Origin of the sequence: Streptomyces sp. NPDC050732, from assembly GCF_040654255.1 — a bacterium.
In the GTDB taxonomy this organism is placed as follows: domain Bacteria; phylum Actinomycetota; class Actinomycetes; order Streptomycetales; family Streptomycetaceae; genus Streptomyces.
In genome coordinates this window covers 1-55,213 of record NZ_JBFAHP010000044.1, presented here as the reverse complement: position 1 = coordinate 55,213, position 55,213 = coordinate 1, and the positions used below count along the sequence as shown (strand labels likewise).

Genomic DNA, 55,213 nt, shown 5'->3' with positions numbered 1-55,213 from the left:
GCGACCTCGCCGCGCCGGTCCGTCCACGCCCGGTGGACACCGTCGAGGACCTGCGGGAACGACGGCATGCCGTGCCGTGGCTCCGGCGGGAAGTACGTGCCGAAGTAGAAGGGCTCGGCGTCGGCGGTGAGGAAGACGGTCATGGGCCAGCCGCCCTGACCCGTCGCGGCCTGCACGGCCTCCATGTAGACGGCGTCGACGTCGGGCCGCTCCTCGCGGTCGACCTTGATGTTCACGAACTTCTCGTTCATGAGCGCGGCCGTCGCCTCGTCCTCGAAGGACTCGTGCGCCATGACGTGGCACCAGTGGCAGCTGCTGTAGCCCACGCTCAGCAGCACCGGCACTCCACGCTCGCGCGCCTCCTCGAAGGCCTCGGCCGACCAGGGCCACCAGTCGACGGGGTTGTCGGCGTGCTGAAGGAGATAGGGGGACGTCTCATGGGCCAGTCGGTTCGGCATGCCCCCATACTCGCGCACGCCGGGCCCCGATCGGCGGACGCCCTGTTGCCCGCGCCCCGTACGCAGGACACTTGTGACCGCAGGCAACTGTTGCTTTCGGAGGGGGAACCCATATGCGGGACAGCCATCGGGCCGAGGCCGAGCGGCTGTTGGCACGGGCCGTGGAGGAGGAGGTCCGGCGGTCGGGCGGGCGCGTCGACGGGAGCGTACTGCTCTCGCGGGCACGCGGCGCGCTGGACGCCATGGCGCAGACGGCCGCCGAGGAGTACGCGGCGTACTCCGGCGCGCTCGACGAGGCGGAGGCGGGCCGGCTCACCTTCGGGCAGCGGTACGCGAAGGAGGGCGCGGGAACGCCCCTGCTGGTGGCGGTGGTTGCGGCGCTCGCGGCCGGCGTCTCCGACCTGTCCTTCGGCACGAGCGTCGGCACGGCGCTCGGGACCGGCGCGGTCGTCGCCGTGGCGGGCGCGGCGGCGACGGTCGTGAAGGTGACGGCCTCCCACGTCCCCGCGGCCAGCCGCCGCGCGGGGGAGCTCAGCAGGCCCGGCGGGCCCGAGCAGCTGCGACTGCAGTGGCTGACGGCCCTTGAGGTGCGCGGCATCCGGCCCTTCCTCGACCAGCAGCGGGTCCTAGCCGCCTCGACCGGCTCGCACGCGGCGAAGAAGCCGGCGCCCCAGCTGCGCGGCACGGACAAGAGCGCGGCGGCCCGGCGGCGCAGCGTGCTGCAGCAGTCCTTCGCGCAACTCCCTGAGACCGCGGCGCCCTTCGTGGGCCGGCGGGCCGAGCTGGGGCGGATCGCCCAGTGGGTGCACGCGGCGCGCGCCAGCACCGACACCCGGCCCACGGTCGTCATGCTGCACGGCGCGCCGGGCTCGGGGCGGACCTCGCTGGCGGTGCGCGCCGCGCACGACCTGCGGGACCAGTTCCGCGGCGCCTGCGTGGTGGACCTGCGCGGCGACAGTCCGCAGGAGTCCCCGATGTCCACGCGCGACGCCCTGATGCAGCTGCTGAACCGGCTGGGTGCCCCGCGCGAGCAGCTGCTCTTCCGCGAGCGCTCGTCGCAGGACCAGCAGCTCAAGCGGCTCAGCGAGCTCTACCACCAGTATCTGACGGGCGTCGCGGTGACGATCGTCCTCGACGACGCCAGCGACGCCGAGCAGGTCCGCACCCTCGTCCCGGAGCGCTCGGACAGCCTCGTCCTGGTCACCGCCAGGGAGCCGCTGGAGCTGCCCGCCGACCTGCCCGCCTGGGTGCACCGGCTGCCCGTCGAAGCGCTGGACGAGGCGGGCGCCGAGGAGCTGCTCCGCCAGTCCGCGGAGGACCTGTCCGGCCCCTACGACGCCGAATCGGCGGACGAGGTGCGGGAGTTGTGCGGCGGGCTGCCGCTGGCGCTGCGCGCGGCGGGCTCCTCCCTCGGGCCGCGTACGCCGCGTCAGCTGGCCGCCGACCTGTCGGCGTACGGGCCCGCCGACAAGGTCGGTCCCGTCGAGCGCGTCCTGTGGCTGCGCTACTCCGACCAGCCGGAAGCGGCCCGGCGGCTGCTGCGCCGTCTCGCGCTCGCCGGGCGCGCCTCGCTGGGCACGGCCGCCGCGGCGGCGCTGCTCGGCACGGACGAGGAGGAGGCGACCCGGCAGCTGACCGCGCTGTCCCGCGCGGGCCTGCTCGACCGCCCCCGCACCCGGAGCGGCCCCGGCGAGACCGAGGCCCCGGCCGGCCGCTACCGCCTGCACGACCTCGTCCGCTCCTTCGCCCGGGCCCGCCTCCTCGACGAGGAGGAGCCCGCCGAGCGCACCGCCGCGCAGGAGCGCCTCATCGCCAGCTATGGCGAGCTGGCCGACACCGTGATCCGGCTGGTCGACGGCAAGACGTCCACGCGCGCCAACCAATTCGGGCAGCACGGTTTCGCCTCGCTCGACGCGGCCCTGCGCTGGCTCGACGACGAGTCGACGTTCATCACGGCGGCCCTGCGGCACGCGGAGGGCGTCGACCAGCGGGCCGTGCTCAACCTCCTCGGCGCGCTCTGCGACTACTGCCTGCTGCGCGGCGACCTCTACCGCCTCGGCGAGATCAACGAACTGACGCAGGCCATCGACAAGGGCCTGCTCGGCCGCAGCGTGCAGTGGCGCACGGGCATCGCGGCCCGTCAGCTCGGCGAGCTCGACCAGTCGCGCACGACGCTGAACTCCGTCGTCGACCGCTACTTCGAGGCCCACCAGGACGCGGCCGCCGCCCGCGCCCTCGGCTCCCTCGGCATCACCCTGCACCACCAGGGCAACCTGACGGAGGCGGCGGCCCGCCTCACGGAGGCGCTCGATCTGCAGACCGCCGACGAGCTGGCGGGCGACCGCGCCTGGACGCTGCACGCCCTCGCCGCCGTCGAGCGGGACCGCGCCCACCTGGCGCACGCCCTCGGCATGCTGGAGACGGCGCTCGCGCTGCACCGGGGCAGCGGTTCGGTGCACGGCGAGGCCTGGACGCACTTCCAGCTCGGCCAGCTCTGCCTGCGCATGGGCGACGTGCCGCGCGCGGAGGGCGAGCTGCGGACGGCCCTCGACCTGTACGGCCGCACGCGGGACGCGCGCGGCGAGGCCTGGGCGCTCACGCAGCTGGCGCGGGCCCGCCTTGTGGACGGTGACCCGTCCCCCGCCGTCGACGGGCTGCGCCACGCCGTGTCCCGGCACCGCGACAACGACGACGCGCGCGGCGAGGCCTGGTCGCTGTACTACCTCGGCCAGGCCCTGGAGGAGACCGGCAGCCTGGACCAGGCGGTGCGGGAGCTGGAGCGGGCCCGCACGATGTTCTCCCGGATGCGGGACGTGTACGGCCTGGCGTGCGCCCGGCACCACTCCGCGCGCGTGACCCGCGACCAGCGGGCCGCCCAGACGGGTTCGCTGCGGAACTCCGGCTTCGCCCGCCAGCTCCTGGTCGACGCCCGCGCCGACTTCCAGCGCATCGGTGTCGCGCACGGCGAGGCCTGGACGTGTCTGGAGCTGGTCGTCGTCGACGCGGGCAACAACCGCAGCCAGCAGGCGCTCGCCCTGTGCGACGAGGCCATCGAGCTCTTCGCCTCCTACGGCGACCGGCGCGGCGGCGACTGGGCGCGTTTCCTGCGCTGCACCCTGCTGCCGTACGCGTCGCCCGGCGGCTGGGAGATCGGCACGGCGGTCGCCCAGGAGGAGCTCGGCCAACTCGCCCGGGCCGGCCATCCGACCCGGGACGGCAAGCTCGCCGAGTACGTCCAGGCGTACGGCCTGCTCCTGGAGCGGGGCGCGGAGCTGGAGACGGGCTGGCAGGCGTGGCGGCTCGGCATGGTGCCGAGCCGGCATGCGCGCGAGGTGATGGGGGTCGACGTACCGCAGCCGAACTGAGCCACCCCGCCACAACCAAGCCGAGCCGGAAATGACACGAAAGAGGGCATTATTCCTACTGTCGGGCTACGACCGCTGTCGCCGTGGACGGGCCCGGGTGACGCTCGCAGAGACCGCTTCTCCTCCTACGAAGAGGTATTCATGCGTACTCGCTCCATCCTCATCACAGCCGCCTTCGCCGCCGTCACCGTGATCGGCGGGGCCGGCGCGGCCGTCGCCGACCCCGACCCGGTCAACGCCGAGGTCTCCAACTCCCCCGGCATCATCAGCGGCAACGCGGTCCAGGTCCCGGTCGACCTCGACGTCCCGATCTGCGGCAACACGATCGACGTCGTCGGACTGCTCAACCCCGCGACCGGCAACCACTGCAAGACCAACTGACGGCCGGCGCAGCACACAAGGAAGGCCCCGCTGGTGCGGGGCCTTCCGTCGTTCCTGTCGCTCGACGCTAGCGGCGCGGCGCCGGGTATCGCGCGGCGGCGGCCCTGAGGGCGGCGACGGTGAGCGCCACGACCAGCAGGGAGGCCAGCGTCGCGACCGCCGCCGACAGGGTCGGGAGGGGTGCGGTCACCCCGTCGGGCCGCAGGACGTAGGCGAGGGTCGTCGAGTCGACCCGGCCGTCCACGAGATGGCCGAGGGTCAGCGCGCCCGCCACGAGGGTGCTCGCCACGGCCACGAGCGGAGACCCGCTCAGGAACAGGGCCACGCCCGCCGCCGCGCAGACGGCGGAGACGCCGATCGCGGCCGGGAGACCGAGGGCCGGCGCGTCCGACCAGTTCAGCGGGGCGTGAGCGGCCGCGCAGAGCAGCAGGAGTACGCCTGCCGCGCGCCGCAGCCACACCAGGCGTGCGCTGTCCCGCGCTGCGAGCGGCGCCGTGCCGGGAGCCGTGCCGGACGGGCGGCGGACGGCTTCGCCGGTCGGCGTGACCGCCGCGCCCGCGGTGCCGGCGCCCGCGGTTCCGGCGGACACGGCTTCGGCGGCCGCCTCGGCGTCGGCCTCGGCATCGGCGCTCCTGTGCTCCTTCAGGTTGCCGATCAGCTGCATCAGTTCCTCGACGGACCTGGTCGTACCGGCGGCGTGCACCACCTCCGCGCCGGTGTGCGGATCGTGCGGGGGCCGGGACAGCAGGTGGACGAGCCGGCTCACCTCCGGAATGGGGCGTTCCTCGGCGGCGTGCCGGATGGCCTGGTTCATGGGTTCGGCGGGGTGCTCCGGCGGTCCGAGCAGCTCCACCAGCCGGGTGACGTCGTCGACGGACCGGGCCACGGCCGCCAGGCGGAGCACCGAGGCGGCGGTCGGCATGCCGGTCGGTGACTGCTCCAGGCGGGTGACGAGGTCGACGACGTCGTCCAGCGGCCTGGACACCACGGCGACGTGTATGAGGTCCGCCACCGCGCCCTCGTCGGTCTCCGGCACCACCTGTGCCGGGGGCCCGTCGTCGACGTCGGGGGCGGTCGGCTCCGGGGGAACGACGTCGCCGTCGACCTCGAAGGCCCCGTTCACCGCCGGGTCCGGTGTCGGGTCGGCTGTCGGGGCTGCCGTCTGCGGCCACGGGGCGGCCTGGTCACGCGGTGGGGCGCCGAGCTGCGCGGTGCCCCAGTGAACCGAGGTCGAGACCAGAGGTTCGCCGGTACCGGAAGAATCCCCAGCGGCAGAGAATGACTCAGCGGCCATCTTCTCTTCTCCATTTCAGCGGGACGTCCTCGCCCCGCGCGTGAGCGTGTATCCCGTTCTATGCACGCTTCATGCGCCCCGCCACTGGAGAAGCCGCCCGGCGGGCGCGTACTCGATCACTGGGGATGCGGGGGGACCACTCGCCGCCGGTGCCCACGGACGGGCGGCTCCGTTCCGACATACGGCCCACGATCGTTTTGTCCGCGGGCCGGGCCGGTGAGGTCTGTGGGGTCCGTTCTTCTCTGCAGAGAGGCACCCATGCGCACGCGCTCGATCTTCATCACCGCGGCCCTCGTCACGGCCACCGTCATCGGCGGCGCGAGCACCGCCGCCGCCACCGACCCCTCGCCCGGCGCGGGCGCCTGGGGCAAGGCCAAGAACTCCCCCGGCGTCCTCAGCGGCAATGTCGTCCAGGTGCCCGTCGACCTGTCCGTCAACGCGTGCGGCAACACCGTGAACGTCGTCGGCCTCCTCAACCCCGCGGCCGGCAACACCTGCGTCTCGAAGTGACCCACCGCCCCGTCGCGCGCTGACACGACGGGGCACTTCTCTACTTGCCGCCGTCGGACTCCCGCCGCGCGGAGCCCGCGTCCTCACCCGCCGCCGCGCCGACCGGCTCCTTCTCCGCCGGTTCCTTGAAGTCGACCTTCCGCATGTGCCGGTTCATCGACTTCATCAGGCCCCAGACGGCCAGGGCCATCACCGCGAAGACGATGAAGCCCAGGACACCCGGAGTCACCTTGTCGTCGTCGACCTCCTTGGCAAGAGGGACGAGATGCGTCATTGCCAGATGTGCGTTCACGCTAGGCATTGTCGCGGATGCCCGCAAAGAGGTCGTCCTCGGGGAGGGAAGTATCGACGAGCGACTTCGCGAGCTCGTACTCCTCCGTGGGCCAGACCTCCTTCTGGATCTCCATCGGCACCCGGAACCACCCGCCGTCGGGGTCGATCTGCGTGGCGTGCGCGATCAGCGCCCTGTCACGGACCTCGAAGAAGTCGGCGCACGGAACGTGCGTGGTCAGCGTGCGCTCGACCCGCTCGAACTCGTCCCAGCGCTTCAGCCAGTCCCCGTACGGCGACTCCAGGCCGCGGTCGAGCATCGCGTGGTGCAGCGCCTCGGTGCGCGGGCGGTTGAAGCCCTGGTTGTAGTAGAGCTTCTGCGGCTGGAAGACCGGGCCGAACTCGCTCTCCGGGTACTTCTCCGGGTCCGCCGCGCCGTCGAAGGCCACCATCGTGATCTTGTGGGTCATGATGTGGTCGGGGTGCGGATATCCGCCGTTCTCGTCGTACGTCGTGATGACCTGCGGACGGAAGGAGCGGATCTGGCGCACCAGCTCGCCGGCGGCCTTGTCGAGGTCCTCCAGGGCGAAGCAGCCCTCGGGCAGCGGCGGCAGCGGGTCGCCCTCGGGCAGCCCCGAGTCGACGAAGCCGAGCCACTCCTGCTTGACGCCGAGGATCGCGCGCGCCTCGTCCATCTCCTTCTTGCGCACCTCGTGGATGTTCTCCTGGATGTACGCGTCGCCCTGGAGCTTGGGGTTGAGGATGTCGCCGCGCTCCCCGCCCGTGCAGGTCACGACGAGCACGTCCACCCCCTCGGACACGTACTTGGCCATGGTGGCCGCGCCCTTGCTCGACTCGTCGTCGGGGTGGGCGTGAACGGCCATCAGTCGCAGCTGCTCAGTCAAGACTCGATCCTCAGGTTCTGGGCGCCCTCGGTGATTCGGCGCAACGGGCGGCTTCTATAGTGACGGAACCGGGGGGCGGAAAATTCCGGCATCCACTGTTCCTGGAGGACGATCATGGCGGCGGTGGGCTCGAAGCTCCCCGAGGGGCCTTCCGAGGGCTCCTCCAAGGGTCTTCCCGAGGGGCGGTACGGCCGCTCCCGCACGGCCGACGACGCCGCCGACCGCAAGCTGAGGATCGTCGGCTCGGTGCTCGGCGTGCTCCTGCTCGGCGTCGTCGGCTGGTTCGGCTACGACTACGTCAACGGTACGAAGATCAGCGCCGAGGTCATCAAGTTCGACGTCGTATCGGACCGGTCCGTCGAGGCCCACCTGGAAGTCCGCAAGGACACCGGGGCCCGGGGCTACTGCACCCTGCGCTCGCAGGCCGAGTCCGGCAACGAGGTGGGCCGCAAGGACTTCCGGTTCGACCGGCGCACCGACCGTATCGACCAGGTCGTCACTCTGCGTACGACAAGCAGGGCCACCAGCGTCGAGCTGCTGGGCTGCCACTCCGACTGACGTCGCCCGACATTCCCGCGTTTACCGCGCTCACCTGCGTTGACGCAAATCTGATGGCTTATGTCCTCCCCCTTGGGCGCCTGAATTGTTAGGCTCGTGGTTTCGCCCACCCGTGAAGGAACATCCTTCTGGGTAGGGCGATGCTTTGTATTCCCAGTACCTACGAGGAGCACCTGTGACCCAGACCAGCGAGAACGTCACCTGGCTGACCCAGGAGGCGTACAACCAGCTCAAGGCCGAGCTGGAGTACCTGTCTGGTCCTGCGCGCACCGAGATCGCGGCCAAGATCGCCGCGGCGCGCGAGGAGGGCGACCTGCGGGAGAACGGCGGGTACCACGCGGCCAAGGAGGAGCAGGGCAAGCAGGAGCTCCGCGTCCGCCAGCTCACCCAGCTCCTGGAGACCGCACGGGTCGGCGAGGCGCCGGCCGACGACGGGGTCGTGGAGCCCGGCATGGTCGTCACCATCGCCTTCGACGGCGACGAGGACGACACGCTGACCTTCCTGCTCGCCTCCCGTGAGTACGCGAGCGCCGACATCGAGACGTACTCGCCGCAGTCCCCGCTGGGCACCGGCGTGAACGGCAAGAAGATCGGCGAGGACGCGCAGTACGAACTGCCGAACGGCAAGTTCGCCTCCGTGAAGATCCTCGCGGCCAAGCCGTACGCGGCCTAGCGCGCTCCAGCTCCGGCCACGACCGAGCCCCCGGCACCCTGAATGAGGTGCCGGGGGCTCGGTCGTGCGCGGTCAGGCCGTCGCCGAGCGGTACTTGCGGACCGACAGGGTGCGGAAGATCAGGATGATCAGGACCGAGTAGATCACCGAGGCCCAGACCGGGTGCTGCATGGGCCAGGCGTCGGACGGCGAGACCCCGGGGTTGCCGAAGAGCTCGCGGCAGGCCTGGACGGTCGCGCTGAAGGGGTTCCAGTCGGCGACGTGCCGCAGCCAGGGCGTCATCTTGCTGGAGTCCACGAACGCGTTCGAGATGAACGTGACCGGGAAGAGCCAGATCAGGCCGCCCGAAGTGGCCGCCTCCGGAGTGCGGACCGAGAGTCCGATGAGCGCGCCGACCCAGGTGAACGCGTACCCGAGGAGGAGCAGCAGGCCGAAGGCGCCGAGGGCCTTGCCGATGCCCTCGTGGATGCGCCAGCCGACGAGGACGGCCACGATCGCGAGGACCAGGAGGGTCAGCGCGGTCTGCACGAGGTCGGCGATGGTGCGGCCGGTGAGGACCGCGCCGCGCGCCATGGGCAGCGACCGGAAGCGGTCGATGAGGCCCTTGTGCATGTCGTCGGCGATGCCCGCGCCCGCGCCCGCGGTGGCGAAGGTGACGGTCTGCGCGAAGATGCCCGCCATCAGGAAGTTGCGGTAGTCCGCCGGATCGGTGCTGTTGCCGATCATCATGGAGCCGCCGAACACATAGCTGAACAGCACCACGAACATGATCGGCTGGATCAGGCCGAAGATGACCATCTCCGGGATGCGCGACATGCGGATCAGGTTCCGCTTGGCGACGACCAGGGAGTCCCTGACGGACTGGCCGATGCCGCCGGCGGGCCTGGGGGCCGCCGTGCGCACGGCGTCGGTGACGGTGCTCACTTGCCGGTCTCCTTTCCGTTGCCCTCGTCGGCCAGCTCGGCGACGTGCCCGGTGAGGGAGATGAAGACGTCGTCGAGGGTCGGGCGGCGCAGGCCGATGTCGTCGATCTCGATGCCGCGGGTGTCCAGCTCGCGGATGACCTCGGCGAGCAGCTTGGCGCCGCCGGCGACGGGGACGGTCAGCTTGCGGGTGTGCTCGGCGACGGCGACCTCGCCCTTGCCGAAGCCGCGCAGCACCTCGGAGGCGGTGGCGATGTGCTCGCGCTCGTGCACGACGACCTCGACGCGCTCGCCGCCGGTCTGGGCCTTGAGCTGGTCGGAGGTGCCGCGGGCGATGACGCGGCCGTGGTCGACGACGCAGATGTCGTGCGCGAGGTGGTCGGCCTCTTCGAGGTACTGCGTGGTCAGGAGCAGTGTCGTGCCGCCCGAGACGAGTTCCTGGATGACCTCCCACAGCTGCTGGCGGTTGCGCGGGTCGAGGCCGGTGGTCGGCTCGTCCATGAACATCACGGGCGGCGAGACGACGAGCGCGGCGGCGAGGTCGAGGCGGCGGCGCATGCCTCCGGAGTACGTCTTGGAGGGGCGGTCGGCGGCGTCGGCGAGGTTGAACCGGTCGAGCAGTTCACCCGCCCTGGCCTTCGCCTCCTTGGCCCGCATCTGGTAGAGCTGGCCGACCATCTGGAGGTTCTCACGGCCCGTCAGATACTCGTCCACGGCGGCGAACTGGCCGGAGAGGCCGATCGAACGCCGCACTTCGTTGGGGTGCTTGAGGACGTCTATGCCCGCGACGACCGCCTTGCCGCTGTCCGGTGTGAGCAGTGTCGTCAGGCAGCGGACCGCCGTGGTCTTGCCCGCGCCGTTCGGCCCCAGGAGGCCGAGCACGGTGCCTTCCGGGACATCCAGATCGACGCCGTCCAGAGCCCGTACGTCGCCGAAGGTCTTCACCAGACCTTCGGCGTAGATGGCGCCTGGCATGTGATTCCCCCTGGTGTGGGTGACTTCCAGTGACTTTCTACGGAAAGCTTAGGTTTGCCGGACTTCGCACGCCCGACGACGGGTGACGCAGGGCACACCCTAACGCGATACATCGCGTCGGCTCACCTGGTTTTCCAAAGATGATCCGGAGGGGCGGCTTCAGCAGAGGGGCGGCATCAGTAGAGGGGCGGCTTCAGCCGATGACCGCGTAACCCGCTCCCCGCAGGGCGGTGCCCACCTCGGTGCAGTGCTCGGGGCCCTTCGTCTCCAGATGGAGCTCCACCTCGGCCTCGGTGAGCCCGAGCCGGGGGTCGGTGCGCACGTGGCTGATGTCGAGGACGTTGGCGTCCACCTCCGACAGCACCCCGAGGAGCGTGGCGAGCGCGCCGGGGCGGTCCGTCAGGCGCAGCCGCAGCGAGAGGTAGCGGCCCGCAGCCGCCATGCCCTGCCGCAGGATGCGCTGCATCAGGAGCGGGTCCACGTTCCCGCCGGACAGCAGCGCCACCACCGGCCCCTCGAACGCCTTCGGGTCGCTCAACAGGGCCGCGACCGGACTCGCACCGGCCGGCTCGACGACCATCTTGGCCCGCTCCAGGCACAGCAGCAGGGCGCTGGAGAGCTCGTCCTCCGAGACCGTGACGACCTCGTCGACCAACTCCTCGACCAGCTGGAACGGTACGTCGCCGGGGCGGCCGACCTTGATGCCGTCGGCCATCGTCGTGGGGTCGCCGACCGACACCGGGTGCCCCGCGGCCAGCGAGGGCGGATAGGCCGCGGCACCCGCCGCCTGCACGCCGACCACCTTCACGTCCGGGCGCAGCGCCTTGACCGCGACCGCGACGCCCGCCGCGAGGCCGCCGCCCCCGACGCCCACGACGAGGGTGCGCACCTCCGGGCACTGCTCCAGGACCTCCAGGCCGACCGTGCCCTGCCCCGCGATGATGTCCGGGTGGTCGAAGGGGTGGATGAAGACGGCGCCCGTCTCGTGGGCGTACTCCTGCGCGGCGGCCAGCGTCTCGTCGACCACCTGGCCGTGCAGCCGCACCTCCGCTCCGTACTCCCGCGTCGCCGCGACCTTGGGCAGCGGCGCACCGGCCGGCATGAAGACCGTGGAGCGCACGCCGAGGAGCGAGGAGGCCAGCGCCACGCCCTGCGCGTGGTTGCCCGCGCTGGCGGCGACGACACCGGCGGCGCGCTCCTCGGGGAGCAGGCCCGCGATCCGCACGTACGCGCCGCGCAGCTTGAAGGAGCCGGTCCGCTGGAGGTTCTCGCACTTGAGGTGCACCGGCGCCCCGACCAGCTGCGACAGGTGCCTGCTGCCCTCCATCACCGTCATCCGGGCCACTCCGGAGAGCATCTTCTGCGCGCCGCGCACGTCGTCCAGGGTCACCGTCGGCAAGGAGTGGGGCGTGCGGTAGTTCATGACGGCAAGTCTTGCAGCCGGCGCCCGACTCCTCCTGCGACGACCAAAGGACGAGACCGTTCTGAGCGTGGGTTTGCGCAGCGCAGGTACGGTACGCGCCGCGGCCGCGTACCCTGTCCCCCAACCCACTGCCCTCGCATGAAGTGAGCCCCCGGCCATGCCCACAACTCCGGACATGACGACCGCCAGCGATCCCGCCCTCCTGGACAGCCTGCAGCACCAGGTGGCGGTCTTCGCCCGCCGTGCGGAGCAGACGCGCCTCGGCGGCGTAGGACAGGTCCGCAACTCCATGGACCGTGCCGCGTATCTGCTGCTCAACCGCCTCGACAAGGAAGGCCCGATGGGCGTCAAGGCGCTCGCCGCGAGCATGGGCATCGACTCCTCGACCGTCACCCGGCAGGTCGCCCCGCTGGTCGACACCGGGCTCGTCAAGCGCACCTCGCACCCCGAGGACGGCCGCGCCGTGGTGCTGCAGCTCTCCCCGCGCGGCCAGGCCAGGCTCGACGAGGTGCGCTCCTCGCGGCGCGAGCTGATGGCCGAGCTGACGCAGGACTGGGACCCGAAGGAGCGCGAGAGCTTCTGCGCGCTCCTCACACGCTTCAATTCCGCCCTCTCGGCACGCCAGTCGTCACAGCCGGCTCCCGGAGGGGACGTTCCGGCCACTCCGGAGTCTTGACCCCGGACCCGCGTCTGGCCTCATATGAGACCGGAGGCCCCGTGCTCGTGGCCTCCGGCCGGGAGGCGCGGTGCGAGAGCGGCAGGCGTTGCGGAACGCCCGCCGTGCCCGGGAGTTCGAGGCGTTCGTCGCGGGCGCGGCAGGGCGGCTCCTGCATGCCGCGACGCTCCTCACCGCCGAGCCCCCGGACGACAACCCACGCGCGCGTGCCCTGCTGACCGCCGCCCTCGCGCACACGTACGCGTCGTGGGACCGGCTGCGCGGCGAAGACCCGTACGACCGCACCCGCCAGCAGGTCGCCCTCCGCTTCGGCCGCGCCGCCTGGCGGCGCCACCGCGGCCACGGCGGGGTCCTGGCCCGGCTCAGCCCCCAGGAGCGGCTGATTCTCGTCCTGCGGATGTACGAGGGCGTCGCCGAGGAACAGACGGCGGCGCTCCTCGGCCTGCCCGCCGACCGGGTCGCCTCGATCTGCGCCCGCGCGACGGCGACGGTCCTGCACCCGCCGCGCGGTCCCGCGCCGGCCGGGACGCCGGTCGGGGCGGTGCCCTCATGAGTCAGTACGAGCGCAAGGAGCAGGCGATCCGGCGCCTTCTGGAGGGCACGGCGCCCGCCGTGCCGCCCGAACTCCACGACGACGCGGTGCGGCGGGGCGGCCGGGCCCTGCGGCGCCGCAGGGCGGCTCGGCGGCTGTTCTGGACCCTGCTGTTCGCCGCCGCGGTGGCGTTCGTCGTGTGGGCGTCGCTCGCCCGGCCGTGGGTGGAGCCGCCGTCGGACACGACTCCACCCCTGACGCGCTGGGGCTGACCCCTTTTCGGGGCGCCCCTGTGAGCGTGATCAGCCGAGCGCCTGCTGGAGGTCGGCGATGAGGTCGTCCGCCGACTCGATGCCCACCGAGAGGCGTACCAGGTCCGCAGGGACCTCCAGGGCCGAGCCGACCACCGAGGCGTGCGTCATGCGGCCCGGGTGCTCGATCAGCGACTCGACGCCGCCCAGCGACTCGCCCAGGGTGAACAGCTTTGCGCGGTTGCAGACCTCGACGGCCGCCTCCTCGCCGCCCTCGACACGGAACGACACCATGCCGCCGAAGGACCGCATCTGCTTGGCGGCGATCTCGTGGCCGGGGTGCTCCGGAAGACCCGGGTAGAGAACGCTGCTCACGCGCGCGTGCCGGGTCAGCATCTCGGTGACCTTGGTGGCGTTCTCGCTGTGCCGGTCCATGCGCACCGCGAGGGTCTTGATGCCGCGCAGCACCAGCCAGGCGTCGAAGGGGCCCGCGACGGCACCCATCGCGTTCTGGTGGTACGCGAGCTCCTCGCCCAGGGCCGTGTCGCTGACGACGAGCGCGCCGCCGACGACGTCCGAGTGGCCGCCCATGTACTTCGTCATGGAGTGCACGACGACGTCCGCGCCGAGGGCCAGCGGCTGCTGGAGGTAGGGGCTCGCGAAGGTGTTGTCGACGACGAGGCGCACGCCGGCGTCGCGGGCGATCTGTGCGACCGCGGCGATGTCGGTGATGCCGAGCAGCGGGTTGGAGGGGGTCTCCACCCAGATCGCCTTCGTACGGTCGGTCAGCGCGGCGCGCACCGCCTCCGGGTCGGAGGTGTCGGCCACCGACCACTGCACGCCCCACCGCGAGACGACCTTGTCGAACAGGCGGAAGGTGCCGCCGTACGCGTCGTTGGGGATGACGACGTGGTCGCCCGGGCCGAGCAGCGTACGGAGAAGGCAGTCCTCGGCCGCCAGGCCCGACGCGAAGGCGAGGCCGCGGCTGCCGCCCTCCAGCGCGGCCAGATTCTCTTCCAGTGCGGTCCTCGTGGGATTGGCGCTGCGGCTGTACTCATAGCCGCCGCGCAGGCCCCCGACGCCGTCCTGCTTGTAGGTCGAGACCTGGTAGATGGGCGGGACGACGGCGCCGGTGAGGGGGTCGGCGGTGTTGCCCGCGTGGATGGCCACGGTCTCGAAGCTCTGCGTGCTGTGCGAGTCACTCATGCGGCCTGAGCGTAGTGCGCGCGGGCGCCCTTCTGCCGGGTCGGTCCGGGTACGTCCCGGCAGGTTGGCCAATTGTCCGACCCGTCTGGTTCGCTTGTGTCATGGAGATTCTCTGGTTCCTGTTCGCGGTGATCATGATCGGTGCGGTCCTGGGGCCCGTACTGCTGCGCAGGCGCGGCGGGATCCGGCAGGTGGCCCCCGGCTCACCGGACGCCGCGGACCCGGCGAACTACGGCTTCCTGCGCCAGGAGGAGCTGGACATCCGCATGCCGGGACCGGACGCCGACCTCCTCGAAGTGCTCGACCTCGTGCAGCGCACGCAGGAGTGGAAGGCCGCCTCGCAGCTCCTCGCCGGCACGGAGACGCACGGCGAGCGGCGCTGGCAGCGCGTGCAGGCCTTCGCGGGCGCGGCCTCGCTGGAGCTGCAGCAGCGGCCGGGCGGCGTCAGCGACAGCCCCGGCGGGCAGTGGCTGCGGGTGTGGCGCGCCGAGGCGCCCAAGGACGCAGGCGGCGCCGCGGTGCACGCGGAGTTCCTCGTCCAGCAGGCGTGGCGCACGGCGGTGCAGGGGACGGACGAATTCCGGATCATTCTGGAGGAGGCCAAGGAAGCGTGCGCGCAGGCGGCGCTGCTCGCTCCCGGCGACCCCGTTCCGTACATCGTCGAGCTCTCCATCGCGCGCGGACTGGCGTATCCCCGCGAGGAGTTCGAGCAGCTGTGGCTGAAGATCCTGGACCGCGCGCCCGCGCACATGGGCGCGCACCTGGCGGCGCTGCACTACTGGTGCGAGAAGTGGCACGGCTCCCGCGACCTCGCCCACGACTTCGCGGAGGCCGCGGCCGCCCGCGCGCCCCGCGGCTCCCTGCTCGCGGCGCTCCCCCTCTTCGCGGTGTACGAGCACCTGCCCGAGGTCAACCTCGTCCGCGGGTTCTACGAGAGCGAGGTCGTCACCAAGGCCGTCGAGGGCGCGCTGTTCGCGGTGCACTCCGCGCGCGCGGACGACCCGATGCTGGCGCACGTCCGCCACCTCCTGGTGTTCTTCCTGGTCCGCTCCGAGCGCTGGGCGGAGGCCATGAACCAGCTGGTGCACGTGGACGGCCACATCGGCGCGCTGCCGTGGACCCTGTCCGAGGACCCCGCCTCGGACTACGCGGTGTACCGCGCCCTGGCCGTCGCGGGCTACGAGGCGAACGGCGGCAGCCCGGCGACGCTGCCGCACTGAGGGCAGCCACGGACCCGGCACCGGCCGGAATGCCCCGCCCCCTCCGTACGTTCACCCCGTAGACCCCTGTCACCCACGAGGAGACCCGCATGATCTTCGGACGCACGCCCGAGCTCCCCACCGCCGAGCAGGCCCTCAAGGGCCGGGCCACCCCGGAATTCGAGGTCCCCTCCCGCCACACGGTGCTCGGCAACCCGCTCCTCGGCCCCTACCCGGACGGCCTGGAGACCGCGGACTTCGCGCTCGGCTGCTTCTGGGGCGCGGAGCGCAAGTTCTGGCAGACCGAGGGCGTCTGGACGACGTACGTCGGCTACCAGGGCGGCTACACGGAAAACCCCTCCTACGAAGAGGTGTGCTCCGGCCTCACCGGCCACACGGAGGCGGTCCGCGTCGTCTTCGACCCGTCCAAGGTCTCGTACGCCACGCTCCTGAAGCTGTTCTGGGAGTCCCACAACCCCACGCAGGGCTTCCGCCAGGGCAACGACGTCGGCACGCAGTACCGCTCGGCGATCTACACGCACTCCCCCGCCCAGGAGGAGGCGGCGACCGCGTCCCTGAAGGCGTACCAGCAGGTCCTGACGGCCGCCGGCCACGGCACGATCACGACGACGGTCCTCCCGGCCGACACCCGCCCGTTCTGGCCCGCCGAGGCGTACCACCAGCAGTACCTGGACAAGAACCCCGACGGCTACTGCGGCATCGGCGGCACGGGCGCGCTCCTCGACGCCCCCTCGGAGACGAACTGGGGCCGAGCGTGCCCGACGGGCATCGCACCGGCCGAGGGCTGAGGAACCGCATCGCCCTCGGTACGGCAAAGGCCCGCTCCGCCCGGCCTCAGGGACGGCCCGCTGAGGACCCGAGGGCGGTGGCGTGCTCGTGCAGGCCCCGCACCTCGCCGAGAGTGGCCTCCAGGGCCGTGAGCCGGTTCTCGATCGGCGCCGTGTCCGCCACGTGCTCACGGCACTGCTTGAGAACCGCCTCCAAGACCTTCAGCTTGGCCTCGTAGAAGGCGACGTAATCCGTCAATGCCGTCCGCAGCGGATGGGCCATGGCGTTGAAGATCACGCACACCTCGTCGCCGCCGCCCGGGGCCACTTCCCGGGCCCGGTCGACGACGTGGCCCAGCCGTTCCCTGATCACCTGCGGCGTCTCCCAGTCCGGCAGGCCGTGGGCCGCGACGACGAGCGGGTCCCACGTGATCGGTTCGGCCTTCTTGCCCCGCCTGGTCCTGCCGCATTCGAGGGAGAGCGTCACCCGGTAGAAGTCCTGGCCTCTCGCCGCCTCCCGCGCCACGAGGCAGACCAGGAACCGGTCGTCCTCACCGGCCTCCAGCTGCTGGTTGACACCCCGCGTATGCCGGCCCTCCCGCAGAGGAAAGCCGAAGTGGTAGGAGCCGCTGGGCCCGATTCTGCGCTCCTGGACAGGCAGCGGCTCGGTGAGCGAGCCGCCCGGCAGGCCGACCACCACGGGCACATCCAGCGCCGGCACGTGGACGAGGCCCTCCACCTCCATGGACAGGCGGCGCACCAGGCAGCTCTGGCCCCCGTCGTTGTGCACGGCGATATCCAGAACAGGGCGATCGGGGACCAGTTCACCGAGGGCCCCCGCGCCGGCCTCCGGTTCCGCGAGGACAGCGGGCGCGTCGGTCACCATGACGTCGACCAGCCTGACCCTGCCGTCCGGCTTCCTTCTGGCCCGGAGCGTCGCCCAGGCCGCGATGACCGCCGCGGTGACAGCGGCGACCGCCGCGATGACGGCAACCACCATGTGGCACTCCCCTCGCGTCGCGGGCTCCCGCCCACGTCCGTCCCACGCGGCGACAACCCGGCTCCATGCACCGCGCCAGCAGCGTACTCAGGCCCACTGACAACGCCCGCGTCACATGGGCCCCCGGTTCCACGACCCCTCTGCCCTCAGCGAATCTGCCACCGGCCGAGATTTCTGACAGGTGTGGCCTTGCCCGGCAACAGTGAAGGCAGGGCGCGGCCTTGGGGCCGCCGGAATTCTGGGAGGCGTGATGTCCGTACGTGACAGTGGCTGGGAATCGGCGCGGCCGCGGGGTGAGGACGGGGACACCGCTCCGTCGCGGTTCGACGACCACCTCGCCGCGCAACTGCTCAACCAGCGGATCGTGTTCCTCGGGACGCAGGTCGACGAGATCTCCGCCAACCGCGTGTGCGCGCAGATGCTGTTGCTGTCGGCGGAGGATCCGAAGACGGACATCAGCCTGTACATCAACAGTCCGGGCGGGTCCGTGACCGCGGGGCTCGCCATCTACGACACCATGCGGCTCATCCCGAACGACGTGGCCACGCTCGCCATGGGATTCGCCGCCAGCATGGGGCAGTTCCTGCTCAGCGTCGGCACCGCGGGAAAGCGGTTCGCGCTGCCCAACGCGCGGATCATGATGCACCAGCCGTCCGCGGGCATCGGCGGCACCACCGCCGACATCGCCATCCAGGCGGAGAACCTGGAGTTCACGAAGCGGACCATCGAGCGGCTCACCGCCGAGCACACCGGGCAGAGCGAGGAGACGATCTCGCGGGACGGCGACCGGGACCGCTGGTTCACCGCCGAGCAGGCCAAGGAGTACGGGATGGTCGACCACGTGGTCGCGTCGCTGGAGGACGTGCGGCCCGCCGGGTCGAAGCGCCGTATCGGGCTCGGAATCTGAGGAGGGGGACGAAGCGATGAGCCAGTACACCATTCCCACCGTCGTCGAGCGCACTCCGCAGGGCGGCGAGCGGGCGTACGACGTCTACAGCCGGCTGCTGTCGGAACGGATCATCTTCCTCGGGACGGAGATCGACGACGGCGTCGCCAACGTCGTCATCGCGCAGCTGCTGCACCTGGAGTCCTCCGCGCCGGAGCGCGAGGTCGCCATCTACATCAACTCCCCCGGGGGGTCGTTCACTTCGCTCATGGCCATCTACGACACCATGAGCTTCATCTCCGCGCCGATCTCGACGTTCTGCGTCGGGCAGGCCGCGTCGACCGCGGCCGTGCTGCTCGCCGGCGGCGACCCGGGGCGGCGGTTCGTGCTCGACCACGCGCGCGTGCTGCTCGGTCAGCCCGCGAGCCGCGGCCGGCAGGGCACGGTGTCCGACCTCGCCCTGGAGGCGCAGGAGATGCTCCGGATCCGCTCGCAGGTCGAGGAGGTCCTCGCCCACCACACGCACCACGACGTCGCCACGCTGCGCGCCGACATGGACCGCGACAAGGTCTTCACCGCTCAGGACGCGGTCGCGTACGGGCTCGCGGACCAGGTGCTCAGCAGGCGGACCCTGCCTGCCGCCGCGGCCTGAACGGCGGCGGCCGGCAGGGTCCGGCCCATCAGGCCGCCAGGCGCACTTCGGCCTGGTAGGACGCCCTGGCCGGCCTCGCGCGGGGAAGGCCGGCCAGGCGCGTCTGGGCCAGGGACAGCACGTCGGACAGGCCGAGGCCGAGTGCGTGAGCGGCGGCCGCGAGAACCTCGGACGAGGCCTCCTTGCGGCCGCGCTCCACCTCGGAGAGGTAGGGCATGGAGATCCGGGCGGCGTCGGACACGTCCTTGAGCGTGCGCTCCTGGGCGAGGCGCTCGGTGCGCAGGACGTCGCCGACGACGTCGCGCCACAGGGGCTCCTTGGCCTCCCCGGACCTGCCCTGCTGTGCGGGGTTCGGCGCTGCGGGGTTCGGCGCCGCCTTGAGCGGGCGCAGGTGGATGACGCGGGCTTCGTTCGCCTTCTGGCGCTCTTGGCTGCTCACTTCCCCAGCCTAGGAGCGATACGGCCGCGGGCGCAGCGTGCGGGGTTCCGCCGCCCGCGAAATCACGTACCACCAGGTCGGGTGGTGGCCGGGTCAGTGCCTCGTCGAGCCCACCGACGACGCGTCCCGGCCCCAGCTGGCGAGCAGCCGCAGCCCCTGCGCCGACGCGGAGTCCGGCTCCGCGTGGTACATCAGGAGCGACTGGTCGCAGTCGTCCGGCAGCCGCAGCGTCTCGAACGCGAGGGTCAGTTCACCCACCAGCGGATGGCGCATGCGCTTGACGCCGTGGCCTTTCTCGCGGACGTCGTGCGTGGCCCACAGGCTCCTGAACTCCTCGCTCTTCACGGAGAGTTCGCCGACGAGTGAGGACAGCTCCGGGTCGTTCGGGTAGCAGCCCGCGTCCATGCGGAGGTAGCTGACGATGTCCGACGCCTTCTGGTCCCAGTCGACGAAGAGCTCGCGGGAGCGCGGGTCGAGGAAGCAGATGCGCGCCCAGTTCCGCTGGGCCGGCGCGAGCTCGCCCCAGTCGCCGAAGAGCGCCGCGGCGAGCGCGTTCCAGCCGAGGATGTCGGAGCGGCGGCCGACCACGTACGCGGGGACGGTCACGATGGTGTCGAGCAGCTGCTGCAGCGCGGGCCGCATGTGCTGCTGGCGCGCCGCCCGCTTCTTCTTGAGGGTTTTCGGCTTCGCGAGGCGCGTCAGGTGGGCCTGTTCGGCGTCGGTCAGCCGCAGGGCGCGCGCGATGGCGTCGAGGACCTCGCCGGAGACGTTGCGGCCGTTGCCCTGTTCCAGCCGGGTGTAGTACGCGACGGAGACCCCGGCGAGCTGGGCGAGCTCCTCGCGGCGCAGGCCCGGCACCCTGCGGTGCCGTCCGAAGTCCGGCAGACCGACGTCCTGGGGCTTCAGCCGGGCCCTGCGGGTGCGCAGGAACTCGCTCAGCTCGGCCCTGCTGTCCAGCGGCCGGGCCTTGGGGACCACACCGCCCGCGCCGCCCGCATCACGTGCGCCGTCCGCGTCCTCCACGTCATCCATACGTCCAGTATCCAGGGTCGTACGTCCCCGAGCCTGACCCCGCCAGTGGTAGGCACAGTGGTCGTAGGCAGAACGGGTGTCTGGGTGACGTCGCAGGTCAGTGGCAGTGTCGATGGCATGACTGAGCAGATCACCACCGTTTCCGCCTACGCCGCTCCCGCCCCCGAGGCGCCCCTGGAGCGGACCACCGTGCCGCGCCGTCCCGTCGGCGAGACCGACGTCCTGATCGACATCAAGTACGCCGGGATCTGCCACTCGGACATCCACCAGGCCCGGGACGGCTGGGGCGAGGGCATCTACCCGATGGTGCCCGGCCACGAGATCGCCGGTGTCGTCACCGAGGTCGGCCCCGGTGTCACCAAGTTCTCCGTGGGTGACCGCGTCGGCGTCGGCTGCATGGTCGACTCCTGCCGCGAGTGCGAGAACTGCAAGGCGGGCCTGGAGCAGTACTGCGTGCGGGGCAACGTCCCGACGTACAACGGACTCGGCAAGGACGGCGAGCCGACCTACGGCGGTTACTCCACGCACATCGTCGTGGACGAGGCGTTCACCGTCCGCATCCCCGACGGGATCTCCCTCGACGTGGCCGCGCCGCTGCTGTGCGCCGGCATCACCACGTACTCCCCGCTGCACCGCTGGCAGGCGGGCCCCGGCAAGAAGATCGCCGTCGTGGGTCTGGGCGGTCTCGGCCACATGGCCGTCAAGATCGCGCACGCCATGGGCGCGGAGGTCACCGTGCTCTCGCAGTCCCTGCGGAAGAAGGACGACGGCCTGCGCCTCGGCGCCGATCACTACTACGCGACCAGCGACGACGCCACCTTCGAGCAGCTGGCGGGCTCCTTCGACCTGATCCTCTCGACGGTCTCCGCGCCGCTGCCGCTGGACCGGTATCTGGGCCTGCTGCGCTCGGAGGGTGCCTTCGTGAACGTCGGCGCCCCGGAGGAGCCGGTCTCCCTCAACCTGTTCTCGGTGATCGGCGGCGGCAAGACCCTCGCGGGCTCCATGATCGGCGGCATCCAGGAGACGCAGGAGATGCTGGACTTCTGCGCGGCGCACGGGCTCGGCTCCGAGATCGAGCTGATCCGCGCCGACCAGATCAACGAGGCGTACGAGCGGGTCCTCGCCAGCGACGTCCGCTACCGCTTCGTGATCGACACCGCCACGATCTGACGCTCCGACGAGTCCGCACGTGGCGTGAACTCGTCTCGGGCACGGGGCCTAGTCCGCAGGGCGCAGCGGACCGGGCCCCGTGGCCGATGCCGGCGCCGTGCGTCCACTCCTAACGTGGTCCGTGTCACCGCCGCTGTCATCGCCGCACAGCGGGATGTGGACCAACGAGGAGGTCGCACGATGTCGATCGAGCTGAACCACACCATCGTCGTCGCCGAGGACAAGAAGGCGTCCGCCCAGTTCCTCGCGGACATTCTGGGCCTTGAGGTGGGCCCTCAGTACGGTCCCTTCCTCCCGGTGGAGATCCCCAACGGCGTGACCCTCGACTTCTACGAGGGCGACGGCGGCCCGTTCGTGCCGCAGCACTACGCGTTCCTGGTCTCCGAGGACGAGTTCGACGACATCTTCGGACGCATCAAGGAGCGCGGCCTCCCTTACTGGGCCGACCCGTACCACCGGCGCGTCAACGAGATCAATACGAACGACGGCGGCCGCGGCGTCTACTGGGAGGACCCGAACGGCCACAACCTGGAGATCATCACCAGGCCCTACGGCAGCGGGTCCTGAGCCAGGAACGCGAGCACCGGCCCGGTGGCGACGTCCGCGGACTCCTCGAAGTACGCGTGCCGGGCACCGGGCACGAGCAGCGTCCTGGCGTCCGGGATGCGGGCGGCGAGCAGCGGGGCGTTGGCGGCGGGGTTGAACGCGTCGTCCGTGCCGTGGACGACGAGCGTCGGCGCCTCGATCCGCGGCAGCGCGTCCCAGGCGTCGTGCCGGGCGCCGGCGCGCAGATGGCGGCGGCGGGCGTACGCGGGCATGGTGGCGTCGCCCAGCGTGTGGAACTCCCGCCCGGGGTGGAGGCGTTCCTGTTCGGCGAGCCAGGCCGGTGTGTACATCAGCTCCAGCAGCGCGCGGCGCACGGCGTCCGGATCGGCCCGGGTCAGGGCCGCGCGGACCTCGGGGCCGCGCTCGACGCCGTGCGGGCCACCGGGCGAGGTGCAGCCGAGGACGAGGCGGCCGACGCGGCCGGAATGATCGGCGGCCAGCCACTGGGCGATGCGGCCGCCCATGGACGTGCCGTAGACGTGGGCGCGGGCGATCCCCGCGTGGTCGAGGACGGCGAGCACGTCACGGGCGAAGTTCGGGGTGCTGTACGTGTCGGTGTCGGGGCGGTCGCTCTCGCCGGTGCCGCGGTGGTCGAGCACGAGGGTGGTGAAGCGGGCGGCGAAGTCGTCCCGTACCGGATCCCACCAGTGGTGGTCGTTGGACTGCCCGGCGAGCAGCACCAACGGGTCTCCGGAGCCGTGCACTTGGTAGTGAAGGGCAGTACCGTCGGCCGCCCGGGCGAAGGGCACGTCCGGTCACTTCTCCCGCAGGTCGGCGACGAGGCGGAAGCGTTCCAGGACGAGCGGCGTCGCGTCGTCCACGGTGTATCCGGGGTCGCCGAGCCAAGCCCGCACCTCGGCGCTGTGCCAGAACTCCTCGTGCCCCGCCCGCCACTGGGCCACGGTCCCGAACCCCTCCCCCTCGTCCACGGCGTGGGCGAGGTCCACGTCGCCGAGCGGCACGACGCGGACGTCCGTGACCTCGATGACGGCGACGGGCCGGGCGCCGGAGTCGACGACGGCCGCGCGCTCCCCGACGGCGGGCAGCGGGTCACCGTCGCGTTCGTAGCCGGTGAGCAGCCCCGTCGTCGAGGTCTTGGACCCGTCGAGGATCGCCGCCACGAGCTGATCGCGCAGCGGACCGGGGAAGGCGAACTCGGCCTTGGGCAACGGCTCCTGCCCGGCACCGGCACGGCCCTCGTGCTTCGTGATCTCCGTCATGGGGCCACAGTAGGCGCACCGGCACCCCAGTCCCACAGCGCCTGCAGTACCTTCGCCAGCTCCCGGCCGTGCGGCGTGAGTTCGTAGGTGACCGTGGAGGGCCAGCCGGGGGTGCGGGTCCGGTGGACAGCGCCCGCGGCGATCAGTTGCGCCAGGCGTTCCGTCAGGACCTTGTCGGACAACCGCGGGAGCGCGGCTGCAAGGTCGCCGTACGCGCAGGTTTCGCGGCGCAGCAGTTCGCGGACGACGAGCGTCGTCCAGCGGCCGCGCAGGGCGGCGAGCGTGATCTCCACGGGGCAGTCGGGGCTCGGGGCGGTGACCTCGGCGAGGGCGTCGTCGGGCAGCCCCGGGCGCGCGCCGCTTACCGTTCGGTGAGTCACGAGGGGGCCTCCTACGGTGCAGGCATGACTTCCAGGACGATATCCACCCTGCCCACCCGCCCCGAGGACGTCCCCGCCGCGTTCGCCGCCCGGTTCAACAGCGGCGACGCACAGGCCGTGCGCGAGCTGTACGAGGAGGCAGCCGCCTTCGTGCCCGAGTCGGGCGTCGCCGTGCACGGCAGCGCCGGGATCGCCGCCGCGAACGCGCCCTTCCTCGCCCTCGGCCTGCCGATCGCCGTGCGGCCCCGGCACGTGCACGTCTCGGGGGATGTCGCGCTGCTCGTCGTCGACTGGGAGATCGGCACGGGTGAAGCGGGGTCCACGGCCACGGACGTGGTACGGCGCGGCGCCGACGGGTTCTGGCGATATGTGATCGACAGTCCCTTCGGCGCCGCGCCGCGGCCAACGTGACCGAACCTCTGAGTGCGCGTCCGCCCATGGAGGGCGAAGCTCATTCAGCAGTTGGACGCGCTGCTGGTCTGCCACCGGACCGACACGATGCCGCTCGGCTGATAGTCGGTGTCGACGGGAGTGTCTCCGCCGCATATGACCCAGTCGCGGGAGTAGGTTCCGATCCTTATGTTGAGGAGCGTCGCGCCGTCACTGAGTGTTTTGTCGCGCAGTGTTCCCGCGATCCGGATGCGGCCGTCGTCCCACGTGCACTGCTTCAAGGAGCCGCTGACCTTGGCGTTGCTCATCACTGGCCCACATGTCGCTGCCGCGGTCTGCGCCGTAGCGGGAGTGGTCCCGGTGGCGAGGGTGATGATCGAGAGGGAGGCCGCCGTGGCGAGCGCGGCCGTGCGAAAACGTCTCATGGAGTTCCTCATACATGCAGGGAGAAGAGGTGCCGGCATCTGGGAGCCGGCACGCACATTGGATGATGCGCCTCAACGGGGACTACTTGGCCACCTTCAGTTCGACCTCGCAGTCCAGCGTCTGGGTGTAGGCCGTGCCGCCCTGCTTGTAGGAGAAACGGCATTTTCGGGCAGTGCCCTTCGGCGGTGTGGTGATCTTCACTTCGGCCAGGTAGAAGATGTCGCTTTCGGTCTTCGCCGCAACCTTCACCGGCTTCGTCGCGTGATTCTTCAGCTTCTCGAAGTCGGGCGTGTGCGGCCCATTCTTCTTGGTGAGAAGTGGAAGTCCTTCGGTATCCTTTAGGTCGTAGGCGCCGTACCCCAGCATCGTGACCCCGACCGGTATGTGCTCGACAGCGACTTCCGTGATTTCGATGGGTTTCGCAGAGGTGTTGTACGGCACCGGAAGCGCGAAGTACCAGACCTCTCCCACCCGGGCGTGCTTGTTGCCCACGACGCCGCTCGACTGGGCACCGTCGGCCGCAAGAGCCGTTCCTGGTTTCGGCTGGTCCGCCTGGGTACTCGACGAGCAGCCGGCCAGCGTAAGTGCGGCGAGAAGTACCAGGCCCCTAGTAGGAGTAGAACACACCCGGCTTGCCCGAAACCTTGTCATTCTTTCCCCAGATATCGTGACGCGAGGTCTTCCGCTTACCGGCCGTGATGCGCTGCTTGTGCTCTCGGTCGTACTGAGTGCTGGCTCCCAGCTTGACGCCGAAAGCGGTGACAGATGCCGACCACTTGGCGCTGCGGTTCTTGTTGATCTGGAAGTAACTCTGCGGCTGCACGTATGCGCGGTGCCTCTTCGGTGAACGGCCGTAGTTGTACGCGCCGTCCTTGGAAGAAACATTCTTTCCGTATTTACCGACGGCCCCACCCGAGGGGACCTTGTAGCGGCCCGCCATCATCGTGTAGGTGTGGTACGTGTCGCGGCCGTAGTTGCACTTGTAGGTGGTCTTCCTCTTCTTGTACTCCAGCGGGACCTTCCACTGCTTGGCGAAGTAAGGCCCTCGGTTGGTGTAGCCCGTCGTCGCCGACATCGCAGAGCCGAGCGTGACCGATCCGTCGATCTGCCACTTCCCTCCGACCTTCATCGCTGTCTCCACATTCGAGGACAGCTTCGAGTCGTAGTCGACAGTGGCCTTGGTGTCCCAGTAGGCATGCCCTTCCGCGACCACTGTGTAATAGATCTTCTTGGCGTAGATCTTGCTGCCGACCCTGTCACAGCCGCCATCCATGGGCCCTACAGCCATCGTCTTGATGTCTGTCCCGTTCACGACATAGGGATCACCCGTAGGCAGCCCGCCCGTGTCGCTCTGATACTCGGGCAGTGGTTTGTCGCCAAGCGTGTCCACCGACATGTTCTCGCTCTTCGAAGCCCAGCTCTGGGAGTACTGCGCTTCGGTGGGCTCCGGCTGCTCCTCCTTCATGTCGTCGGTGAGAGGGAACAGCTTTTCCGGGGCCTCCATGTCTTCTGCGGCATCGGTGACGAGGGCGCGAATGGTTGCCGGTGCGCCGGCCGGCGCTGCCGTCACGTGGCGTGTCCCTATCAAAGGGACATCGGATTCAGTCTTCCCGAATACGGTGGCCTTCGCATTGACGGCGCCACCATTGGCAGCCGCTGCCGTCTTCACCGATTCCGGCAAGTTTTCCGGGAGGTGGATCTTCCAGGTTCCGTCGGCGGCGGTGACAGTCTCACCAAGGGCGGGACTCTGCTCCTCACCCAGGGCGTCGTTGAGCACGTCGACAGCTTCAAGCTTCACCGGCAAGCCCGCGGCAGGCCTGCCGTCCCCCAGAATGAATTTTCCGGAAAATTCTGTGGGGTCCTGCGGCGCCGGGTCGGGAGACTCGTCGTTGACCGCCTCGGGAGGCGTCTCGGCGTCCGGGGCATCAGCCCCCAGGACAGGCTTCACATCCTCCGAGGGGCTGGCCAGACACGAAGCGACATCGGCGTGAACGTCACCGTAGAAGCCGGCACCCACCTCGGCGTTGGCCAGCGTCATGGTCCCCGCCCCGGTGTAACTGCTGGCGACCCCGGTGTAGTCGGGCGTGTCACCCGCCGTGTAGACCGTTCCCGGCCCGGGACTCCAGCCACGCGTCGTCTTCGTTCCGATGCCGTTGACGACAGTGGTGGACCCGGCGGAGAAGGGGGATCCCGTCGCTGTTTCGGCGTAGGGCCACGCCTTGACGGTGCCATGCTTGTCGGCGATGCCGCGATTCAGTGTGTAGACCGTCGCCCCTGCCGACCATACGTCGTCCGCCTGGCCGATAGCGGCGACTGCGGGGTCGGTGGCGGAAATGGTTCGAATCTTTTTGATTACTCCGGTTCCCGAGGCCGGATTGTCGACAGAGTAGACATCCAGGGCACCGTCCGACTGCAGGGCAAAGATCCTGTTGCCGCCGCCTGACCACACCTCGCCGTAGCCGTTCCAATTGCCGCCGTAGTCATGCACCGGAGTGAGGAGGCTTCCGCCGGTGGCGGCGTTGTCCTTGTACGTCTTGAGCTCACCGGCCGACGTGATCACATAGATGACGCCCTTGCCGCCGGTGAAGAACCGGCTGTGCGCGTCGAGCTCCGCCGTCACTCCGGAGTCGAGCAGAGATCCGGAGGCATTACCGGTCAGCGGGTCCCAGTCCACGTACTTGCGCAGTACCGGTGTGGAACCGGTGGTCAGATCGTGCACGTAGGTCGCGATTCCGCTCTGACAGGCTTCGGCGGCCTGAGCGGGGGAAGCCGTCAGGGTACCCGGCACGGTGAGGGCCCCGGCGAGTAAGGCTGTTATGCATGCGGCGTGGAGAGTGGTGTGGCGTCGCGGCGTAGCCGTCGACTTCGTTCGGCACCGACGATTCACTATCGTGGTCCTTCGGGTAAGTCGGTGCGGGTACCGCTGACGATGCATTGATGGCCTGAGAAACCATGCATCAGGCGGTGCCCGCATCTCCGGTTCTGTTTCGGAGGTAGCGGGACAGTAACCCCGCGTTCACCTTTCCCGGTAGATCAGCCAACTGTGCGACCGAAAGCAGCCACCACGAACAAACCGGGCAGGTGGGATTATCCAGCACGTGATCTTCGGGCAATTGGGACTGATCCATACCAATGGAATCGGCACGCTGAAGCGGACTGTCCGATACCGCCCTCATGGGAATCTCAGATTCAACTCAAAAAATACAGGTCACAGGGCCTGGCGCTGCGACCTGAGACAAAAGTCCGGCCTGTAATCCGTGTCATTGCACAGACCATCGGAGTCGTACTGCCGGCCTCCGTGCCGGCTCCGAGGCCGTCCACACCGGGCGGCCATGCCCCGGGCCGCCGTCCCGGGCCGATCCGGATACCTCGGACCGGCCCGGGCGGCCGCGGGTGCGGCCCGAGCGTGTGCTGAGCGAAAGGGCTACAGCTTCACGGAGCATCCGCGGTGCGAGGGGCAACTCGCGGCGTGACGGTACGCGTTCACTTGCCGTAGTACGCGTTGTAGATCGACAGCGTCGACTTGTTGCCCTTCTTGTCCTCGATCTTGGCGTGGAACGAGATTCCCTTGTCCTTCGCCGGGTTCTTCACGTGGATCTTCCCGTTGGTGACCTTGACCTTCTCCCAGGTCTGCCCGTAGTCGTACGAGACGTACGTGGTCAGGGACTTGAGGTTGGCGCCGGCCGCCGCGCCCAGGACCTTGACCGGCACGTACTGCTTCTTGTCGGCCTCCGCCCTGCTCCTCAGGTCGACCACCGGGCTGAACCGCGCCGTGGAGACGGGGAGCTTCGCGCTCTCCACCTTCTTGGAGCGGAACGTGAAGCTCGCGTCGATGCGCGTGGAGGCCGCGGCCACCTTGACGCTGCGCTTCACCGACGTCGAGAGCTTGTACTCAGCGTCGGCCGACGGCACCTTGAACGGCGGCGCCCCGCCGGCCAACGGGTCCTCGTTCTCGCCCACCTTGGTGCCGTTGCGGTACAGCGTCGTCTTCGCCGACGAGTACACCGAGGAGCCCACGTGCGTCTTGCCGTCGGCGAAGAGCGGCAGGTAGCCCGTGATCTCGTTGCCCTCGCGGAAGACGCCGAATTCGCCACCGATCCGCGGGCCGAACACAGCCGTGTTGAAGGTCTTCTCGTAGTTCTGGCCGCCCTTGAAGGTCTGCGGGGCACCGAGCGAGTAGCCGGCGTCAACGGTGGGCCTGCCGTCCGGAAGGACCCCGTGCTGCTCCATGTCAAGGGTCCACTGAGCCTTGTCCACGCTGGACAGGTACAGCGTCCGGGTGGTGGGCAACGGACGCAGCACACCCGCCGAGGAGCTGCTGGAGCTGCCCGGGATGGTGCCCATGGCGCTCAGCACGCCCTTCTTCGCCGAGGACGGCGCGCCGACGTTCACCTTCACCTTGGCGAGTTCGGCCGCCTTGAGGTGCTTGGTGTACCCGGTCGCGACCTGCTTGACCTTGCCACCGGTGACGACGTCGTACTCGGTGTCGTCACCCTTGGTCCAGTGCCCGCTCCACTGCTGGAACAGCGATCCGTCGGCGATCTGCGGACCGAGGTGCTTGGTGCGGAAGTTGGCGTACGTGTCGAGGAACCAGCCGAATCCGTAGCCCGCGTTCGGGGTTTCGATGCTGAAGTCCGGGGCGGCGAACTCCATCTTTGCCCCGGTATCGGGCACCGTGATGTCGACGGGCTTCGTCGTCCGCGCGTCCAGCGTGATCGTCGTGTCTTTGGTGACGCTCAGCTTCGGCTGCGCGATCCAGTCCGCGCCCTTGGCGAAGTCCTCCGGGTCGACGTAGATGCCCGAGTTCAGGACGTAACCGCCCTTGGGCACCCGGACCTTGGCGGTGCCGGACTCGTCGTACGGATTGAACGACTTGCCGGCGGCGAGCCCGCTCAGGCCCTCCAGGTCACCGTCGTAGGTCTTGGCGGGCTTGCCGTCACGGTCGATGAACTTCAGCGTGAGGTTGTACGACTCCCCCTCGCGGTCGACCGCGGCGGCGGTGCGGACGGACTGGCCGCCGCCGTTCGCCACGACGTACGCGGAGTAGGCGCCGTCCACGGTGCCGCCGAGCTTGGAGTCGGCGGTCAGGTCGACGGACGCGGTGCCGCCCGCGGGGACGGTGACCTTCTTCGCGCCGAGGGTGAAGAACCCGGCCGGGGCCGGACGGCCCTTGGGGTCGGTGGCGGTCACCGTGAGGTCCAGGGTGACGTCGTCCTTGCCGAGGTTCTTGTACGTCACCTTCTTGGTGACCGGCTTGTCGTCGGTGTGCGGCCACTGCTGCGTGCCGAGGTTCACCGACACCGGGTCGGCGATCACGGTCTGCTTGAGCGCCTTGTCGACGGCGATACGGCCCGAACCCTGCTGGAACGGCGTGTACTTGCCGCCCTTGGTGGAGCCGGTCAGCGCGCCCTTCAGCTCGGGCTGCTTCCAGTCCGGGTGCTGCTGCTTGAGCAGGGCGGCGGCGCCCGCGACGTGCGGGGCGGCCATCGACGTACCGGAGATCGTCAGATAGCCCTCCGGGCTCTGGCCGACCTCCTTCTCGATGACGGAGCCGGGCGCGGCGGCCGCGGTGATGTCCACGCCGGGCGCGGTCACGTCGGGCTTGATCGCACCGTCGCCGACCCGCGGGCCCTGGCTGGAGAAGTCCGCCAGCTTGTCGTTGTCGTCGACCGCGCCCACGGTCAGCGCCGCGTCCGCGCTGCCCGGCGAACCGACCGAGCCCGGCGAACCGGCGTTGCCCGCCGAGATCGCGAAGAGGATGCCCTTCTCCGCGGAGAGCTTGTCGACCTGCGCTTCGAGCGGGTCGACACCGGGGGTGTCGCCGCCGCCGAGGCTGAGGTTGACGACGTCGGCGCCCTCTGCGGCCGCCCAGTCCATGGCGGCGATGATGCCGGAGTCCTCGCCGTAGCCGTCGTCGCCGAGGACCTTGCCGTTGAGGAGCTTCGCGCCGGGGGCGACGCCCTTGAGCTTCCCGCCGGACTTGGCGCCCGTGCCGGCCGCGGTGGACGCGACGTGCGTGCCGTGGCCGTAGCGGTCCTTGGCGTCGGCCGACTCCGTGAAGTTCTTCTCGGCGACGACCTGGTCCTTGAGGTCCGGGTGCGTGGCGTCGACACCCGTGTCGAGAACGGCGATCTTGACGCCCTTGCCGTCGTAACCGGCGGCCCAGGCCTTGTCGGCGCCGATCTGCTTGACGCTCTTGTCGAGGGTCGCCTTGCGGACGCCGTCCAGCCAGACGTGCTCGATGCCGGACGCCGCGGTGCGGGCGCCCTCCTTGCCGCTGGTGAGCGCGGCCCACAGGTCGCCCGCGTCCTGCTTGGGTGTGCTGACGGCGTCGGCGTTCAGCGCCTTCAGGGTCCTGCGGACGGTGGTGTCACCGGCGTCGCGGACCTCGGCCTTGGCGGCGGTGGCGGCTCCCTTGTAGCCGACGATGACCTTGAGGGCCTTCTTCTGCGCCGCGCGGTTGCGCTTCTTGTTCAGCTCCGTGACGTCGAACAGGCGCTGGTCGACCGTGCCGTCGGCTATCAGGCGCCGGGCGTCGGCGGGTATCAGCAGCGTGTGCCCGCCGCTGCGCCGCACCTGTACGGGTATGTGCTCGCGCCCCTTGGCGCGTTCGAGCCCGACGACGCGGCCCTTCGCGTCGAGGACGGCCCGGTCACCGGTGATCAGCGTGACACGGTCCTTGCCCGCGGCCTCGCCGAGGGTGCCCGCCGCCCCGACCGTCTGTCCTGCGGATTCCGGCGCCGCGGCCGCGGGGCTGGTCATGCCCGCCGCGAGGGCCACGGCGACCGCCGCGGCGATACTGGCTCCGCACGCTCTTTTCACTTGTCTGTGCAAGTCTCCCCCTGGAGGTAAAGGGGCTGCAGCCCCTGGAGGTCGAAGTATGCCGAGGGGCGAACACCTGCTCAATAGAGAGGCTGGAGTGCGGAGTTGATGCTGTCCGAAATTGGTGTGCCTTAACGGCAATTGGCCGGATCAAGCCAATTGCGGAATGCATGCCACCGCGTTCGGGTGATGTGCTCAGGGCCGCGGTTGCCGTGCACCCCCGCAGTGGAACGACAAATGCCATGAGTCCGACGATCTCGACGCGACGTTTGCGCCCGCGCGGCGCGATCCGGCTGGCCTGCCTCTCCGCCGCCCTGTGCCTGACCACGGCCGCGTCGGCCGAGCCGCGCCCGTCGGGCCAGCGCCCCGCCGCCGACGGGACGGACGTACTGCGGGAACGCACCGTCGGCCTCGACCTCGCCGCCTACCGGTGGCTGTGCGCGTCCGGCGGCTTCGGCCGTCCCGCCGAGCACGATCTCGGCCTCTTTCCCGGCATGCGGGTCACCGTCGTCCAGGAAGGCCGCGAAGTGGACGGGGACACCGTCACGTGGACCGGCCACGTCAAGGGGGAACCGGCCCAGCGGGCGGTGATCGCGGCGAGCCAGGTGTGCGGGCACGCCGATGGGGCGCAACCGGAGACGCACCCCGGCGCCTGGACCGCCCGGAGCACCGGTCCCGCCGTCGACGCCCTGGTCGACCTGGGAGCCCGCACGTACCACGTCACGACCCGGCCAGGAGAGCCGGGAGCATCGGGAACGCCGGGAGAGCGCCCGCGGCTGCGCATCACGGAGGAGGACCCGCGGGCCCGCCGCGCCCCCACCCCCGACGGCGCCCCGCGCCACGAGGGGACCGCTCGCGAACTGCGCGACTCCCTCAAGGACCGCGCCCCGGCCGACCCCGCGGCCCCCGCCGTCATCGACGTCGTGGCCGGGCACACACCGGCCGCGGTGCGGCGCGTGGGCGGCGAGCAGGCGATGGCGGCCCGCCTCGGGATGGCCGAGTCCTTCATGAACCAGGCCCTCGCCGACAGTGGCGTGGCGGCCAGGATCGACATCGTCGGCAGGTACGACACCGGCTACCGCGGCGACCAGACGCCCGACCTCATGCTCGACAAGCTGTCCGCCCCCGGGGACGCCGACCTGGGCGCGGCCGCGCACCGCCTCAGGGAGCGGGTGGGCGCCGACCTGGTCACCGTCGTCAACGACGTGCCCGTCGGCTCGTCGGGCCAGGCCAGCCTGCCCACCCGTGGCCGCCTGGACAGCGCGCTCGCCTTCTCCGCCGTCGACGTCCAGTCCCTGGTCAAGTGGTACAACCTCGGGCACGAACTGGGCCACAACCTCGGCCTGTTCCACGACCGCACCACCCTCGCCGAGCACAACGCCCCCGGCGCCTACCGCCGGCTGCTCAACTCCCCGAACGGCACCGGCTGGATCACCCCGCGCCGCGACCACCACTCCCTGATGGCCTACGCGCAGAGCTGCGGCGCCCCCTGCGGCCCCGTCAACCAGTACTCGAACCCGGAGAACACCGTCGAAGGCCAGCCCCTGGGCGACGAGCACAACGACAACGCGTCGCTGGCCCGCAGGACCGCCCCGGTCGTCGCGGGATACCGCACGTCGAGAGTCGCCCGCACCCGGTATCCGCTCAGGCTCGAAGCGACTCCGAACGGCACGGTCCGCCCCGCCGTCCACGGCCCCTACGCCCCCGGGACCACCGTCGGCCTCACCGCGAGCCCCGCCGCCGGATACCGCGTCGCCGCCTGGGTCGTCGACGGCCGGCGCCACGAGATCACCGAGGAGAACGTGACGCTGACGATGGACCGTCCGTACACCGTGAGCGCGGTCTTCGTCCCGGCCTGAGCCGAGCCGGACCAAACCGAGCCGGACATGAGAGCGGCCCGCACCCGGTACGGGGTGCGGGCCGCTCAGGGCTCGAACGAGGGGTCGAGCAGGGGTCAGACGGCGGAGCCGGCCTTCCACTGCGCCCAGTCCATGTTCCAGCCGTTGAGGCCGTTGTCCGGGGCGATGGTCTTGTCGCCGGTGTTGCGGACGTCGACGACGTCACCGGTGATGGAGTTCTCGTAGAACCAGGAGCCCGGCGTGCTCTTGTCGTTGGCGCCCTTGGCGTCCTGGAGGCCGATGCAGCCGTGGCTGGTGTTCGCGCCGCCGAAGATGGAGGGCGAGCCCCAGTAGTTGCCGTGGATGAAGGTGCCGGAGCTCGACAGACGCATGGCGTGCGGCACGTCCTTGATGTCGTACTCGCCCTTGCCGTCGCCGTCCTTGAAGCCGACGGTCGCACCGTCCATGCGGGTCTCCTTGAACTTCTCGGAGATCACCATCTTGCCGTTGTACGTCTTGTTCTCGGGCGAGCCCGCGGAGATCGGGATGGACTTCACGACCTTGCCGTCCCGCGTGACCTTCATCGTCTTGGTCTTGGCGTCGACGATGGAGACCTGATTGCGCCCGATCTTGAACTGGACGGTCTTCTGCTGCACTCCATAGACACCGTCGGCACCCTCGACGCCGTCGAGGTTCAGCTTCAGGGTGACGGTGGAGTTGCCCTTCCAGTAGTTCTCGGGGCGGAAGTCCAGGCGGTTCGCCCCGAACCAGTGGCCGACGATCTCCTCGCCGCTGTCGGACGACACCTTGACCGCGGACTGGACTTCCTTCTTGTTGGTGATCGCCTTGTCGAAGTTGATCGACACGGGCATGCCGACGCCGACCGTGGAGCCGTCCTCGGGCGTGAAGTTGCCGATGAAGCTGTTGGCCTTCGAGACGGTCGTGAACGCCGAGTTCTCGTGCGCCTTGCGGCCCTCGGAGTCCTGGGCGGTCGCCGAGATCTTGTACTTCGTGGCGCGTTCGAGCTGGCCGCTGGGCTGCCAGCTCTTCTTGTCCGCGGATATCCGGCCCTGGACGGCGGCGCCGCCGTCGGCGGGCTTCATCGTCACGTTCGTCAGCGTGCCCTCGGTGACCGTGACCTTGGCGTCGCTGTTGATGCTTGCGTTGTCGGAGCCGTTCTTCGGCGCGATCTCGATCCGGGCGGCGGAGGTCTTCTCGGCCGCCGCCTCGTCGACCTGGTTCTGCGACTCCTTGCCGCCCGAGGCCTTGTCGCCGTCGTCGCCGCCGCACGCCGAGAGCACGAGCACGCCGCCCATCAGAGCGGACACGGCCGCGACGCTCCTGCGTCCGCGCCCGAGCCTGCGAGGCCTACTGTCCGTCATCACACGCATCTCCATAGTTGCCGAATCCCCGAAGTCAACCCCGAGCGTCCCGGGAGTCCCCCGTAACCCCGCATAACGTCCTGCCCGGTTCGTCCCGTTCCACATCTGCGGGGAATGTGGGGAACACCACGTCTCCGGTACTGGACTGCCGGTACCGGATTCCTCCCGCCGATCACCGCGCAGGCTGAGACGACGGAACCCCGGGCGGCGGTTGCTGCCCGGGGTTCCCGATTCCGGATCCTTCAATCAGGATCCGGCCCACCGCTCGTGCCCTGCCGCTCGCGCCCTACAACTCGTCGTCCTCTTCGTCATCATCCTCGTCCGGGTCCCAGTCCGGCGAATCGGGGTCGAAGTCGACCGGCTCACTGCTCCAGGAGGCCCGGCTGAGCTCGGTCCCCGGCACCTGGCCGACCATGTCGAAGGGGTCCACGAGGTAGGCCAGCGCCTCGGCGACGTCCTCCCGGACAGCGGTCTCGGCGTGTGCCCGCTCCTCGGCCGGCATGTGTGCGTCCTCGGCGATGCGGCCGAGGGCGGCGCCGGTCAGCTTCTCGGCATCGCCGACCTCGACCACCATTTCCACCCGTAGCCGTACAAACCGTGATGTCTCGTCTCCAGTCATACGACGGAGCGTACGGCCCCCGCACCTCGCGACTTTCCCGCGACCCGCACCTTTCATTAGCATCGCCCCACACGGCCAATTCGCCAGCGCCACAAGGGGGATCCGATTCCGTGTCCGCACGCCGATCGTTGCTGACCACCGCCGCCGCGGGAGCCCTCCTCGGCGCCCTGTGCTTCGTTCCCTCCGCGAACGCGACCTCCCCCGCGACACCCGACGCCCCCCGGGACGACCGCCCCGCCACGTCGTCCGCGACCGCCACGTCCGCCCACCACGAGACCACCGCCACGGCCTCGGCCCCCCTGACCGGGACGGGCGGCCTGGACAAGACTCCGTACCTGGTGGGCGGCTCGGCGTTCCTGAGCCTGGGGGCGGGTTTCGTGGTCTTCTCTGTCCGCAGGGAGAGGTCTCCGCGCGGGGGCAACGCGGCCTAGCTCAGGGCCCGTGCCACGACCGCGGCTACTCTGCGCGGCGTGAGCAACTCATCCACGTATTCCGATGATGTCGAGGTCGCGACAGCCGCGGCACGTGCCGGGGCGGACGTGGTGCGGGCCCTGTACGGCCGGCGGCTCGACCGGTTCGACAAGGGGGCCGGGGACTTCGCCACCGCTGCCGACGTGGCGGCGGAGAAGGCGATCCTCGACGTCATCCGCGCCGCCCGGCCGGAAGACTCGCTGCTCGGCGAGGAAGGCGGGCAGCAGGGGGCCGTGGACGCCGCCCGCCAGTGGCTGGTGGACCCCCTGTGCGGGACGTTGAACTACGCCGTCGGCAGCATGCTCGTGGCCGTCAACGTCGCGCTGCGCGACGGGGCTGCCGCGGTGGCCGACCCGTTCAGCGGCGAGGTCTTCCGCACCGACGGGAGCACGGCCTGGGTCCGGCACGAGGAGGTCGACACCCCGGTCGACACCCCCCTGTCCCCCACGTCCGCGACCCGCCTGGTGGACGTCAACCTGGATCCGCCGTTCCCGAGCGCCCCCGGCTTCCGTGCCGTGGACCTGCTGGCCCGCCCCGGCTTCGTCGCCGGGTTCCGGCCGCGGGTCGTGTCCACGACGCTGGCCCTGGCCTGGGTCGCGGCCGGCAGGCGCGCCGCGTACGTCACCGACGGCGGCGACCTCTCGCAGAGCGTGCACTTCGCCGCGGGTATCGCCCTGTGCCGGGCGGCGGGCTGCGTGGTCACCGGGGTCGACGGCGCCCCGCTCGGGGCCGGGGGCCGCGGACTTGTGGCGGCGGCGGACGCCGGGACCCACGAGCAGCTGCTGTCGATGATCGGGGCCCGCCCCTGACACGGCCGCGCCCCGGAGATACCGTCACCCCGTGACGCACGACGCACCCTGGGACATCCTGCTCATCGGCGGCGCCTCCGGTGTCGGCAAGAGCCGGCTGGCGGCCCGGCTCGCCGGAGTGCACAGCGCCTTCGTCGTCGAGTTCGACGACGTCGTCGAAGCCGTGCAGGCGATCACCACCGCCGAGCAGCACCCGGGGCTGCACCACTTCGACGGGGCCGGGGACGCCGCGGACCTCTCCGCCGACCGCGTACTCGAACTGCAGATCGCCACCGCCCGCGCCCTGGAGCCCGCCGTCCTCGGCGTCGTGCGCAACCGCCTCACGGTCGACGTGCCCGCCGTGGTCGAGGGCGACTACCTCACCCCGGCCGCCGCCGCGCGGGCCATCCGCGAGGGGAGCGCCAGGGGCCGGCGCGTGCGGGCCGTGTTCGTGCACGAGGGCGACCCGGAGCGGATCGCCCTCAACTACGCCTCGCGGGAGCCGGAGCACGGGGTCCAGAGGGAGCGCGCCGAGATCAGCGCGGCGTACTCGCACCGGCTGAGCCGCGAGGCCGCCCTGCACTCCCTCCCCGTGGTCGACGCCCGCCCCTGGGACACCCTCGTGTCCCGTATCCGCGAGGTGATCGTGGAAGAGGGCGCCGTCCCCCTCAAGTGACCGCGCCCCCGCCTCACTTACGCCAGCGCACCCGTGACCGGCTCCACCGCCGCCACGAGCGCGCCCGTGCGGACGAACGCGTCCGCCGCCGCGAGGTCCGGCGCGAGGAAGCGGTCCGGGCCCGGGCCCTCCACGCCCGCCTTGCGGACGGCCTCGATGACCGCCTGCGTCGCCGGTGCGGGAGTGAGGCCTTCGCGGAGCTCGACGGCGCGCGTGGCGGCGTACAGCTCGATCGCGACGATGCGGGCCAGGTTGTCGACGGCCGTACGGAGCTTGCGGGCCGCCGACCAGCCCATCGACACGTGGTCCTCCTGCATCGCGGAGGACGGGATGGAGTCGGCCGATGCCGGGACGGCGAGGCGCTTCATCTCGCTGACCAGCGCCGCCTGCGTGTACTGGGCGATCATCAGGCCGGAGTCGACGCCCGCGTCGTCCGCGAGGAACGGCGGCAGGCCGTGCGAGCGGTTCTTGTCGAGGAGGCGGTCCGTGCGGCGCTCGGCGATGGAGCCGAGGTCGGCGGCGGCGATCGCGAGGAAGTCCAGGACGTACGCGACCGGGGCGCCGTGGAAGTTGCCGTTCGACTCGACCCGGCCGTCGGGCAGGACGACGGGGTTGTCGACGGCGGCCGCCAGCTCGCGCTCGGCGACGAGCCGCGCGTGCGCCATCGTGTCCCGGCCCGCGCCCGCGACCTGCGGGGCGCAGCGCACCGAGTACGCGTCCTGCACGCGCGGCGCGTCGTCCTGGTGGTGCCCGGTGAGGCCCGAACCGGCGAGGACCGCCAGCATGTTGGCGGCGGAGGCGGCCTGGCCCGGGTGCGGGCGGATGGCGTGCAGCTCGGGGGCGAGGACCTTCTCCGTGCCGAGCAGGGCTTCGAGGGTGAGGGCCGCCGTGATGTCGGCCGACTTGTAGAGGGTGTCCAGGTCGGCGAGGGCCATGATCAGCATGCCGAGCATGCCGTCGGTGCCGTTGAGGAGGGCGAGGCCCTCCTTCTCGCGGAGCTCGACCGGCGCGATCCCGTGCGCGGCGAGGAGCTCGCCCGCGGGCTTCAGCTCACCTTCGGGGCCCTCCGCGTCGCCCTCGCCCATCAGCGTGAGCGCGCAGTGGCTGAGCGGCGCGAGGTCGCCGGAGCAGCCGAGCGAGCCGTACTCGTGGACGACGGGCGTGATGCCCGCGTTCAGTACGTCGGCCATCGTCTGCGCGACCTCGGGGCGCACGCCCGTGTGGCCCGAGCAGACCGTCTTGAGGCGCAGGAACATCAGCGCGCGGACGACCTCGCGCTCCACGCGCGGGCCCATGCCTGCCGCGTGCGAGCGGACGATGTTGCGCTGGAGCTGGGCGCGGAGGTCGGGGCCGATGTGGCGGCTGGCCAGGGCGCCGAACCCGGTCGAGACGCCATACACCGGCTCGGGCTTGGCGGCGAGCGCGTCGACGATCTCGCGGGACGCGGCGAGTGCCGCCAGCGCCTCGGCGGTCAGTTCGATCCGTGCGTTTCCGCGCGCGACGGCGATGACGTCCGCCGCGGTCGTCCCGGACGTCCCAAGGGCCACGGTGCCCACGCTGTGCATATCCATATTCAGCAGCGTACGGACTGAATCGCCGAGTGTCACGGGTGGATTCCGCAGGAGCCACTTACCGCGAGGTCAGCCGCGCCCTAGGGCCCGTCCTGGCCGCCAGGGGGGCGTCGGCCCCGGAACCTCCGGCGCTCCCCCGCCCAGGGGACCCCCGGCGGCGAGTCGGCGAGGCGGACCACCGGGTCGTCCGCGCCCTCGCGTCCTGCCACCACCGGCTTCGGCGCGCGTGCGGCCTTCGCGCGGTACTGCGCCGCGTCGGCGAGGCGGAAGAGGCGGCGGGCCGAGCGCACGGGGCCGATCGGGTCGCCGGTCGACGCGACACCGCAGGCGACCCCGTCACCCAGCTCCAACTCGGCCGCCCGTACGCAGAGTTCGTCGGCGGCCCGCACCACCTCGTCGGCCGTGGGGCCGACCGAGAGGAGGCAGAACTCGTCGCCGCCGAGGCGCGCCGCCAGCGCGCCGGGCAGCATCGCGCCGCAGAGCGAGAGGACCGAGCCGAAGCGCTCCAGGAGGCGGTCGCCGACCGCGTGGCCCTGGGTGTCGTTGACCCGCTTGAGTCCGTTCAGGTCGCAGACGACCAGGCTCACCACGGCCCCGTCGGCGAGGTGCCGCTCCACCGCCCGGTCGAGCTTGAGGTCGACCGCGCGGCGGTTGGCGAGGCCGGTCAGCGCGTCGGTGTAGGCGAGGCGGCGCGCCTCCTCCAGGCGCTCCGTCTGCGCGATCCCTGCGGCCACCACCGCGGCGAGGACCGTCGCGAAGTCGGCGTCGGCCCGGCCGAAGACGGGGACGCCCGGCGGACGGGCCACATACAGCTCGCCCCACGCGCGCCCGTGCAGCACGACCGGCGCGACGACGCAGCAGCCGCGGCCCCTGCGGCGCAGTGCGGCCACGCGCTGGTGGCAGTAGCCGGGCGCGCGGGAGTCCGCGGGGCCCTCCGCCGTCTCGACCCAGGCGTGCGGTTCGCCGCCGCCCGCCCAGTGCTCGTGCAGGAACTCGGTGATCTCGGGGAACCGGTTCACGGGATACGCCTCGTTCTCCGGGAACTCCTCCTCGCCCTGGACGCGCCGCCCGGCGTTCACCAGGACCCGCAGCCGGCCCATGTCCCGCTCCCAGACGGACAGCGCCGCGAAGCTCCCGTTCAGCGCGCAGCAGGCGCCGGTGGCGGCCGCCCGCCAGGACTCGCGCGGAGTGTGCGCGGCGGCCATTCCCTGCGCCAGCTCCACCACGGCCCGAAGCCGGACATCCTCTCCCATTTCCCCAGGCTAGGAGGTTTGCTCCGGTTTGGAACTTCGGGACATCACGGAACGTGAGCCCCCGACAGACCCCGACACGCCCTGGCAGGCCCTGGCAGGCCCCGAGGGGCGCGCCCCTACTCCCCGGGCCACTCCGGCTTCCGCTTCTCGTTGAACGCCGCGACGCCCTCCGCCCGGTCGCCGGAGAAGGCCACCGTGCGCCACGCCGCGTCCTCGACCTCCAGGCCCGCCCGCAGGTCGAGGCCGTACCCGAGGCGCAGGGCGCGCTTGGCCGCGCGCAGGCCGACGGGCGAGTTCGCGGCGATGCGGGCGCCGAGCGCCAGCGCTTCCGTCCGGGCCTCGCCCTCCGCCACCAGCAGGTCGATCAGGCCCAACTCCCGCGCCTCGGCGGCCTCCACGCGGCGCGCGGAGAAGATCAGCTCGGCGGCGCGGGCGGCGCCGACGCGGCGCGGCAGGAGCTGGGTGCCGCCGCCGCCCGGGATGACGCCGACGGAGACCTCGGGGAGCCCGACGACCGCGGTCGGGTCGGCGACGATCATGTCGCAGGAGAGCGCGAGCTCGAATCCGCCGCCGAGCGCGAAGCCGTGCACGGCCGCGACGGTGGGCATGGGCAGCTCCAGTACGCCGGTGTAGGAGGCCCGGGTCGTGGGGCGCTGGCGGCGCAGCTCGGCGTCGCTGAAGGAATTCCGCTCCTTCAGGTCGGCGCCCACGCAGAAGGCCCGCTCGTGCGTGGACGTCAGGACGACGACGCGGGCCTCCTGGTCGTCGGAGAGCGCGGCGCAGGCGGCCGCGATGGAGCGGGCCATCTCCGAGGAGACGGCGTTCATCGCCTTGGGGCGGTCCAGGACGAGCTCGACGACGTGGCCGTGCCGCCTGACCGCCACGTACTCCCCGTACCGCTGCTCGTCACCCATGACGCCTCCTCCACCTCCGGTTAACGACCGTTACCCGGGGATCATGTCAGCCGGGGACGGCTCCCGAAAGGGGTGGCATGCACGTGCTAGGAGCCGCGGCGGGCCAGCAGCCACGGTTCGACGACGCCGAGGCCGCGCACGGGCCGCTGCCACATCGGCTGGAGCGCGAAACGGTAGGAGGGCGGCTCCTCGCCCTCCTTCTCGGCCACCGCCGCCGCCTCCGCGGCCTCCGTCTCGGAGGCCGGCGCGTCGCCCGTCCGCGTCAGCTCCTCCGCGAACGCGCCGTCCACGAGGACGGCGTCCCGGGGCGCTATCGACGTGAGCCTGCTCGCGAGGTTCACGGTGGTGCCGAAGACGTCGCCCATGCGGGTCGTCACGGTCCCGAAGGCGATGCCGACGCGCAGCTCCGGCATCGTCTCGTCGTTGGCCATGGTCTCGATGAGCCGCAGCGCGATCTCCGCGGCGACGCCCGCGTCGTCGGCGGCGTACAGGACCTCGTCGCCGAGGGTCTTGATGAGCCGTCCGCCGTGCGCGGCGACGAGGTCCGCCGCCGTCGTCTCGAAGGCCTCGACGAGCTCGCCGAGCTCCTCCTCCTCCATGCGCCGCGTCAGCCGGGTGAAGCCGACGAGGTCGGCGAAGCCGACGGCGAGCCGCCGGTCGACCATCTCGTCGTCGTCCGCGGCCTGCACCACGCGACCGGTGGCGGCGGCGAGCTGGCGCCGCCACACGTAGACGAGGAACTCCTCCAGCTCGGGCAGGAGCAGCTCGATGAGCGGATACGTGACCTCGGTGCGGGTCATGCCGGGCTCGGGCGGCTCCGTGAGCCCCTCCAGGAAGGAGTCGATCTGCCACTCGGCGAGCCTGGCCGTGGTCTGCCCCGTCGACCGGGCCACCTGCACGGCCATGGCCTCGCTCAGCAGGCCCGCCTCGACGAGGCCGGCGAGGCGGCGCAGGGCCAGCACGTCCGCCTCGGTCAGCGCCTTGGCCTGGCCGATGTCGGGAAAGCCCATGGCCCGCCAGAAGCGGGACGCCAGCTCCATCGAGACGCCCGCGCTGCGGGCCGCCTGGAAGGGGGTGTAGCGGCGGTCGGCACCGAGGATGAGCTGTTCGAGGCGGAGGGCGAGCGGGTCCCTCTCCGCGTCGCCTTCGCTCTTCTCGTCCACCTCGGGCACCCCCGAGACGTCTCTCGCACCGTCCGCGTCCGGCACCGCACCGGGGTGTGCACCCTCGCCGGAGCCCGTGTCGTCGACGGTCACGCCTGCTGCCCTTCCGATCTGCCGCGGTCAGGTATCGACCGGCGTCAACTTTACGGCAGGTGTGCCGCAGCTCACTCCCGACTCCCCCGAGGTGTCGCTTGACGGCGTGGGGTCTGGGGCTCGTCCCCGCGAAAACCCGCCACGGCAGGTGTGCCACGCCCCGCCGTCCACCGCCCGCAGGCACGCCGTGGCTGATCGCGCAGTTCCCCGCGCCCCTGACCAACCGGCCCCCCCCCCGGCGACTCGCCGCACCGCAGCGTGTGGCGCGCCAGGCCGTCGCACGCCCGCAGGCACGCCGTGGCCGGTCGCGCAGTTCCCCGCGCCCCTGACCAACCGGCCCCCGGCGACTCGCCGCACCGCAGCGTGTGGCGCGCCAGGCCGTCCGCCGCCCGCAGGCGCATCGTGGCTGATCGCGCAGTTCCCGCGCCCCTGCGGGGCCCGAGCCGTCCGCCGCCCCTGCGGGGCCCGGTCGGCCTTCGGGGGCGGATCAGGGGGCCGGGCGCAGGTGGATGATGTCGCCTGCGCCGATTGGTTGCTGTACGCCGTTCTCCGTGGCCAGGACCAGGCGGCCGTCGCCGTCGACTGCTACTGCCTCGCCGACGAGGGAGCGGTCGCCGGGGAGTTCCGCGCGGACTCGGCGGCCGAGGGTCGCGCAGCCGGCGGCGTAGGTTTCCTGGAGGCCGGACGCGGCCGGGTCGCCGGCGGCCGCGTGCCAGTCGCCGTACCAGCGTTCCAGGGAGCGCAGCACGGCCCGCAGCAGCGGATCGCGGTCCGTGGTCCGCGCGCCGGCCAGGGCGAGCGAGCCCGCCGTCGGGACGGGCAGCTCGTCCTCGCGCAGCGTGACGTTGAGGCCGACGCCGATGACGACGCCGCCGCCGGACGGCGACCCCGCGCGTTCCGCGAGGATGCCGCCCGCCTTGCGTTCCTGTTCACCGACGGTCACCAGCAGGTCGTTGGGCCACTTGAGTGCGGTGTCCACGCCCGCCGCCCGCGAGACACCCGTGGCGACGGCGACGCCGGTGAGCAGCGGCAGCCAGCCCCAGCGCTCCACCGGTACGGAGGCGGGCTTGAGGAGGACGGAGAAGAAGAGCCCGGAGCGGGCGGGCGCGGACCACCGGCGGTCGAGGCGGCCGCGCGCCGCGCTCTGTTCCTCGGCAACGAGCACCGCGCCCTCGGGGAGCTCGTCGGCCCGCGCCGCGAGGTCGGTGTTGGTGGAGCCGGTGGCGGGCACCACGTCGAGGGAGGACCACAGGCCGCCGTCCCGCAGCAGTGCCCGCCGCAGGGACCCGGCGTTGAGGGGCGGCCTGTCGAGGTCGGACCAGCGGTTGTCTTCAGCATCTGACGGCGTCATGCAAGCCACCTTAGGTGTGGTAAACGCCGCACTGCCGAACGGTATGCGCGCCGATACGCTACGGGTCAGTAGCCAGCCGCACAGCCGTAGACAAGCACCTTTGAGCAGGCAGGGAGCCGCATCCCGATGTCCGAGCCGGAAGAGCCCAACGTGCCCGCGTCAGACCGCACCGCCGAAGACGGCGCCATCGACATCCATACGACCGCGGGAAAACTTGCCGACCTGCAGCGCCGCATCGAGGAGGCCAAGCACGCGGGCTCGGCCCGAGCGGTCGAGAAGCAGCACGCCAAGGGGAAGCTGACGGCGCGCGAACGCATTGAACTGCTGCTCGACGAGGGCTCCTTCGTCGAGTTCGACGAGTTCGCGCAGCACCGGTCCACCAACTTCGGCCTGGAGAAGAACCGGCCGTACGGCGACGGCGTGGTGACCGGTTACGGCACCGTCGACGGCCGCCCGGTCGCCGTGTTCTCGCAGGACTTCACCGTCTTCGGCGGCGCGCTCGGCGAGGTCTTCGGCCAGAAGATCGTCAAGGTGATGGACTTCGCGCTGAAGACCGGCTGCCCGGTGATCGGCATCAACGACTCGGGCGGCGCCCGCATCCAGGAGGGCGTCATGGCCCTCGGGATGTACGGCGAGATCTTCCGCCGCAACACGCACGCGTCCGGTGTCATTCCGCAGATCAGCCTGGTCGTCGGGCCGTGCGCGGGCGGCGCCGTCTATTCGCCCGCCATCACCGACTTCACGGTCATGGTCGACCAGACCTCGCACATGTTCATCACGGGGCCCGACGTCATCAAGACCGTCACCGGTGAGGACGTCGGCTTCGAGGAGCTGGGCGGCGCCCGCACGCACAACTCCACGTCGGGCGTGGCGCACCACATGGCGGGCGACGAGAAGGACGCCATCGAGTACGTCAAGTCCCTGCTGTCGTACCTGCCGTCGAACAACCTCAGTGAGCCGCCCGCCTTCCCCGAGGAGGCGGACCTGGCGCCCACGGACGAGGACCTGGCGCTGGACACGCTGATCCCGGACAGCGCCAACCAGCCGTACGACATGCACGGCGTCATCGAACACGTCCTGGACGACGGCGAGTTCCTGGAGACGCAGCCGCTGTTCGCGCCGAACATCCTCACCGGCTTCGGCCGCGTCGAGGGCCACCCGGTGGGCATCGTCGCCAACCAGCCGACGCAGTTCGCCGGCTGCCTGAACATCGACGCCTCCGAGAAGGGCGCCCGCTTCGTCCGCACCTGCGACGCGTTCAACATCCCGGTCATCACCTTCGTGGACGTGCCGGGCTTCCTGCCGGGCGTCGAGCAGGAGCACACGGGCATCATCCGGCGCGGCGCGAAGCTGATCTACGCGTACGCGGAGGCCACCGTCCCGCTGATCACGGTCATCACGCGCAAGGCGTTCGGCGGTGCGTACGACGTGATGGGCTCCAAGCACCTGGGCGCCGACCTGAACCTCGCCTGGCCGACCGCGCAGATCGCGGTGATGGGCGCGCAGGGCGCGGTGAACGTCCTGCACCGCCGCACCATCGCCGCCGCCGGCGACGAGGCAGCCCAGGAGGCGGCCCGCGCGCAGCTCATCCAGGAGTACGAGGACGCCCTGCTCAACCCGTACACGGCGGCCGAGCGCGGCTACGTGGACGCGGTGATCATGCCGTCCGAAACCCGCTCCCACCTCGTGCGCGGCCTGCGTCAGCTGCGTACGAAGCGGGAATCCCTCCCTCCGAAGAAGCACGGCAACATCCCCCTCTAGACCCCTCTTCCAGACCCCCAGGAGGGCTCATGATCAAGGTCGTACGGGGCAACCCGACCCCCGAGGAACTCGCCGCCGCCCTGGCGGTGGTCCAGGTGCGTGCCGCGGCCGTCGCCGGCCAGCCGTCCGGCGCGCCCACGCTGCCCGACTCGTGGGCCGACCCCGCGCGGGTGGCCAGGCACCGGCTGCCGGCCCCGTCCCCGACGGCGTGGGGCCGCACGTACTGGCCCGGGTAAGTGGGTCGGGCCGGGAACTGAGTACGCGTACTCAGGCGTCCCGGCCCGTCCGGTCGCACCATCGACTGCATGCTGTGGTCGGATCCGGAGGACAACCCTCCGAAGGACATGCGGGACCTTCAGGCAAGGATGCGCCGCACGGGACTGGTCCTCGCCCTCGCAATGGTGATCGCGATGTTCGTCCTCGGCATCCACTGAGGGCCGCACGCCCTGCCACGCGGGCGCTCGCTACGCTGACCGCATGAGTGATCAGCCCCGCCGTCTCGTCCTCGCCTCCCAGTCCCCCGCCCGGCTCGGCCTGCTCCGGCAGGCGGGCCTCGCCCCCGAGGTCATCGTCAGCGGTGTCGACGAGGACAAGGTCTCCGCGCCGACCCCCGCCGAGCTCGCCCTCGCGCTGGCCGAGGCCAAGGCGTCCGTGGTCGCCGCGCGGCCCGAGGCCAAGGGCGCACTGGTCGTCGGCTGCGACTCGGTCCTGGAGCTGGACGGCCGGGCGCTCGGCAAGCCGGCCGACGCCGAGGAGGCCACCGCCCGCTGGAAGGACATGCGCGGCCGCGCGGGCGTCCTGCAGACGGGCCACTGCGTCTACGACACCGCCTCCGGGCGGTACACGTCGGCGACGGCGTCGACCGTGGTCCGTTTCGGCGAGCCCTCCGACGACGAGATCGCCGCGTACGTCGCGAGCGGCGAACCGCTGCACGTGGCGGGCGCGTTCACGCTGGACGGGCGCTCGGCGCCGTTCGTCGACGGCATCGAGGGCGACCACGGCAACGTCATCGGCCTGTCGCTGCCGCTGCTGCGCCGCCTCCTCGCCGAACTGGGCGTGGGCATCACGGAGTTGTGGCAGCGGTAGGCGCGAGGGCCTGCTGCGCCTTCTTCTCGTACGCCACGAGCGTGAGGACGATCAGGCCGAGCACGACCATCATGAAGGCGAACGCGGCCCAGCCGACCAGGCCGACGCAGAAGGCCCCGAGCAGCGCGTGCACGACGGCGCAGCTGATCAGGAGGATGCGTCCGAAGTTGCCGGGGGCGCTGTCGCGGGCGGCGGCGCGGGCCATGACGAACGCGCACAGGGCGAGGTAGCCGCCGATGAGGGCGCCGGCGATCCAGGTCGAGACGGTCATCGCCCGCGGATCGAGGCCGGCCAGGGACATGTCCTGGTTGTCGACGACGCTGCCGAGGATCCAGTTGAGGAGCGCGATGCCGACCGCCTCCGCGAGGAGAACGATCGCGCCCACCCAGGCCACCGGTCTGCGCGCCACGGCGCCCACCCTCTTCCGCTTGCTGTTACCGCCAGTACGTCCGAGCCATCGCGAACGCTACTAACGGGTAAACCCCGGGACAAGAGCTGTGCCGGGGGCAAAGAATCATTGGGCCATTCGTAGGGACTCCACAAAGAAAGCCCCGCCTCCGCAGCGCTGACTCACAGAGACCTTGGCCACACCGGAGGGCTACGCTGCCGTGGAGGGACCCTGCGTACCGCGGTACGACAAGGGATTTCACGAACCTAGCCGGTCTCGAGTCACACTCCGTGTGGGCAAGCTCACCATTGGGGACGGGTCGTAAGCCCGTGTCGGCAGTCCCTAAACTCGGCTTGTTTCAAGGAGGGAGCCATCGTGCGCAAGGTGCTCATCGCCAACCGTGGCGAAATCGCTGTCCGCGTTGCCCGGGCATGCCGGGATGCGGGGATCGCGAGCGTAGCCGTCTACGCAGACCCTGACCGGGACGCGCTGCATGTACGGGCAGCCGATGAGGCGTTCGCGCTGGGCGGTGACACTCCGGCCACCAGCTACCTGGACATCTCCAAGGTGCTGGCCGCGGCCAAGGACGCGGGGGCGGACGCCATCCACCCCGGTTACGGCTTCCTTTCGGAGAACGCCGACTTCGCGCAGGCCGTCATCGACGCGGGCCTGAACTGGATCGGCCCGCCGCCGCAGGCCATCCGCGACCTGGGCGACAAGGTCGCCGCGCGGCACATCGCGCAGCGCGCCGGTGCCCCGCTGGTCGCGGGCACGCCCGACCCGGTCTCCGGCGCCGACGAGGTCGTCGCCTTCGCCCGGGAGAACGGCCTGCCGATCGCGATCAAGGCGGCGTTCGGCGGTGGCGGCCGCGGTCTGAAGGTGGCCCGCACCCTCGAAGAGGTGCCCGAGCTGTACGACTCCGCGGTGCGCGAGGCCGTGGCGGCCTTCGGCCGCGGTGAGTGCTTCGTCGAGCGCTACCTCGACAAGCCGCGGCACGTGGAGACCCAGTGCCTCGCCGACAAGCACGGCAACGTGGTCGTCGTCTCGACCCGTGACTGCTCGCTGCAGCGCCGCCACCAGAAGCTCGTCGAGGAGGCGCCCGCGCCGTTCCTCACCCCCGAGCAGAACGAGCAGCTGTACGCCGCCTCCAAGGCGATCCTCAAGGAGGCCGGCTACGTCGGCGCGGGCACCGTCGAGTTCCTCGTCGGCGTCGACGGCACGATCTCCTTCCTGGAGGTCAACACCCGTCTGCAGGTGGAGCACCCGGTCACCGAAGAGGTCGCCGGCATCGACCTGGTCCGCGAGATGTTCCGCATCGCCGACGGCGAGGAGCTCGGCTACGGCGACCCCGAACTGCGCGGTCATTCCTTCGAGTTCCGCATCAACGGCGAGGACCCGGGCCGCAACTTCCTGCCCGCGCCGGGCACCGTCACCACGTTCGCGCCGCCGTCGGGCCCCGGCGTCCGCCTGGACGCGGGCGTCGAGTCCGGCTCGGTCATCGGCCCGGCCTGGGACTCGCTCCTGGCCAAGCTGATCGTCACGGGTGCCACCCGCGAGCAGGCGCTGCAGCGTGCCGCCCGCGCGCTGGAGGAGTTCGACGTCCAGGGCATGGCCACCGCCATCCCCTTCCACCGTGCCGTCGTCAAGGACCCGGCGTTCGCACCCGAACTGACCGGCTCCAGCGACCCGTTCACGGTCCACACCCGGTGGATCGAGACCGAGTTCGTCAACGAGATCAAGCCGTTCACCGCGGCCGCGGACACCGAGACGGACGAGGAGCCGGGCCGCGAGACGGTCGTCGTCGAGGTCGGCGGCAAGCGTCTTGAGGTCTCGCTGCCCTCCTCCCTCGGCATGACCATCGCGCGCACCGCGGCGGCGGGCGGCGCCCGCCCCAAGCGCCGCGCGGCCAAGAAGTCCGGCCCCGCCGCCTCCGGCGACACCCTCGCCTCGCCCATGCAGGGCACGATCGTGAAGGTCGCGGTCGAGGAGGGCCAGGAGGTCAAGGAGGGCGACCTGGTCGTCGTCCTGGAGGCCATGAAGATGGAACAGCCCCTGAACGCGCACCGCTCGGGCACGATCAAGGGCCTCACCGCGGAGGTCGGCGCGAGCCTGACCTCCGGCGCGGTGATCTGCGAGATCAAGGACTGACCCCGCTCTTCGCTCGCCGGAGGGGCCGGCTTTCCGGCCCCTCCGGCGATTGAGGACGAACTCGGCGAAGCCGGTGACCGGCCGAGCCACGGTACGGAGAACCCGCAACCGCAGCGCGGCGCCCAGGCGTCCTTCCTCCCGTAGAGCCGAAGACCACGGGGGGACTTCAGTGACACGTACGGGGGACGTACTGTGCCTGCTGGCCGCGGCGGGCGCCATCTCAGCCACCGGCTGGCTCGCGGCCACCGCCGACACCGGGCAGCGCTACGAGGCGGGACTCGTCCTGGGCCTTGCCGCGGGCCTCTCCGTGGCGCTCCTGCGCCGCTTCACCCGCCTGCCGCTGGGGCGCCGCCGCCCCTACACCTTCGCCCTGCCGCTGCCCGCGCCCGACTGGCGCGCCCCGCTGCCGGACCCGGGCGGCGACCCCGAGGCCCTGCGCCCGCACGCCGAGCGCCGCGCGGCGCTGCTCAGCGACGCGTCCGCGCTCGGCGACACGCTGGACCACACCTGCTCGCTGCCGCCGGAACTCCGGGCCGAACTGGCCCTGTTCGCCGTCACCGCGGCCATCCAGGCGAGCAACTCGGTGATCCTCCCGGCCTGTGACGGACCGCTGAGCCCCGACCCGGCGTACGACGCCGCGCACGCGCTAGGGGAGCTCGTGGCGGGCGTCGAGTTCAGCCGTATCGGGATGCGTGCCCTGGAGGCCCTGGTGACGGAACAGCCGCTGCGGCCCGACCCGCCCTGCTACTTCAACCCGCTGCACGAGCGCGGCCACGCGCGCGTGGCCGTCCCCGCCGGAGAGGTCGCCGCCTGCCACGGCTGCGCGCGGGAACCCGGGCCGCTCCTCGTGCCTTCGGCGGCGGGCCCGGTGCCGTACTACGAGAGCGACGCCGTCGACCGGCGCTGGCGGCTGCTGGGCTACGGCGCGGTGACGCCGGACAACGGCGCCACGATGATCGCCGCGGCCCGCGACGGCTTCCGCCCGAGCCCCGCGAAGCCCCGTACGAAGGTGAGTTGATGATCATGGGTGAGCTGACCGCAGGGGTGCTGACCGGACTCGCCGTCGGCACCTGTGTCACGTATCCGCTGGTGCTCTGGCTGGCACGGAACCTGCGCGGCGGCGCCCTGCCGCCCCACCGGCGCGAACGCAGGGCCAGGGCGGAGCTGGACGCCTTCTTCGCCCGCCGGGAGTCCTGAGAGCCTGTCCTGCGCCGGTCGCGCTCCGCGGGCAGTGGCATCCTTGAGGGACGCGTACGTTCACGAAGGGTGCGGGGATGACGACCGGCATGAGCCAGCAGGCGAGAGCGCCGCGGCAGGCGGCACAGTCGGCGCGCACCATGCGGGCCGACGCCCGCCGCAACTACGACAAGCTGCTCGCCGAGGGCCGCGCCGCCTTCGCCGAGCACGGCACGGGCGCCTCCCTGGAGGACGTGGCCCGCCGCGCGGGGGTCGGCATCGGCACGCTCTACCGGCACTTCCCCAACCGGCACGCGCTGGTGAGCGCGGTCTGGGAGGACGCCGTGAGCGACCTGCTCGCGCGCTCGCACGCGCTGCTCGACGACCCGCAGCCCTGTTCGGCGCTCGTGGCGTGGCTGCGCGCCATCATCACTCATGCGGGTGAGTACCGCGGCCTGTCGAGCGCCCTCATGTCGGCGTCGCACGACGACACTTCGGCGCTCGCCCGGTGCAGCAAGCCGATGCGCGAGGCGGGCGCGGCGCTGCTCGTCCGCGCGCAGGAGGCAGGGGCGGTGCGCCCCGACGTCTCCATCTCCGACCTGCTCCAGCTGACCAACGCGATCTCGCTGGCGGCCGAGGAGACTCCGGACGATCCGGAGCTGGCCGACCGCCTGCTCACGCTGACCCTGCGGGGCCTGAAGGCCGACGGGCAGGCCGCGGCGTAACACCGCGCCCCCGTCCGCTCCCGGCCCCGCCCGGTGTCAGCGGCGGCGCAGGTCCGCGACCCGCGCCGCCCGCTCCCCGGGCGGCTGCTCCCCGAGGATCGCGCTGCGCAGCGGCTGGCCGGGGCCAGCCCCGTGAGTGCGCCGCTGACCCGGCAGGGGCACGTCCCGGCGCGGCTGGCGCCCCGCCGGGACGGAATCGACACCGGGCCCGGCTTCAGGGCCTGCGGCACCGCCGGCCACCGCGATCTGCACGCCCTGGTCGGCCAGCGCCTGCAGCTCCGTGGCGGCCCGGTCGTCGTGCCCCGGCGGCTCGTCCGTGACCAGGCGGGTGATGACGTCCGTCGGCACCGTCTGGAACATCGTGTCGGTGCCGAGCTTGGTGTGGTCGGCGAGGACCACGACCTCGGCCGCCGCCTGGACCAGCGCACGGTCCACGCTCGCGGAGAGCATGTTGGACGTGGAGAGGCCGCGCTCGGCGGTCAGACCGCTGCCCGAGAGGAACGCGCGGGACACCCGCAGCCCCTGGAGGGACTGCTCGGCACCGCTGCCCACGAGGGCGTAGTTCGAACCGCGCAGGGTGCCGCCGGTCATGACGACTTCCACCCTGTTGGCGTGGGCCAACGCCTGTGCCACCAGAAGGGAATTGGTGACGACGGTCAGGCCGGGCACCCGCGCGAGCCGGCGGGCCAGCTCCTGCGTGGTCGTACCCGCCCCGACGACGATGGCTTCGCCTTCTTCGACGAGTCCCGCCGCGAGATCGGCGATAGCCGTCTTCTCGGCGGTCGCGAGATGTGATTTCTGCGGAAAGCCGGACTCCCGCGTGAATCCGCCCGGCAATACCGCACCGCCATGTCGGCGATCGAGGAGTCCTTCTGCCTCCAGCGCGCGCACGTCCCGCCGTACGGTCACTTCGGAGGTCTGGACGACGCGGGCGAGCTCACGGAGCGATACCGCCCCGTTGGCCCGCACCATTTCGAGGATCAATTGGCGACGTTCTGCAGCGAACACGAAACTGACAGTAACCCCAACGACCGTCTGCTTTCAGCAGTTTGCGCCGAATTACAGAAGTTGTGCGCACCGCAGGGTCGGAAGTGGTATAGGTGCTTACGCGGAGTGTCTATACCGTGCGAATGGGCGACAACAGTGCGTGACCTGCGAGGAGTTGTTTCAGGTCGCCGCTCCGATCAGCCCTCGCCGGCCGTCTTCCGGGTGTGGAGCTGACGCGCCACCTCGGCGATCGACCCCGAAAGCGACGGGTACACGGTGAACGCATTCGCGATCTGCTCGACCGTCAGATTGTTGTCGACCGCGATCGAGATGGGATGGATCAGTTCCGAAGCGCGCGGTGCGACGACCACACCGCCGACCACGATGCCCGTTCCCGGCCGGCAGAAGATCTTGACGAATCCGTCGCGGATGCCCTGCATCTTCGCGCGCGGATTCCGCAGCAGCGGCAGTTTGACGACGCGGGCGTCGATCTTGCCGCCGTCGACGTCGGCCTGGCTGTAGCCGACGGTCGCGATCTCGGGGTCAGTGAAGACGTTCGCCGACACGGCCTTCAGGTTCAGCGGCTGCACCGCGTCGCCCAGGAAGTGGTACATCGCGATGCGCCCCTGCATGGCGGCGACGGAGGCCAGCGCGAAGATCCCGGTCACGTCACCGGCCGCGTACACACCCGGCGCGGACGTGCGCGACACCTTGTCGGTCCAGATGTGCCCGGAGTCCTTCAGCTTGACTCCGGCCTCCTCCAGACCCATGCCGCTGCTGTTCGGGATGGCGCCGACGGCCATCAGGCAGTGCGTGCCGGAGATGACGCGCCCGTCGGCGAGCGTGACCTCGACCCGGTCCCCGACCCGCTTGGCGGAAGCGGCACGCGAACGGGACATCACGTTCATCCCGCGGCGCCGGAAGACGTCCTCAAGGACGGCGGCGGCGTCCGGGTCCTCACCGGGCAGCACGCGATCACGGCTCGACACGAGGGTCACATTCGACCCGAGCGCCTGATAGGCACCGGCGAACTCGGCACCGGTGACACCCGAGCCGACCACGATGAGCTCCTCGGGCAGCTCGTCGAGGTCGTACACCTGCGTCCAGTTCAGGATCCGCTCGCCGTCGGGCTGCGCGTCGGGCACCTCGCGCGGGTGACCGCCGGTCGCGATCAGCACGGCGTCGGCGACGAGGGTCTCCTCGCTGCCGTCGGCGGCCCGCACCACGACCTTCCGCGACCCGTCGGTGTCCTGCTGCCCTTCGAGCCGCCCGCGACCGCGCAGCACGCGCGCGCCCGCACGCGTGACGGACGCGGTGATGTCGTGGGACTGCGCGAGAGCGAGCCGCTTCACACGGCGGTTGACCTTCCCCAGGTCGACGCCCACCACGCGCGCGGGGCTGTCGATGTGCGGGGTGTCGTCCGCGACGATGATCCCGAGCTCCTCGTACGAGGAGTCGAAGGTGGTCATCACCTCGGCCGTGGCGATCAGAGTCTTGGACGGCACGCAGTCGGTGAGCACCGACGCCCCGCCCAGACCGTCGCAGTCGACGACGGTCACCTCCGCGCCGAGCTGGGCGGCCACGAGCGCCGCCTCGTATCCGCCGGGTCCGCCACCAATGATCACGATCCGAGTCACGTACTCCATTGTCCCGCACGCTTCAAGGTGGTCACGCGCCGGGGCCCTCCGTCAGTGGAAGGACCCCCCGTCCGGGCGGTCCTTCCACTTCAGGAGGGGCGTACTTGATTGCTGCCGTACCCTCGACGTCATGTCGCTCTACGCCGCGTACGCCGGCAATCTGGATCCGCGGCTCATGTCACGCCGCGCCCCGCACTCACCGCTGCGCGCGACCGGCTGGCTGAACGGCTGGCGGCTCACCTTCGGCGGGGAGCACATGGGCTGGGAAGGCGCGCTCGCCACCCTCGTGGAGGCCCCCCGCTCCCAGGTCTTCGTCACGCTCTACGACATCGCCCCCATGGACGAGGACTCCATGGACCGCTGGGAAGGCGTCGGGCTCGACATCTACCGGCGCATGCGGGTCCGCGTCCACACGCTGGAGGGCGAGGAACCGGCCTGGGTGTACGTACTCAACGGTTACGAGGGCGGGCTCCCCTCGGCGCGCTACCTGGGCGAACTGGCGGACGCCGCCGAATCGGCCGGAGCCCCCCACGACTACGTGATGGAACTCCGCAAACGCCCCTGCTGACGGCACCGCTCGTCGCCCTTGTCGGAAACCTCGTCGGAAACGACAAGACAACGATCAGAATCCCGTGAGCATCGTCATCTACGCGCGTAGGCCATAAACGGCTACTCTCGTCCGCGTGAACGCTTCAGTTATTCCGGACGACATCCAGGGCGACCCCTACGCCTCCGCCGACGCCGCCGCCGCGCGCCTGCGTGAGCTGACGGGCGCCGAGACCCACGACGTCGCCCTCGTGATGGGCTCCGGCTGGGCGCCGGCCGTCGACGCGCTGGGCGAGCCCGAGGCCGACTTCGCCGTCACCGAGCTGCCCGGCTTCCCGCCGCCGGCGGTCGAGGGACACGGCGGCCGCATCCGCTCCTTCAAGATCGGCGACAAGCGCGTCCTGGTCTTCCTGGGCCGCACCCACTACTACGAGGGCCGTGGCGTCGCCGCCGTCTCGCACGGCGTCCGCACCGCCGTGGCCGCCGGCTGCAAGACCATCGTGCTGACCAACGGCTGCGGCGGCCTCCGCGAGGGCATGCGCCCCGGCCAGCCGGTGCTGATCAGCGACCACCTCAACCTGACGGCGACGTCCCCGATCATCGGCGCGAACTTCGTCGACCTCACGGACCTGTACTCGCCGCGTCTCCGCGCCCTGTGCAAGGAGATCGACCCCTCCCTCGAAGAGGGCGTCTACGCCCAGTTCCCCGGCCCGCACTACGAGACCCCGGCGGAGATCCGCATGGCCCGCACGATCGGTGCGGACCTGGTCGGCATGTCCACGGTGCTTGAGGCCATCGCCGCGCGCGAGGCGGGCGCGGAGGTCCTCGGCATCTCCCTGGTCACGAACCTCGCCGCGGGCATGACGGGCGAGCCCCTCAACCACGAGGAGGTCCTCCAGGCGGGCCGCGACAGCGCCACCCGCATGGGCGAACTCCTGGGCAAGGTCCTGAACCGCATCTAACGGGCGGGGCGCCTCAACCGGGGCACCCCCCGGCACCCTTCCTCCCATCCCCGCCTCCGTCCGGCACCCCACCGCACCGCTCCGCGGGGTCGACCCCACTGTTTACCCCGCTCCGCCCCGCAGGGGCAGGGGCGGGTGGGCGGGGGTGACCTGCGCCGTCCCGCGCGGGCAGGAACCACTACCCCGCCGCTCCGCGGCGGATACCTCCCACCCACCCACCCGTTCACCCCGCGACGTCCTGCGGGGGTAGGGGCGGGTGGGCGGGGGC

Annotated in this window: 56 protein-coding genes and 1 pseudogene (1 of these 57 cut by a window edge); 29 read left to right on the top strand and 28 right to left on the bottom strand. The window is 71.2% G+C overall.

The genetic code is table 11. The features are described 5' to 3' along the window. Positions 1-458 carry the start of a thioredoxin domain-containing protein gene (locus AB0H82_RS31715; RefSeq protein ID WP_362998871.1) on the bottom strand. 1,564 nt of this gene lie to the left of the window's left edge, so the window shows 458 of its 2,022 coding nt (coding positions 1-458); its start codon is at positions 456-458; its stop codon lies beyond the left edge, outside the window. 113 nt (positions 459-571) lie between these two features. Between AB0H82_RS31715 and AB0H82_RS31710 the strand changes: the two genes are divergently transcribed. Next, positions 572-3,823, top strand: a complete 3,252-nt coding sequence (locus tag AB0H82_RS31710; protein WP_362998869.1) for a tetratricopeptide repeat protein — start codon at positions 572-574, stop codon at positions 3,821-3,823. 141 nt (positions 3,824-3,964) lie between these two features. Then, positions 3,965-4,204, top strand: a complete 240-nt coding sequence (locus tag AB0H82_RS31705; RefSeq protein ID WP_362998867.1) for a chaplin — start codon at positions 3,965-3,967, stop codon at positions 4,202-4,204. Positions 4,205-4,271: 67 nt separating this feature from the next. On the opposite strand, the gene AB0H82_RS31700 is transcribed toward AB0H82_RS31705, so the two are convergent. Continuing rightward, positions 4,272-5,498: a hypothetical protein gene (locus tag AB0H82_RS31700; protein WP_362998865.1), complete on the bottom strand. Its 1,227-nt coding sequence runs from the start codon at positions 5,496-5,498 to the stop codon at positions 4,272-4,274. Positions 5,499-5,756: 258 nt separating this feature from the next. Between AB0H82_RS31700 and AB0H82_RS31695 the strand changes: the two genes are divergently transcribed. Further along, positions 5,757-6,008: a chaplin gene (locus tag AB0H82_RS31695; protein ID WP_362998863.1), complete on the top strand. Its 252-nt coding sequence runs from the start codon at positions 5,757-5,759 to the stop codon at positions 6,006-6,008. Positions 6,009-6,048: 40 nt separating this feature from the next. On the opposite strand, the gene AB0H82_RS31690 is transcribed toward AB0H82_RS31695, so the two are convergent. Both AB0H82_RS31690 and mca read right to left on the bottom strand, forming a co-directional pair. Further along, entirely contained in the window at positions 6,049-6,282 is a 234-nt protein-coding gene (locus AB0H82_RS31690) for a hypothetical protein (RefSeq protein WP_362998911.1), read from the bottom strand. 19 nt (positions 6,283-6,301) lie between these two features. Further along, positions 6,302-7,183 carry a mycothiol conjugate amidase Mca gene (gene mca / locus AB0H82_RS31685; protein ID WP_362998861.1) on the bottom strand — a complete coding sequence of 294 codons (882 nt, stop codon included), beginning with the start codon at positions 7,181-7,183 and terminating at the stop codon, positions 6,302-6,304. 114 nt (positions 7,184-7,297) lie between these two features. Between mca and AB0H82_RS31680 the strand changes: the two genes are divergently transcribed. Together AB0H82_RS31680 and greA are read left to right on the top strand one after the other, a co-directional pair. Then, positions 7,298-7,741: a DUF4307 domain-containing protein gene (locus AB0H82_RS31680; protein ID WP_362998859.1), complete on the top strand. Its 444-nt coding sequence runs from the start codon at positions 7,298-7,300 to the stop codon at positions 7,739-7,741. 175 nt (positions 7,742-7,916) lie between these two features. Further along, complete coding sequence (gene greA / locus AB0H82_RS31675) at positions 7,917-8,414, top strand: transcription elongation factor GreA (RefSeq protein WP_362998857.1); 498 nt, start codon at positions 7,917-7,919, stop codon at positions 8,412-8,414. Between the two features lie 72 nt (positions 8,415-8,486). Here greA and AB0H82_RS31670 read toward each other — a convergent pair whose 3' ends face one another. The 3 genes from AB0H82_RS31670 to ilvA form a co-directional block, all read right to left on the bottom strand. Then, entirely contained in the window at positions 8,487-9,338 is an 852-nt protein-coding gene (locus AB0H82_RS31670; RefSeq protein ID WP_362998855.1) for an ABC transporter permease, read from the bottom strand. Further along, positions 9,335-10,312: an ATP-binding cassette domain-containing protein gene (locus AB0H82_RS31665; protein ID WP_362998853.1), complete on the bottom strand. Its 978-nt coding sequence runs from the start codon at positions 10,310-10,312 to the stop codon at positions 9,335-9,337. Before AB0H82_RS31665 ends, AB0H82_RS31670 begins: the two co-directional genes overlap by 4 nt. A 193-nt stretch (positions 10,313-10,505) precedes the next feature. Then, positions 10,506-11,735: a threonine ammonia-lyase gene (gene ilvA, locus AB0H82_RS31660; protein WP_362998851.1), complete on the bottom strand. Its 1,230-nt coding sequence runs from the start codon at positions 11,733-11,735 to the stop codon at positions 10,506-10,508. 157 nt (positions 11,736-11,892) lie between these two features. Here ilvA and AB0H82_RS31655 point away from each other — a divergent pair, with 157 nt between their 5' ends. From AB0H82_RS31655 to AB0H82_RS31645, 3 genes are all read left to right on the top strand, one after another. After that, positions 11,893-12,411: a MarR family transcriptional regulator gene (locus tag AB0H82_RS31655; RefSeq protein WP_362998849.1), complete on the top strand. Its 519-nt coding sequence runs from the start codon at positions 11,893-11,895 to the stop codon at positions 12,409-12,411. Positions 12,412-12,481: 70 nt separating this feature from the next. Next, positions 12,482-12,964 carry a sigma factor-like helix-turn-helix DNA-binding protein gene (locus AB0H82_RS31650; RefSeq protein WP_362998847.1) on the top strand — a complete coding sequence of 161 codons (483 nt, stop codon included), beginning with the start codon at positions 12,482-12,484 and terminating at the stop codon, positions 12,962-12,964. Beyond that, positions 12,961-13,215, top strand: coding sequence for a hypothetical protein (locus AB0H82_RS31645; RefSeq protein WP_362998845.1), 255 nt, complete (start codon positions 12,961-12,963; stop codon positions 13,213-13,215). The genes AB0H82_RS31650 and AB0H82_RS31645 overlap by 4 nt, the downstream gene beginning before the upstream one ends. 30 nt (positions 13,216-13,245) lie before the next feature. Here the strand turns inward: AB0H82_RS31645 and AB0H82_RS31640 are convergent, their stop codons facing one another. Then, the gene (locus AB0H82_RS31640) at positions 13,246-14,400 is read right to left on the bottom strand and encodes a cystathionine gamma-synthase (protein WP_362998843.1); all 1,155 of its coding nucleotides are present in this window, start codon (positions 14,398-14,400) and stop codon (positions 13,246-13,248) included. Between the two features lie 101 nt (positions 14,401-14,501). Here AB0H82_RS31640 and AB0H82_RS31635 point away from each other — a divergent pair, with 101 nt between their 5' ends. Both AB0H82_RS31635 and msrA read left to right on the top strand, forming a co-directional pair. Then, complete coding sequence (locus AB0H82_RS31635) at positions 14,502-15,620, top strand: hypothetical protein (RefSeq protein WP_362998841.1); 1,119 nt, start codon at positions 14,502-14,504, stop codon at positions 15,618-15,620. Positions 15,621-15,709: 89 nt separating this feature from the next. Next, positions 15,710-16,408, top strand: a complete 699-nt coding sequence (gene msrA / locus AB0H82_RS31630) for a peptide-methionine (S)-S-oxide reductase MsrA (protein ID WP_362998839.1) — start codon at positions 15,710-15,712, stop codon at positions 16,406-16,408. Between the two features lie 46 nt (positions 16,409-16,454). Here msrA and AB0H82_RS31625 read toward each other — a convergent pair whose 3' ends face one another. Then, positions 16,455-17,387, bottom strand: a complete 933-nt coding sequence (locus AB0H82_RS31625; RefSeq protein ID WP_362998837.1) for a hypothetical protein — start codon at positions 17,385-17,387, stop codon at positions 16,455-16,457. A 250-nt stretch (positions 17,388-17,637) separates the two neighbouring features. Here AB0H82_RS31625 and AB0H82_RS31620 point away from each other — a divergent pair, with 250 nt between their 5' ends. Continuing rightward, positions 17,638-18,294: an ATP-dependent Clp protease proteolytic subunit gene (locus tag AB0H82_RS31620; protein ID WP_362998835.1), complete on the top strand. Its 657-nt coding sequence runs from the start codon at positions 17,638-17,640 to the stop codon at positions 18,292-18,294. Between the two features lie 13 nt (positions 18,295-18,307). Then, positions 18,308-18,925, top strand: a pseudogene (locus AB0H82_RS31615) (ATP-dependent Clp protease proteolytic subunit); the annotation flags it as partial. Positions 18,926-18,953: 28 nt separating this feature from the next. Here AB0H82_RS31615 and AB0H82_RS31610 read toward each other — a convergent pair. Both AB0H82_RS31610 and AB0H82_RS31605 read right to left on the bottom strand, forming a co-directional pair. Next, positions 18,954-19,322, bottom strand: coding sequence for a helix-turn-helix transcriptional regulator (locus tag AB0H82_RS31610; RefSeq protein WP_362998909.1), 369 nt, complete (start codon positions 19,320-19,322; stop codon positions 18,954-18,956). Between the two features lie 135 nt (positions 19,323-19,457). Beyond that, the gene (locus AB0H82_RS31605; RefSeq protein WP_362998833.1) at positions 19,458-20,396 is read right to left on the bottom strand and encodes a helix-turn-helix transcriptional regulator; all 939 of its coding nucleotides are present in this window, start codon (positions 20,394-20,396) and stop codon (positions 19,458-19,460) included. Between the two features lie 117 nt (positions 20,397-20,513). Between AB0H82_RS31605 and AB0H82_RS31600 the strand changes: the two genes are divergently transcribed. Further along, entirely contained in the window at positions 20,514-21,566 is a 1,053-nt protein-coding gene (locus AB0H82_RS31600; protein WP_362998831.1) for an NAD(P)-dependent alcohol dehydrogenase, read from the top strand. A 180-nt stretch (positions 21,567-21,746) separates the two neighbouring features. After that, complete coding sequence (locus AB0H82_RS31595; RefSeq protein WP_362998829.1) at positions 21,747-22,133, top strand: VOC family protein; 387 nt, start codon at positions 21,747-21,749, stop codon at positions 22,131-22,133. Here AB0H82_RS31595 and AB0H82_RS31590 read toward each other — a convergent pair. The 3 genes from AB0H82_RS31590 to AB0H82_RS31580 are packed head-to-tail and all read right to left on the bottom strand — an operon-like array spanning position 22,115 to position 23,772. Then, entirely contained in the window at positions 22,115-22,921 is an 807-nt protein-coding gene (locus AB0H82_RS31590; RefSeq protein WP_362998827.1) for an alpha/beta fold hydrolase, read from the bottom strand. The genes AB0H82_RS31595 and AB0H82_RS31590 overlap by 19 nt on opposite strands. Before the next feature lie 6 nt (positions 22,922-22,927). After that, on the bottom strand, positions 22,928-23,392 hold the full coding sequence (locus AB0H82_RS31585) for an ASCH domain-containing protein (RefSeq protein ID WP_362998825.1): 465 nt from the start codon (positions 23,390-23,392) through the stop codon (positions 22,928-22,930). After that, a complete protein-coding gene (locus AB0H82_RS31580) occupies positions 23,389-23,772 on the bottom strand; it encodes a helix-turn-helix domain-containing protein (protein WP_362998823.1) in 384 nt (127 codons plus the stop codon). Before AB0H82_RS31580 ends, AB0H82_RS31585 begins: the two co-directional genes overlap by 4 nt. A 24-nt stretch (positions 23,773-23,796) precedes the next feature. Here AB0H82_RS31580 and AB0H82_RS31575 point away from each other — a divergent pair, with 24 nt between their 5' ends. Further along, complete coding sequence (locus AB0H82_RS31575) at positions 23,797-24,183, top strand: nuclear transport factor 2 family protein (protein ID WP_362998821.1); 387 nt, start codon at positions 23,797-23,799, stop codon at positions 24,181-24,183. A gap of 44 nt (positions 24,184-24,227) precedes the next feature. Here the strand turns inward: AB0H82_RS31575 and AB0H82_RS31570 are convergent, their stop codons facing one another. The 4 genes from AB0H82_RS31570 to AB0H82_RS31555 all read right to left on the bottom strand — a co-directional run bounded on the left by AB0H82_RS31570 (position 24,228) and on the right by AB0H82_RS31555 (position 31,410). Beyond that, entirely contained in the window at positions 24,228-24,587 is a 360-nt protein-coding gene (locus tag AB0H82_RS31570) for a hypothetical protein (RefSeq protein ID WP_362998819.1), read from the bottom strand. Between the two features lie 82 nt (positions 24,588-24,669). Continuing rightward, entirely contained in the window at positions 24,670-25,080 is a 411-nt protein-coding gene (locus AB0H82_RS31565; protein WP_362998817.1) for a hypothetical protein, read from the bottom strand. 115 nt (positions 25,081-25,195) lie between these two features. Beyond that, complete coding sequence (locus AB0H82_RS31560) at positions 25,196-27,307, bottom strand: hypothetical protein (protein WP_362998815.1); 2,112 nt, start codon at positions 27,305-27,307, stop codon at positions 25,196-25,198. 764 nt (positions 27,308-28,071) lie between these two features. Next, positions 28,072-31,410, bottom strand: a complete 3,339-nt coding sequence (locus AB0H82_RS31555) for a S8 family serine peptidase (protein WP_362998907.1) — start codon at positions 31,408-31,410, stop codon at positions 28,072-28,074. Between the two features lie 242 nt (positions 31,411-31,652). Here AB0H82_RS31555 and AB0H82_RS31550 point away from each other — a divergent pair, with 242 nt between their 5' ends. Continuing rightward, positions 31,653-33,269: a M12 family metallo-peptidase gene (locus AB0H82_RS31550; RefSeq protein ID WP_362998813.1), complete on the top strand. Its 1,617-nt coding sequence runs from the start codon at positions 31,653-31,655 to the stop codon at positions 33,267-33,269. A 95-nt stretch (positions 33,270-33,364) separates the two neighbouring features. Here the strand turns inward: AB0H82_RS31550 and AB0H82_RS31545 are convergent, their stop codons facing one another. Continuing rightward, entirely contained in the window at positions 33,365-34,630 is a 1,266-nt protein-coding gene (locus AB0H82_RS31545; protein ID WP_362998811.1) for an Ig-like domain-containing protein, read from the bottom strand. A gap of 286 nt (positions 34,631-34,916) precedes the next feature. After that, the gene (locus AB0H82_RS31540; RefSeq protein WP_362998809.1) at positions 34,917-35,249 is read right to left on the bottom strand and encodes a hypothetical protein; all 333 of its coding nucleotides are present in this window, start codon (positions 35,247-35,249) and stop codon (positions 34,917-34,919) included. 110 nt (positions 35,250-35,359) lie between these two features. Between AB0H82_RS31540 and AB0H82_RS31535 the strand changes: the two genes are divergently transcribed. The 3 genes from AB0H82_RS31535 to AB0H82_RS31525 are packed head-to-tail and all read left to right on the top strand — an operon-like array spanning position 35,360 to position 37,184. Continuing rightward, the gene (locus tag AB0H82_RS31535) at positions 35,360-35,680 is read left to right on the top strand and encodes a hypothetical protein (protein WP_362998807.1); all 321 of its coding nucleotides are present in this window, start codon (positions 35,360-35,362) and stop codon (positions 35,678-35,680) included. 39 nt (positions 35,681-35,719) lie between these two features. Next, complete coding sequence (locus AB0H82_RS31530) at positions 35,720-36,529, top strand: inositol monophosphatase family protein (protein WP_362998805.1); 810 nt, start codon at positions 35,720-35,722, stop codon at positions 36,527-36,529. Between the two features lie 31 nt (positions 36,530-36,560). Continuing rightward, positions 36,561-37,184, top strand: coding sequence for an AAA family ATPase (locus tag AB0H82_RS31525; RefSeq protein ID WP_362998803.1), 624 nt, complete (start codon positions 36,561-36,563; stop codon positions 37,182-37,184). 17 nt (positions 37,185-37,201) lie between these two features. Here the strand turns inward: AB0H82_RS31525 and hutH are convergent, their stop codons facing one another. From hutH to AB0H82_RS31500, 5 genes are all read right to left on the bottom strand, one after another. Then, a complete protein-coding gene (gene hutH, locus AB0H82_RS31520) occupies positions 37,202-38,755 on the bottom strand; it encodes a histidine ammonia-lyase (RefSeq protein ID WP_362998801.1) in 1,554 nt (517 codons plus the stop codon). A gap of 80 nt (positions 38,756-38,835) precedes the next feature. Then, positions 38,836-40,008, bottom strand: a complete 1,173-nt coding sequence (locus AB0H82_RS31515) for a GGDEF domain-containing protein (protein WP_362998799.1) — start codon at positions 40,006-40,008, stop codon at positions 38,836-38,838. A 116-nt stretch (positions 40,009-40,124) separates the two neighbouring features. Beyond that, the gene (locus tag AB0H82_RS31510) at positions 40,125-40,922 is read right to left on the bottom strand and encodes an enoyl-CoA hydratase-related protein (protein ID WP_362998797.1); all 798 of its coding nucleotides are present in this window, start codon (positions 40,920-40,922) and stop codon (positions 40,125-40,127) included. Positions 40,923-41,008: 86 nt separating this feature from the next. Next, positions 41,009-42,178 (bottom strand): adenylate/guanylate cyclase domain-containing protein, encoded by a 1,170-nt coding sequence (locus AB0H82_RS31505; RefSeq protein ID WP_362998795.1) that lies wholly within the window; start codon positions 42,176-42,178, stop codon positions 41,009-41,011. A 487-nt stretch (positions 42,179-42,665) separates the two neighbouring features. Beyond that, positions 42,666-43,529 carry a biotin--[acetyl-CoA-carboxylase] ligase gene (locus AB0H82_RS31500; RefSeq protein ID WP_362998793.1) on the bottom strand — a complete coding sequence of 288 codons (864 nt, stop codon included), beginning with the start codon at positions 43,527-43,529 and terminating at the stop codon, positions 42,666-42,668. Between the two features lie 126 nt (positions 43,530-43,655). On the opposite strand from AB0H82_RS31500, the gene AB0H82_RS31495 reads away from it, so the two are divergent. The 4 genes from AB0H82_RS31495 (at position 43,656) to AB0H82_RS31480 (ending at position 46,376) form a co-directional block, all read left to right on the top strand. Continuing rightward, complete coding sequence (locus tag AB0H82_RS31495) at positions 43,656-45,290, top strand: acyl-CoA carboxylase subunit beta (RefSeq protein WP_362998791.1); 1,635 nt, start codon at positions 43,656-43,658, stop codon at positions 45,288-45,290. Between the two features lie 29 nt (positions 45,291-45,319). Then, entirely contained in the window at positions 45,320-45,526 is a 207-nt protein-coding gene (locus tag AB0H82_RS31490; protein WP_362998789.1) for an acyl-CoA carboxylase subunit epsilon, read from the top strand. A 69-nt stretch (positions 45,527-45,595) separates the two neighbouring features. Next, positions 45,596-45,724 carry a hypothetical protein gene (locus AB0H82_RS31485; protein ID WP_362998787.1) on the top strand — a complete coding sequence of 43 codons (129 nt, stop codon included), beginning with the start codon at positions 45,596-45,598 and terminating at the stop codon, positions 45,722-45,724. A gap of 43 nt (positions 45,725-45,767) precedes the next feature. After that, complete coding sequence (locus AB0H82_RS31480) at positions 45,768-46,376, top strand: nucleoside triphosphate pyrophosphatase (RefSeq protein WP_362998785.1); 609 nt, start codon at positions 45,768-45,770, stop codon at positions 46,374-46,376. Here the strand turns inward: AB0H82_RS31480 and AB0H82_RS31475 are convergent. Further along, positions 46,354-46,785 carry a hypothetical protein gene (locus AB0H82_RS31475; protein WP_362998783.1) on the bottom strand — a complete coding sequence of 144 codons (432 nt, stop codon included), beginning with the start codon at positions 46,783-46,785 and terminating at the stop codon, positions 46,354-46,356. The genes AB0H82_RS31480 and AB0H82_RS31475 overlap by 23 nt on opposite strands. Positions 46,786-47,139: 354 nt before the next feature. Between AB0H82_RS31475 and AB0H82_RS31470 the strand changes: the two genes are divergently transcribed. From AB0H82_RS31470 to AB0H82_RS31455, 4 genes are all read left to right on the top strand, one after another. Continuing rightward, on the top strand, positions 47,140-48,912 hold the full coding sequence (locus AB0H82_RS31470) for a biotin carboxylase N-terminal domain-containing protein (protein ID WP_362998781.1): 1,773 nt from the start codon (positions 47,140-47,142) through the stop codon (positions 48,910-48,912). A 169-nt stretch (positions 48,913-49,081) separates the two neighbouring features. After that, positions 49,082-49,930, top strand: a complete 849-nt coding sequence (locus AB0H82_RS31465) for a hypothetical protein (protein WP_362998779.1) — start codon at positions 49,082-49,084, stop codon at positions 49,928-49,930. 5 nt (positions 49,931-49,935) lie between these two features. Next, positions 49,936-50,109 (top strand): hypothetical protein, encoded by a 174-nt coding sequence (locus AB0H82_RS31460; RefSeq protein ID WP_362998777.1) that lies wholly within the window; start codon positions 49,936-49,938, stop codon positions 50,107-50,109. Positions 50,110-50,249: 140 nt separating this feature from the next. Beyond that, positions 50,250-50,813, top strand: coding sequence for a helix-turn-helix domain-containing protein (locus AB0H82_RS31455; protein WP_362998905.1), 564 nt, complete (start codon positions 50,250-50,252; stop codon positions 50,811-50,813). Positions 50,814-50,849: 36 nt separating this feature from the next. Here the strand turns inward: AB0H82_RS31455 and AB0H82_RS31450 are convergent, their stop codons facing one another. Together AB0H82_RS31450 and AB0H82_RS31445 are read right to left on the bottom strand one after the other, a co-directional pair. Next, complete coding sequence (locus tag AB0H82_RS31450) at positions 50,850-51,821, bottom strand: DeoR/GlpR family DNA-binding transcription regulator (RefSeq protein WP_362998775.1); 972 nt, start codon at positions 51,819-51,821, stop codon at positions 50,850-50,852. Between the two features lie 176 nt (positions 51,822-51,997). Beyond that, a complete protein-coding gene (locus AB0H82_RS31445) occupies positions 51,998-53,446 on the bottom strand; it encodes an NAD(P)H-quinone dehydrogenase (RefSeq protein WP_362998773.1) in 1,449 nt (482 codons plus the stop codon). 121 nt (positions 53,447-53,567) lie between these two features. On the opposite strand from AB0H82_RS31445, the gene AB0H82_RS31440 reads away from it, so the two are divergent. Next, entirely contained in the window at positions 53,568-54,005 is a 438-nt protein-coding gene (locus tag AB0H82_RS31440; protein ID WP_362998771.1) for a gamma-glutamylcyclotransferase, read from the top strand. Positions 54,006-54,120: 115 nt separating this feature from the next. Next, positions 54,121-54,945 (top strand): purine-nucleoside phosphorylase, encoded by an 825-nt coding sequence (locus AB0H82_RS31435; protein WP_362998769.1) that lies wholly within the window; start codon positions 54,121-54,123, stop codon positions 54,943-54,945. Positions 54,946-55,213: the final 268 nt, after the last annotated feature.

Excerpts from the sequence above, each read along its gene's own strand:
- AB0H82_RS31585 (WP_362998825.1), bottom strand. The coding sequence starts at position 23,392 with ATGACGGAGATCACGAAGCACGAGGGCCGTGCCGGTGCCGGGCAGGAG.
- AB0H82_RS31700 (WP_362998865.1), bottom strand. The coding sequence starts at position 5,498 with ATGGCCGCTGAGTCATTCTCTGCCGCTGGGGATTCTTCCGGTACCGGC.
- AB0H82_RS31605 (WP_362998833.1), bottom strand. The coding sequence starts at position 20,396 with ATGGATGACGTGGAGGACGCGGACGGCGCACGTGATGCGGGCGGCGCG.
- AB0H82_RS31455 (WP_362998905.1), top strand. The coding sequence starts at position 50,250 with ATGCGGGCCGACGCCCGCCGCAACTACGACAAGCTGCTCGCCGAGGGC.
- AB0H82_RS31645 (WP_362998845.1), top strand. The coding sequence starts at position 12,961 with ATGAGTCAGTACGAGCGCAAGGAGCAGGCGATCCGGCGCCTTCTGGAG.
- AB0H82_RS31690 (WP_362998911.1), bottom strand. The coding sequence starts at position 6,282 with ATGACGCATCTCGTCCCTCTTGCCAAGGAGGTCGACGACGACAAGGTG.
- AB0H82_RS31440 (WP_362998771.1), top strand. The coding sequence starts at position 53,568 with ATGTCGCTCTACGCCGCGTACGCCGGCAATCTGGATCCGCGGCTCATG.
- AB0H82_RS31680 (WP_362998859.1), top strand. The coding sequence starts at position 7,298 with ATGGCGGCGGTGGGCTCGAAGCTCCCCGAGGGGCCTTCCGAGGGCTCC.
- msrA (WP_362998839.1), top strand. The coding sequence starts at position 15,710 with ATGATCTTCGGACGCACGCCCGAGCTCCCCACCGCCGAGCAGGCCCTC.
- AB0H82_RS31710 (WP_362998869.1), top strand. The coding sequence starts at position 572 with ATGCGGGACAGCCATCGGGCCGAGGCCGAGCGGCTGTTGGCACGGGCC.
- AB0H82_RS31635 (WP_362998841.1), top strand. The coding sequence starts at position 14,502 with ATGGAGATTCTCTGGTTCCTGTTCGCGGTGATCATGATCGGTGCGGTC.
- AB0H82_RS31510 (WP_362998797.1), bottom strand. The coding sequence starts at position 40,922 with ATGGGTGACGAGCAGCGGTACGGGGAGTACGTGGCGGTCAGGCGGCAC.
- AB0H82_RS31595 (WP_362998829.1), top strand. The coding sequence starts at position 21,747 with ATGTCGATCGAGCTGAACCACACCATCGTCGTCGCCGAGGACAAGAAG.
- hutH (WP_362998801.1), bottom strand. The coding sequence starts at position 38,755 with ATGGATATGCACAGCGTGGGCACCGTGGCCCTTGGGACGTCCGGGACG.
- ilvA (WP_362998851.1), bottom strand. The coding sequence starts at position 11,735 with ATGAACTACCGCACGCCCCACTCCTTGCCGACGGTGACCCTGGACGAC.
- AB0H82_RS31445 (WP_362998773.1), bottom strand. The coding sequence starts at position 53,446 with ATGGAGTACGTGACTCGGATCGTGATCATTGGTGGCGGACCCGGCGGA.
- AB0H82_RS31665 (WP_362998853.1), bottom strand. The coding sequence starts at position 10,312 with ATGCCAGGCGCCATCTACGCCGAAGGTCTGGTGAAGACCTTCGGCGAC.
- AB0H82_RS31540 (WP_362998809.1), bottom strand. The coding sequence starts at position 35,249 with ATGACTGGAGACGAGACATCACGGTTTGTACGGCTACGGGTGGAAATG.
- AB0H82_RS31640 (WP_362998843.1), bottom strand. The coding sequence starts at position 14,400 with ATGAGTGACTCGCACAGCACGCAGAGCTTCGAGACCGTGGCCATCCAC.
- AB0H82_RS31460 (WP_362998777.1), top strand. The coding sequence starts at position 49,936 with ATGGGTGAGCTGACCGCAGGGGTGCTGACCGGACTCGCCGTCGGCACC.
- AB0H82_RS31570 (WP_362998819.1), bottom strand. The coding sequence starts at position 24,587 with ATGAGACGTTTTCGCACGGCCGCGCTCGCCACGGCGGCCTCCCTCTCG.
- AB0H82_RS31545 (WP_362998811.1), bottom strand. The coding sequence starts at position 34,630 with ATGACGGACAGTAGGCCTCGCAGGCTCGGGCGCGGACGCAGGAGCGTC.
- AB0H82_RS31485 (WP_362998787.1), top strand. The coding sequence starts at position 45,596 with ATGCTGTGGTCGGATCCGGAGGACAACCCTCCGAAGGACATGCGGGAC.
- AB0H82_RS31575 (WP_362998821.1), top strand. The coding sequence starts at position 23,797 with ATGACTTCCAGGACGATATCCACCCTGCCCACCCGCCCCGAGGACGTC.
- AB0H82_RS31625 (WP_362998837.1), bottom strand. The coding sequence starts at position 17,387 with ATGGTGGTTGCCGTCATCGCGGCGGTCGCCGCTGTCACCGCGGCGGTC.
- AB0H82_RS31705 (WP_362998867.1), top strand. The coding sequence starts at position 3,965 with ATGCGTACTCGCTCCATCCTCATCACAGCCGCCTTCGCCGCCGTCACC.
- AB0H82_RS31500 (WP_362998793.1), bottom strand. The coding sequence starts at position 43,529 with ATGACGCCGTCAGATGCTGAAGACAACCGCTGGTCCGACCTCGACAGG.
- AB0H82_RS31515 (WP_362998799.1), bottom strand. The coding sequence starts at position 40,008 with ATGGGAGAGGATGTCCGGCTTCGGGCCGTGGTGGAGCTGGCGCAGGGA.
- AB0H82_RS31490 (WP_362998789.1), top strand. The coding sequence starts at position 45,320 with ATGATCAAGGTCGTACGGGGCAACCCGACCCCCGAGGAACTCGCCGCC.
- AB0H82_RS31695 (WP_362998863.1), top strand. The coding sequence starts at position 5,757 with ATGCGCACGCGCTCGATCTTCATCACCGCGGCCCTCGTCACGGCCACC.
- AB0H82_RS31600 (WP_362998831.1), top strand. The coding sequence starts at position 20,514 with ATGACTGAGCAGATCACCACCGTTTCCGCCTACGCCGCTCCCGCCCCC.
- AB0H82_RS31655 (WP_362998849.1), top strand. The coding sequence starts at position 11,893 with ATGCCCACAACTCCGGACATGACGACCGCCAGCGATCCCGCCCTCCTG.
- AB0H82_RS31495 (WP_362998791.1), top strand. The coding sequence starts at position 43,656 with ATGTCCGAGCCGGAAGAGCCCAACGTGCCCGCGTCAGACCGCACCGCC.
- AB0H82_RS31620 (WP_362998835.1), top strand. The coding sequence starts at position 17,638 with ATGTCCGTACGTGACAGTGGCTGGGAATCGGCGCGGCCGCGGGGTGAG.
- AB0H82_RS31480 (WP_362998785.1), top strand. The coding sequence starts at position 45,768 with ATGAGTGATCAGCCCCGCCGTCTCGTCCTCGCCTCCCAGTCCCCCGCC.
- AB0H82_RS31550 (WP_362998813.1), top strand. The coding sequence starts at position 31,653 with ATGAGTCCGACGATCTCGACGCGACGTTTGCGCCCGCGCGGCGCGATC.